50 protein-coding genes are annotated in these 52705 nt (G+C 68.3%); 35 read left to right on the forward strand and 15 right to left on the reverse strand.

Annotated features, from left to right (window positions below; genetic code table 11):
* The first annotated feature begins 77 nt into the window (after positions 1-77).
* Positions 78-497, forward strand: coding sequence for a YrdB family protein (locus tag ACL03I_RS29985; RefSeq protein ID WP_412807530.1), 420 nt, complete (start codon positions 78-80; stop codon positions 495-497).
* Positions 498-677: 180 nt separating this feature from the next.
* Here ACL03I_RS29985 and ACL03I_RS29990 read toward each other — a convergent pair whose 3' ends face one another.
* Positions 678-1163 carry a MarR family winged helix-turn-helix transcriptional regulator gene (locus ACL03I_RS29990; protein ID WP_412807531.1) on the reverse strand — a complete coding sequence of 162 codons (486 nt, stop codon included), beginning with the start codon at positions 1161-1163 and terminating at the stop codon, positions 678-680.
* 109 nt (positions 1164-1272) lie between these two features.
* Between ACL03I_RS29990 and ACL03I_RS29995 the strand changes: the two genes are divergently transcribed.
* Positions 1273-2877: an FAD-dependent monooxygenase gene (locus ACL03I_RS29995; protein ID WP_412807532.1), complete on the forward strand. Its 1605-nt coding sequence runs from the start codon at positions 1273-1275 to the stop codon at positions 2875-2877.
* A 62-nt stretch (positions 2878-2939) separates the two neighbouring features.
* Entirely contained in the window at positions 2940-3785 is an 846-nt protein-coding gene (locus tag ACL03I_RS30000) for a helix-turn-helix domain-containing protein (protein ID WP_412807533.1), read from the forward strand.
* Positions 3786-3855: 70 nt separating this feature from the next.
* Here ACL03I_RS30000 and ACL03I_RS30005 read toward each other — a convergent pair whose 3' ends face one another.
* A complete protein-coding gene (locus ACL03I_RS30005; protein ID WP_364435439.1) occupies positions 3856-4794 on the reverse strand; it encodes an SDR family NAD(P)-dependent oxidoreductase in 939 nt (312 codons plus the stop codon).
* Between the two features lie 90 nt (positions 4795-4884).
* On the opposite strand from ACL03I_RS30005, the gene ACL03I_RS30010 reads away from it, so the two are divergent.
* The 8 genes from ACL03I_RS30010 (at position 4885) to helR (ending at position 12941) form a co-directional block, all read left to right on the forward strand.
* Entirely contained in the window at positions 4885-5451 is a 567-nt protein-coding gene (locus ACL03I_RS30010) for a TetR/AcrR family transcriptional regulator (RefSeq protein WP_364435437.1), read from the forward strand.
* 28 nt (positions 5452-5479) lie between these two features.
* Positions 5480-5761, forward strand: coding sequence for a hypothetical protein (locus ACL03I_RS30015; RefSeq protein ID WP_412807534.1), 282 nt, complete (start codon positions 5480-5482; stop codon positions 5759-5761).
* Positions 5762-6420: 659 nt separating this feature from the next.
* Positions 6421-7065 carry an ABC transporter permease gene (locus ACL03I_RS30020; RefSeq protein ID WP_355079357.1) on the forward strand — a complete coding sequence of 215 codons (645 nt, stop codon included), beginning with the start codon at positions 6421-6423 and terminating at the stop codon, positions 7063-7065.
* A complete protein-coding gene (locus ACL03I_RS30025; RefSeq protein ID WP_412807535.1) occupies positions 7062-8345 on the forward strand; it encodes an ATP-binding cassette domain-containing protein in 1284 nt (427 codons plus the stop codon). The genes ACL03I_RS30020 and ACL03I_RS30025 overlap by 4 nt, the downstream gene beginning before the upstream one ends.
* Positions 8342-9079 carry an ABC transporter permease gene (locus ACL03I_RS30030; RefSeq protein WP_412807536.1) on the forward strand — a complete coding sequence of 246 codons (738 nt, stop codon included), beginning with the start codon at positions 8342-8344 and terminating at the stop codon, positions 9077-9079. The genes ACL03I_RS30025 and ACL03I_RS30030 overlap by 4 nt, the downstream gene beginning before the upstream one ends.
* The gene (locus tag ACL03I_RS30035) at positions 9076-10062 is read left to right on the forward strand and encodes a glycine betaine ABC transporter substrate-binding protein (RefSeq protein ID WP_355079363.1); all 987 of its coding nucleotides are present in this window, start codon (positions 9076-9078) and stop codon (positions 10060-10062) included. Before ACL03I_RS30030 ends, ACL03I_RS30035 begins: the two co-directional genes overlap by 4 nt.
* Before the next feature lie 69 nt (positions 10063-10131).
* A complete protein-coding gene (locus ACL03I_RS30040) occupies positions 10132-10578 on the forward strand; it encodes a nitroreductase/quinone reductase family protein (RefSeq protein WP_412807537.1) in 447 nt (148 codons plus the stop codon).
* A 152-nt stretch (positions 10579-10730) separates the two neighbouring features.
* The gene (gene helR, locus ACL03I_RS30045) at positions 10731-12941 is read left to right on the forward strand and encodes an RNA polymerase recycling motor ATPase HelR (RefSeq protein ID WP_412807538.1); all 2211 of its coding nucleotides are present in this window, start codon (positions 10731-10733) and stop codon (positions 12939-12941) included.
* Here helR and ACL03I_RS30050 read toward each other — a convergent pair.
* Positions 12926-13261: a cupin domain-containing protein gene (locus ACL03I_RS30050; RefSeq protein ID WP_412807539.1), complete on the reverse strand. Its 336-nt coding sequence runs from the start codon at positions 13259-13261 to the stop codon at positions 12926-12928. The two genes, helR and ACL03I_RS30050, sit on opposite strands and share 16 nt — an antisense overlap.
* A gap of 71 nt (positions 13262-13332) precedes the next feature.
* Between ACL03I_RS30050 and ACL03I_RS30055 the strand changes: the two genes are divergently transcribed.
* Entirely contained in the window at positions 13333-14280 is a 948-nt protein-coding gene (locus ACL03I_RS30055; RefSeq protein WP_412807540.1) for a GlxA family transcriptional regulator, read from the forward strand.
* Between the two features lie 9 nt (positions 14281-14289).
* Here ACL03I_RS30055 and ACL03I_RS30060 read toward each other — a convergent pair whose 3' ends face one another.
* Positions 14290-14877: an LppA family lipoprotein gene (locus ACL03I_RS30060; RefSeq protein WP_412807541.1), complete on the reverse strand. Its 588-nt coding sequence runs from the start codon at positions 14875-14877 to the stop codon at positions 14290-14292.
* Positions 14878-15050: 173 nt separating this feature from the next.
* On the opposite strand from ACL03I_RS30060, the gene ACL03I_RS30065 reads away from it, so the two are divergent.
* The 4 genes from ACL03I_RS30065 to ACL03I_RS30080 all read left to right on the forward strand — a co-directional run bounded on the left by ACL03I_RS30065 (position 15051) and on the right by ACL03I_RS30080 (position 18183).
* The gene (locus ACL03I_RS30065; RefSeq protein ID WP_356968474.1) at positions 15051-15713 is read left to right on the forward strand and encodes a TetR/AcrR family transcriptional regulator; all 663 of its coding nucleotides are present in this window, start codon (positions 15051-15053) and stop codon (positions 15711-15713) included.
* Positions 15664-16887 (forward strand): oxygenase MpaB family protein, encoded by a 1224-nt coding sequence (locus ACL03I_RS30070; RefSeq protein WP_412807542.1) that lies wholly within the window; start codon positions 15664-15666, stop codon positions 16885-16887. Before ACL03I_RS30065 ends, ACL03I_RS30070 begins: the two co-directional genes overlap by 50 nt.
* Before the next feature lie 54 nt (positions 16888-16941).
* Positions 16942-17196, forward strand: a complete 255-nt coding sequence (locus tag ACL03I_RS30075; RefSeq protein ID WP_355079378.1) for a hypothetical protein — start codon at positions 16942-16944, stop codon at positions 17194-17196.
* A gap of 312 nt (positions 17197-17508) precedes the next feature.
* Positions 17509-18183, forward strand: coding sequence for a hypothetical protein (locus tag ACL03I_RS30080; RefSeq protein WP_412807543.1), 675 nt, complete (start codon positions 17509-17511; stop codon positions 18181-18183).
* A gap of 67 nt (positions 18184-18250) precedes the next feature.
* Here ACL03I_RS30080 and ACL03I_RS30085 read toward each other — a convergent pair whose 3' ends face one another.
* Complete coding sequence (locus ACL03I_RS30085) at positions 18251-19783, reverse strand: FAD-dependent monooxygenase (protein WP_364435406.1); 1533 nt, start codon at positions 19781-19783, stop codon at positions 18251-18253.
* Between the two features lie 178 nt (positions 19784-19961).
* On the opposite strand from ACL03I_RS30085, the gene ACL03I_RS30090 reads away from it, so the two are divergent.
* The 6 genes from ACL03I_RS30090 to katG all read left to right on the forward strand — a co-directional run bounded on the left by ACL03I_RS30090 (position 19962) and on the right by katG (position 26884).
* Positions 19962-21152 carry a glycoside hydrolase family 19 protein gene (locus ACL03I_RS30090; protein WP_412807544.1) on the forward strand — a complete coding sequence of 397 codons (1191 nt, stop codon included), beginning with the start codon at positions 19962-19964 and terminating at the stop codon, positions 21150-21152.
* A gap of 135 nt (positions 21153-21287) precedes the next feature.
* A complete protein-coding gene (locus ACL03I_RS30095) occupies positions 21288-22049 on the forward strand; it encodes an enoyl-CoA hydratase (protein ID WP_364435400.1) in 762 nt (253 codons plus the stop codon).
* 192 nt (positions 22050-22241) lie between these two features.
* Positions 22242-22757 (forward strand): SRPBCC family protein, encoded by a 516-nt coding sequence (locus ACL03I_RS30100; protein WP_355079388.1) that lies wholly within the window; start codon positions 22242-22244, stop codon positions 22755-22757.
* 12 nt (positions 22758-22769) lie between these two features.
* Entirely contained in the window at positions 22770-23939 is a 1170-nt protein-coding gene (locus tag ACL03I_RS30105) for a zinc-dependent alcohol dehydrogenase (protein ID WP_355079390.1), read from the forward strand.
* A 234-nt stretch (positions 23940-24173) separates the two neighbouring features.
* Positions 24174-24617, forward strand: a complete 444-nt coding sequence (locus ACL03I_RS30110) for a Fur family transcriptional regulator (protein ID WP_355079392.1) — start codon at positions 24174-24176, stop codon at positions 24615-24617.
* A gap of 35 nt (positions 24618-24652) precedes the next feature.
* Complete coding sequence (gene katG / locus ACL03I_RS30115; protein WP_355079394.1) at positions 24653-26884, forward strand: catalase/peroxidase HPI; 2232 nt, start codon at positions 24653-24655, stop codon at positions 26882-26884.
* A 118-nt stretch (positions 26885-27002) separates the two neighbouring features.
* Here the strand turns inward: katG and phoU are convergent, their stop codons facing one another.
* Positions 27003-27668 carry a phosphate signaling complex protein PhoU gene (gene phoU / locus ACL03I_RS30120; protein ID WP_355079396.1) on the reverse strand — a complete coding sequence of 222 codons (666 nt, stop codon included), beginning with the start codon at positions 27666-27668 and terminating at the stop codon, positions 27003-27005.
* Between the two features lie 148 nt (positions 27669-27816).
* On the opposite strand from phoU, the gene ACL03I_RS30125 reads away from it, so the two are divergent.
* Positions 27817-28779 carry an MBL fold metallo-hydrolase gene (locus ACL03I_RS30125; protein WP_412807545.1) on the forward strand — a complete coding sequence of 321 codons (963 nt, stop codon included), beginning with the start codon at positions 27817-27819 and terminating at the stop codon, positions 28777-28779.
* A gap of 346 nt (positions 28780-29125) precedes the next feature.
* Positions 29126-29752 (forward strand): hypothetical protein, encoded by a 627-nt coding sequence (locus ACL03I_RS30130; protein WP_412807546.1) that lies wholly within the window; start codon positions 29126-29128, stop codon positions 29750-29752.
* A gap of 3 nt (positions 29753-29755) precedes the next feature.
* Here ACL03I_RS30130 and otsB read toward each other — a convergent pair whose 3' ends face one another.
* Positions 29756-33736, reverse strand: a complete 3981-nt coding sequence (gene otsB / locus ACL03I_RS30135; RefSeq protein WP_412807547.1) for a trehalose-phosphatase — start codon at positions 33734-33736, stop codon at positions 29756-29758.
* Between the two features lie 141 nt (positions 33737-33877).
* On the opposite strand from otsB, the gene ACL03I_RS30140 reads away from it, so the two are divergent.
* The 8 genes from ACL03I_RS30140 (at position 33878) to ACL03I_RS30175 (ending at position 41882) form a co-directional block, all read left to right on the forward strand.
* Positions 33878-34873, forward strand: a complete 996-nt coding sequence (locus ACL03I_RS30140) for an Acg family FMN-binding oxidoreductase (RefSeq protein WP_355079404.1) — start codon at positions 33878-33880, stop codon at positions 34871-34873.
* An 87-nt stretch (positions 34874-34960) separates the two neighbouring features.
* A complete protein-coding gene (locus ACL03I_RS30145) occupies positions 34961-35227 on the forward strand; it encodes a hypothetical protein (protein ID WP_412807548.1) in 267 nt (88 codons plus the stop codon).
* A gap of 120 nt (positions 35228-35347) precedes the next feature.
* On the forward strand, positions 35348-36355 hold the full coding sequence (locus ACL03I_RS30150) for an Acg family FMN-binding oxidoreductase (RefSeq protein ID WP_355079408.1): 1008 nt from the start codon (positions 35348-35350) through the stop codon (positions 36353-36355).
* A gap of 62 nt (positions 36356-36417) precedes the next feature.
* Positions 36418-37302, forward strand: a complete 885-nt coding sequence (locus ACL03I_RS30155; RefSeq protein ID WP_356968502.1) for a DUF302 domain-containing protein — start codon at positions 36418-36420, stop codon at positions 37300-37302.
* Between the two features lie 150 nt (positions 37303-37452).
* On the forward strand, positions 37453-38109 hold the full coding sequence (locus ACL03I_RS30160; protein ID WP_355079411.1) for a DUF2267 domain-containing protein: 657 nt from the start codon (positions 37453-37455) through the stop codon (positions 38107-38109).
* 183 nt (positions 38110-38292) lie between these two features.
* Positions 38293-38949 carry a response regulator transcription factor gene (locus ACL03I_RS30165; protein WP_355079413.1) on the forward strand — a complete coding sequence of 219 codons (657 nt, stop codon included), beginning with the start codon at positions 38293-38295 and terminating at the stop codon, positions 38947-38949.
* 69 nt (positions 38950-39018) lie between these two features.
* Positions 39019-40782: a sensor histidine kinase gene (locus ACL03I_RS30170; protein WP_355079415.1), complete on the forward strand. Its 1764-nt coding sequence runs from the start codon at positions 39019-39021 to the stop codon at positions 40780-40782.
* A gap of 50 nt (positions 40783-40832) precedes the next feature.
* Entirely contained in the window at positions 40833-41882 is a 1050-nt protein-coding gene (locus tag ACL03I_RS30175) for a methyltransferase (protein WP_355079417.1), read from the forward strand.
* A gap of 206 nt (positions 41883-42088) precedes the next feature.
* Here ACL03I_RS30175 and ACL03I_RS30180 read toward each other — a convergent pair whose 3' ends face one another.
* The 8 genes from ACL03I_RS30180 to ACL03I_RS30215 form a co-directional block, all read right to left on the reverse strand.
* Positions 42089-43426: a hypothetical protein gene (locus ACL03I_RS30180; RefSeq protein ID WP_397276674.1), complete on the reverse strand. Its 1338-nt coding sequence runs from the start codon at positions 43424-43426 to the stop codon at positions 42089-42091.
* Complete coding sequence (locus ACL03I_RS30185; protein ID WP_355079421.1) at positions 43423-43809, reverse strand: hypothetical protein; 387 nt, start codon at positions 43807-43809, stop codon at positions 43423-43425. The genes ACL03I_RS30180 and ACL03I_RS30185 overlap by 4 nt, the downstream gene beginning before the upstream one ends.
* Positions 43809-43997 carry a hypothetical protein gene (locus ACL03I_RS30190; protein ID WP_397276676.1) on the reverse strand — a complete coding sequence of 63 codons (189 nt, stop codon included), beginning with the start codon at positions 43995-43997 and terminating at the stop codon, positions 43809-43811. Before ACL03I_RS30190 ends, ACL03I_RS30185 begins: the two co-directional genes overlap by 1 nt.
* Positions 43994-45868 (reverse strand): hypothetical protein, encoded by a 1875-nt coding sequence (locus tag ACL03I_RS30195; protein ID WP_412807553.1) that lies wholly within the window; start codon positions 45866-45868, stop codon positions 43994-43996. The genes ACL03I_RS30190 and ACL03I_RS30195 overlap by 4 nt, the downstream gene beginning before the upstream one ends.
* Positions 45869-45944: 76 nt before the next feature.
* A complete protein-coding gene (locus ACL03I_RS30200; protein WP_412807549.1) occupies positions 45945-46820 on the reverse strand; it encodes a lysophospholipid acyltransferase family protein in 876 nt (291 codons plus the stop codon).
* Between the two features lie 16 nt (positions 46821-46836).
* Positions 46837-47487 (reverse strand): hypothetical protein, encoded by a 651-nt coding sequence (locus ACL03I_RS30205; protein ID WP_412807550.1) that lies wholly within the window; start codon positions 47485-47487, stop codon positions 46837-46839.
* Positions 47484-48047, reverse strand: a complete 564-nt coding sequence (locus tag ACL03I_RS30210; protein ID WP_355079429.1) for a hypothetical protein — start codon at positions 48045-48047, stop codon at positions 47484-47486. Before ACL03I_RS30210 ends, ACL03I_RS30205 begins: the two co-directional genes overlap by 4 nt.
* 352 nt (positions 48048-48399) lie before the next feature.
* Positions 48400-48666 (reverse strand): hypothetical protein, encoded by a 267-nt coding sequence (locus ACL03I_RS30215; RefSeq protein ID WP_355079431.1) that lies wholly within the window; start codon positions 48664-48666, stop codon positions 48400-48402.
* Positions 48667-48933: 267 nt separating this feature from the next.
* Between ACL03I_RS30215 and ACL03I_RS30220 the strand changes: the two genes are divergently transcribed.
* The 3 genes from ACL03I_RS30220 to ACL03I_RS30230 form a co-directional block, all read left to right on the forward strand.
* On the forward strand, positions 48934-49884 hold the full coding sequence (locus ACL03I_RS30220) for a FadR/GntR family transcriptional regulator (RefSeq protein ID WP_412807551.1): 951 nt from the start codon (positions 48934-48936) through the stop codon (positions 49882-49884).
* Positions 49885-49887: 3 nt separating this feature from the next.
* On the forward strand, positions 49888-50622 hold the full coding sequence (locus ACL03I_RS30225; RefSeq protein WP_355079434.1) for a cache domain-containing protein: 735 nt from the start codon (positions 49888-49890) through the stop codon (positions 50620-50622).
* A 598-nt stretch (positions 50623-51220) separates the two neighbouring features.
* A partial coding sequence (locus ACL03I_RS30230) for a non-ribosomal peptide synthetase (protein ID WP_412807552.1) occupies positions 51221-52705 on the forward strand: 1485 nt, incomplete at its 3' end.

Raw genomic sequence — 52705 nt, forward strand, 5'->3', positions numbered from 1 at the left:
TCGGTTCCCCGACCTGCATGCCGCCACCCTACCGATCGGACCGGATCACCCACACACCAGACGGTGACCGTCGCCGCTTGACGCACCACCACCTAGATGAGAGCATTGCTCTCAAGAAAGAGCGGTTATCACTGGAGGTAGTTGTGCTCGGCGCGGTCAAAGCGGCCAATCTCGGCCTGATGTTCTTGTTGGAGTTGAGCGTGCTGGGGAGCGCCGGATATTGGGGTTTCACCGTGAATGCGCAGTGGCCGATCAAGATCGTGGCGGGCATCGGCGCACCCCTGCTGCTCGCGGTGCTGTGGGGACTGTTCGCCGCAGGCGGCGGAACCAATGCCACATACCCTTTACACGGTTTCGCTCGAATGCTGTTCGAATCGGCCTGGTTCGGCACCGGCGCATTGGCGCTGTACGGCGCCGCGTCACTCACCCCGGCCGCGATCCTGTTCGTCTGCTACCTCGTCAACGGCGTGCTGCGCCTGGCATGGAACCAGGGGTGACGCGGCACCGACGCAGCTCCACGCCGAGAAGCCCGCCGAAGACCAGTTCCCCGCGGAGAACGGCGATTCGAATTCCCGTCCCATTCCGCGCTCCCGGTCGCGCGGCCCGCAGTCGGGCGCGCCGTCCACGATGGTTCACCGATCCCGGCCGCCACTGGTGAGTAATGCCGCGCCGCAACACTATTCGATGAGAGGGTCCTCGACGACGGTGTCCAGGTGCGTCGACAGGTCGTCGACCAGGCGACCGAGCAGGCGAACGAGGTCGCGCTGATCGGACGCCGACCATCCCGACAGGGCCTGGTCGAACCATCCGTCGATGACTCGCAGATAACGGCCGATCAGCTTCTCCCCGGCCGGAGTGAGGGTAATCAATCGGGCGCGTTGGTCGTCCGGGTCCGGGACACGCTGCACCAAGTGGCGCCGTTCGAGACCGTTGAGCTGGCGCGTGACGTGCGGCCCGGCCACCTGCATCCGGACCGCTATCTCCCCTACCCGCAACGGTCGTCCGGCGGATTCCAGGATCACGAGTATTGTGACCGCGGGCCGCTCCAGGGTGATTCCGGCTGCCGCCGTGGCTGTTTCGAACAACTGCCCACGACCCAGCGTGTTGCTCAGCTGCGTCATGCGCGGCAGCAGCCCCTTCAGCGCGTCGTTGTCGCCGCTCATTTCCCACCTTGTTCAGATACCTAAGTTAGGTATATAGTACTCGGCATCCCACCCCTCGACAGCGACGACGTGCGGTCGAAAAATAGATACCTAAGGTAGGTAGATGAAAATGCAGACATCAACGGACATCCTGATCGTCGGCGCGGGCCCGACCGGTCTGGCCCTCGCGATCGACCTGGCCCGCCGAGGCGTCGGTTACCGCATCGTCGACCGCGCCGCCGGACCCAGCACGGCGTCGCGCGCCAAGACGATCCAGCCCCGGGCCTTGGAGGTCGCCGACGACCTCGGCGTGATCGATCGAGTGTTGGAGCTGGGGCGGGTGCATGTGCCGACCCGGCACTACGACCGTGACCGCGTGATCTCCGAGGCCGTGGAGGCCGCGCTGGGCGTACGCGATCCAGGGGTGCCGTACCCGCCGGTGTGGTTGTCACAGCCGCTGTTCGAGCAGATCTTGCGCGATCGGCTCGCCGAACTCGGCGGCCGGGTCGAGTGGGGAGCCGAGGTGACGGCCGTCGCGCAGACAGCTGACGCCGTGGAGGTGACCGTGTCCACGACCACCGGTGATCGGCGAATGCGCGCCCTCTACGTCGTCGGTTGCGACGGTGGGCGCAGCGTGGTCCGGGAGCGGATCGGCGCCACCCTCGCCGGGGTGTCCTATGGCGACCACCGCTGGTGGCTCGGCGATGTGCGGATCGAGGGCTTGGACAATCGCTGCCAGCACGTGTGGATGAGCCCCGAGCACGGGATCCTCTCGCTGTTCCCGCTGCCCAGCACCGATGTCTGGCAATTCCAGGCGTCCATTCCCGCCGATGACCCCGATCCTGCCGCGCCGACGCTCGACCTGTTCCGGCGCCTGTTCGCCGAGCATTCCGGACTGGGAGAGGTCCGCATCGAGGATGCCGGTTGGTTGTCGCTCTACCGGATCAATGTCTGCCTGGCCGACCGTTACCGGGTCGGGCGGGTCTTCCTCGCCGGGGATGCCGCGCATATCCACTCCCCCGCCGGTGGGCAGGGCATGAACACCGGCATCCAGGACGCCTACAACCTCGGCTGGAAACTCGCCGCCGTTCTCGATGGGGCCGATGAAAGCCTGTTGGACACTTATGAACTCGAACGCCGCGCGGTCGCGCGGGCCGTCCTCGACGACAGCACCGACCGTATGCACGCACTCATGCGCTCCGCGGGCAACGGCGACGGAGCCTCGGCCGTCCGCAGGCTCACCGACGATTTCACCACCGGGCTCACCGTCGCCTACCCCGACAGTCCGCTCACCGGCCCCGGCCCGAGGACCGGCCGCGTTCGCGCCGGTGACCGCGCTCCCGACGCCGTCGGTATCGAGGCCTCGTCCGGTCGCGAAGTCCGGGTGTTCGATCTGCTGCGCGGTCCCCATTGGACCCTGCTCACCTTCGACCAGGGCAACGCTCCCGACCGGACCGAAGCCCGCGGCACCGCAGCGACGCGAACGATCCGGATCACCACCGACACAGCCGCTACCGGGGCCGACACTCTGATCGATGGAGACGGCAGTGTCCACCGCAACTACGAGATCACCGGTGACACCGCGGTACTCATTCGTCCCGACGGCTACATCGCAGCCGTGTTCCGCGACGAACCCACGGTCGCGGGACGGCGGCACCGCTCGGCCGACATCGGAGAGGACGTGCGGCCGGGCGTGGAGAACCAGGACTCGACGCGATCGGCATATGGGGGATGACAGAGCAAACCCGTCCTGAGCGGCCCGCTCCCATCGCGGGTCGAGGCGGTTAGCCTGAGCGGGTGGGACCGATCGGGCTCGAGCATGACACCGGGTGGGATTTTCGCCGTTCGTCCGGTGACGCGCCGCTGGGCGGCACGGCGATGATCGGGTATCGCGCTCATGGGGCCGGCGGGTTGGACCTCCGAGTCACCGCGCTACCGGCGGTCACGGTGCTGATCGAGTTCGGGGAGAACGAACTGATCGTCGACAGCACCGCGGGCCGGCAGGCACTCAGCGGCTTCGTCTCCGGGTTTCCGCACGGGACGATGCGGGTGCGCACCGAGCGGGCCGAATGCATCGAGGCGCGCTTGTCGCCGCCGCAGTTCTATTCGTTGTCGACTATCGATCCGGTCGATCTGGGCCGCACGGTCGTCGGCTTGGACGATCTGTGGGGTCGCGGGGCGCTGTTGCTGCGTGAGCGGCTCGCCGGTGCCGCGACATGGGAGGAGCGTTTCGCGCTGACGAATTCGTTTCTGCGGCAGTGCGCCGACCCGACCCGGACCCCGGACCCGGAAGTCGTCGCCAGTTGGCGACGCATCGTCGCGAGCCGAGGGCAGGTCTCGGTCGGCGAACTCGCCGGATCCTGCGGATGGAGCCGCAAACGGCTGTGGTCCAGGTTCGAAGCCCAGATCGGACTGACCCCGAAGCGGGCCGCGATGCTGGTCCGGTTCCGGCACGCGGTCGAAGGCCTGCTGACGGGCCTTCCTGCCGCCGACGTCGCGGCGACCTGCGGCTACACCGACCAGTCCCACCTCTGCCGGGACGTGTCGAGCTTCGCGGACATCACGCCGGGTGCGCTGACGGCGGAGCCGCTCACCGCCATCTCGAAACACCGCTACCGAGTGTGGGGAACATTCTTCCGGTGAACGTCTTCAGCTCTCGCTACCCTGTCGCCACGCGCGCGGGGCAGGGCTCCGAGAGCTGAAGACGTGCCCGTCAAGCGACCAGCATCTCGCTCGACACCTGCCACAGCCGGGCCGCGGCATCGGGGTCGAGCGCGTACTCGGCGACTCCGTTGCGTGCGCTGAGAACGCCGATCTCGGCTTCGTTGCAGTCCTCGAAGTAACGCCCCCCGACACCGGCGAGCAAGGGCGACGCCGCGACCAGAACCGAGGTGGCCGCACCCTGCTGCGGCGTCTTCCACATCATCCGCGCCCCACCCGCGGCCGCGCGGAGCCGTTCGAGTTCCTCGTCGGACACGTGGCGTTGCAGGTTGGTGCGGATCCCGCCGGGCATCAGCGCGTTGACCGTGATGCCGTCCGCGGCCCACTGCCGGGTCGCTTCCACGGCGAACAGCACGTTGGCCGTCTTGGACTGGCCGTAGGCCGACCACGGATCGTAGGGCCTGCGTTCGAAGTGGATGTCGTCGAACACGACCGGTGAACGGTGATGCGCGCTCGAACTCACCGAAACGACGCGCGCGGCGCCCGCCGCGGCCAGCGCTGGACGCAGGCCGGTGGCCAGCGCGAAGTGACCGAGGTGGTTGGTCGCGAACTGCATTTCCCAGCCCTGCGGCGTGCGCGTCAGCGGCGAGGCCATCACGCCCGCGTTGTTGATCAGCATGTGCAGCGGCCCTTCCCAACCGGCCACGAACGCCGCGACGGACGCTTGATCGGCGAGATCGAGCGCGGCGACGCGCACCCGGTCGTTACCGGTGGTGCCGAGGATGTCGGCCGCCGTGCGCTCGCCGGCCGCGAGATCGCGGACGGCGAGGGTCACCTCGGCCCCGGCGCCGGCCAGTGCCCGTGCGGTCTCGACACCGATCCCGGAGGCGCCGCCGGTGACGATGGCGCGCCGCCCGGCGAGGTCGATGCCTGCTAGCACCTCCGCCGCGGTCGATTCGGCGGTGAACGGGGTGGTGATGCGATCGGTCATGACGTGTCCCATCTCGGTAGACTCGAACCGGAGGAGGCTCCGGTACTCACAATAACCGGAGGACCCTCCACTTTGTTCCTGGGAGGATTGATGACGAACGCACGCCCGCTGCGCGCCGACGCGCAACGCAACCGAGACCGGCTGCTCGAGGTCGCCACGCGCGCGTTCTCCCACGACGGACCGGACGTCACGCTCGAAGCCATCGCCAAGGAAGCGGGCGTCGGCATCGGCACGCTCTACCGTCACTTCCCCACCCGCGAGGCCCTCGTCGACGCCGCCTACCGCAGCGAACTCGCCCGGCTGTGCGACTCGGCCGACGACCTGTCGGCCGCACTTCCACCGGACCGGGCGTTGCGCACCTGGATGGACCGCTTCGTCGACTACACGACCACCAAGCGTGGGATGGGCGACGCCCTGCGCGCCGTCATCGCCTCCGGCGGCAATCCGTTCTCCGAAAGCCGCGACCGTCTGACCGCCGCAGTCGCCACCCTGCTGCGAGCCGGAGCGTCGGCCGGAACGCTCCGGGCGGACGTCGAACCCGAAGACATACTCGTCGGCCTCAGCGGCATATCGCTCGCCACCGAGAGCCCGGAACGCCGGGAACAGGCCGGGCGGCTGCTCGACCTGTTCGTCGACGGATTACGTTCCAGCACTTGAGTTCCCGGCATTTCACCGACCTCGCACCGTGCGCAGATCCCGGGCCGCGACGGTGTGTGCGGTACCTCAGCACCGTCTCGCCGAGCATCGCGACGGCCGCGCCAGCGGCAACGAGCTCTCGATACTGGTGAGCGTCACGATCAACGCGCCGACCCACAGCACCGCGGCGACGACCGCGAGCGGGCGGATCCGGTCGGCGAAATGCCCGGAATCCGGTGCACCGGCGGCAGCGCCGAAAATCGCACCCCGCGCGGCGTGGTCACGGTGGCCGCGAGCGCTGCACCGCGTGCTCGGTGTGGATTTCCGCTGAACGAGCCGGTGGGCCCGACTCCGCCGCGCGTCGTCGACATCATCTGGCCGCCAACCCGTCCCATGTCCGGGCGCTCGCCGAGCCCTCGCCGATGCGGCCGGGCGCGATTCGATCCGAGCGGGCCCTTCGCGCCGGCGGGTGCCGACAGACCTATTGGGACAGGCGGAGGGCCGATTCCGCGCATTCGACTCCCGACGGGAACGATCGCGTCGCCCATTTCGATCCGGCTGACTGTAATGCTGGCCGCACCGGGGTGGGCGTGGTTTCCTCTGACCCGATCATCCGGTTCGAGCGAAAGGCCCTGGTATGTCCGCCGATCACACAGCCGGCATCGCATCCGCTCCGCAGGTGGTCGGGTCAGGCGGTCACGTCGGCGCGCCGAGCACCGTGATGGCGGGCAATGCCGGGCTCCACTCGACGGTCGGCCTCGTCGCACAGGCGGCATAACCCGTTCTCGTGACCAGAGGACTCGTGCCCACAGAACTCCTGTCCGGCAAAGAATCGGTTACGGTCGAAAAGGAGCGCGAATTCGGCCGTGCGGCGATTCGCTTTCCGCGCGCCGCCGGAAATCGAACCCGCAGTGTCCACGACTTTTCGCCGGCTCGCGCGGCTGTACACGGACAGGTACCGACCGGTCTTCGGCTGACGATGGGAATCCCGTGAATTTATGGAGCTATATCCGGGGGCGGGGCGAAGTCCTGGCGTTCCTGACCTATCAACACGCCTCCCTGGCGTTCCAAACCGTGCTGGTCGGAACCGTGGTCGCCGTCCTCATCGCGGTGGCGGTCTATCGGCTGCCGCTGCTGTCCGCGCTCTCGCTGACCACCAGCCGCGTCGCGCTGACGATTCCTTCGCTGGCACTGCTGGCGATCCTGCTGGTCCCGTTCGGGCTGGGGGTGGTCCCGTCGTTCGTGATGCTGGCGTTCTTCGCGGCGTTGCCGGTGGTCGGCAACGCGATCGTGGGGTTGCGGTCGGTGCCGGCCTCGGTCGTCGAATCCGCCCGTGGGATCGGCTTCTCGCGCCGGCGCATTCTGCTGACCGTCGAATTGCCGATCGCCTGGCCGGTGATTCTCACCGGTATCAGGGTGTCCACCCAGATGATCGTCGGGGTCGCCGCCATCGTGGCCTACGTCCTCGGACCGGGCCTCGGATCGCTGATCTTCAACGGACTCTCCCGCCTCGGCGGCGCGAACTCCCTGGAGATGGCGCTCACCGGAACCATCCTCATCGTCATCATCGCGCTGGTGTTCGACGCACTCCTCGTCCTGCTCGGACGCCTCACGATCGCAAAGGGACTGTCATGACCGACGATGTGACCACCGGGCCCGCTCCCGCGCCGACGCGACGCGCGGTGACCGGCGCGTCCATCACACTGGACTCGGTCGTCAAGCGCTACAAAGGCCAGGACAAGCCTGCGGTGCGGCGCCTCGACCTCGAGATCGAGGCGGGAGACATCGTCGCGTTCGTCGGCCCGTCCGGGTGCGGCAAGACGACCACTTTGAAGATGATCAACCGCTTGATCGAGCCGACCGAGGGCCGCATCTTCATCGGCGGCCGCGATGTCACCAGGGAGGACCCGGACAAGCTCCGGCAATCGATCGGATACGTCATCCAGTCCGGTGGCCTGTTCCCGCACTGGACCGTCGCCAAGAACGTCGGCGCCATCCCCCGGGTGCTCGGGTGGGACAAGAAGCGGATCGCCGAACGCACCGAGTACCTGCTCGATCTGGTCGGTCTGGATCCCGCCACCTTCGCCGACCGGCTGCCGAAGGACATGTCCGGCGGACAGCAGCAGCGGGTCGGCGTAGCGCGTGCGCTCGCCGCCGATCCGCCGGTGCTGCTCATGGACGAGCCGTTCGGCGCGGTCGATCCGATCACCCGGGTTCGCCTGCAGGACAGCTTGATCGCGATCCAGCAGGAACTCGGCAAGACCATCGTGATCGTCACCCACGACTTCGAAGAGGCCACCAAGCTCGGCGACAAGGTGCTCATCCTGTCCGAAGGCGGCCAGGTCGAGCAGTACGCGAGCCCGGAGGAGATCCTCACCGATCCGGCCACACCGTTCGTGGAGGAGTTCGTCGGGTCCGGCGCGAAGCTGGCCTATCTGACCGTGTCGCGGGTGCGCGACGTCGCCTACGACGACGTGATCACCGCGCGGATCGGCGAGTCGGCGCAGGGCGTGATCGACCGCGCCGAGGCCGCCGGACAGACCTGGGTCGTCGTCGTCGACGAGGCCGGGCGGCCCCGGTCGTGGCCTTCGCTCACCGAACTGGCGACCAAACCGGAGGTCTCCGACTACCTGGATCGGCGGTTGCCCGTGGTCGCACGATCCTCGACGCTCAACGACGCGCTCGACGCCATGCTCGCCACCAGCCAAGGCGCCGCCCTGGTCACCGACGGCCGCGGCGCGGTCCTCGGCTCGCTCAGCATCGACACGGTCACCGACGTGATCCGGACCAAACTCGCCGAAGGCCGCGCCGACGCGGAGGACCTCTCCTACGTCACATACGTCGACGGAACCGATCCGGCGCCCACGCCGGTGGTCGCCGCCGACGAGGAACCCGGATCGGACGAGCCGTCATGAGCCGTCTGCGCCGCCTGCCGATCGACGTGTGGTTCGAACCGATCGTCATCCTCGTCATCGCTGTCGGATATGTCCTCTGGTACCGGTCGACGACATTCACCGCGACCGAGCAGGCGTCCCTCGGCTGGGACAACCTGCAGACCACGATCGTCCAGCACATCGAGCTGACCGTAGTGGCCACGGTGATCGTGGTGGTCGTCGCGATTCCGCTCGGCATCGCGCTGACCCGCCCGGCGCTGCGGCGGCTCGAGCCCATCGCGGTCAATATCGCCAATATCGGCCAGGCCGCGCCCGCGGTCGGGCTGCTCGTGCTGTTCACCTTCTGGCTGGGCACGGGATTCCGCACGGCGATCGTCGGTCTCGTCGTGTACGCGGTGCTGCCCATCCTGCAGAACACGATCGTCGGGCTCCGGCAAGTCGATCAGCGCACCATCGAGGCGTCCCGCGGCATCGGCTATTCCGCCGCGCGCACGCTGTTGCAGGTCGAACTGCCGCTCGCGGTCCCGGTGATTCTGAACGGGGTGCGCACGGCGTTGGTGATCCTCGTGGGCACCGCGACGTTGAGCACGTTCATCGGCGCGACCAGCCTCGGCACGCTGATCACCACCGGCGTCACCCTCTTCCTGCCCAAACTGCTGCTCTCCGGCGCGATTCTGGTCGGACTCCTGGCGTTGATCATCGACTGGCTCGGCCGACTGGTGGAACTGGCCGCGACCCCACGAGGTATCTCATGAGGTCGCCACGAGCCCGGCTGGTCGCCCTGCTCTGCGCACTCGTCGTATCGGCGGCGGCGCTCGCCGGGTGCGGTCTGGTGAGCTCCTCGGGAACCTTCCACGACGCGCGCCTGCCCGGCGGTGACCGGCCGCTGGACGGCGCCGAGCTGGTCGTCACCTCCAAGAGCTTCACCGAGGGCGTGCTGCTGGGCAAGATCACCGCGACCTACCTGGCCGCGGCGGGCGCGAAGGTCACCGACCTGACCGGGGCGCCGGGCTCGGCCTCGTCCCGGCAGGCTCAGCTGGGCGGCGACGCCGATGTGCTCTGGGAGTACACCGGCACCGGCTGGGTCAACTACCACAACCGGACCGAGACGATCTCCGACCCGACCGAACTCTGGCAGCGCGTGCACGACATCGAGAAGCGCGACCACGATCTGGAGTGGCTGCCGCCGGCGAACTTCAACGACACGTACGCCTTCGGCGCGTCGACCCCGACCGCCGAACGCCTGCGCGTGAAGTCGCTGTCCGACGTGGCCGCGCTCCCCGTGCCCGACCGTACGTTCTGCGTCGACGACGAATTCTTCAGCCGCTCCGACGGTTTCATTCCGATGCTGCAGAAATACGGTATCCCCTACAACGATCCGAACGGTGTCCCCTCCGGCAACGTCACGCGGATGGACGCCGGTGTCGTCTACACGGCCACGGCCAAGAGCGCCCCATGCAATTTCGGCATGATCTACACCACCGACGGCCGGGTCAAGAACCTGAACCTGGTAGTCCTCGATGACGACCGGAAGTTCTTCCTGCCCTACAGCGGCACCGCAGTCGTGCGCGGCGCGATCATCGATCGGTACCCGCAATTGCGCGCGCTGCTCGCAACCATCTCCGAGCACCTCACCGACGAGCTGATGCAGGATCTCAACGGCCGGGTCGACATCGACGGCGAAGACCCCGCCGACGTCGCCTACGACTGGCTGAAGAGCGCGAGGCTGGTCGAGTAGGGCCGGCACGATTTCGGCCGCCGCGACATGCCCGGAATGGACCTCGCCCTTCGGACAGTTGCCATGCACATGACCGAGTTCGACAAGGACAGACTGGCTTCCGACACCGACGCGCTGGACGGCTTCAACCGCGGCATCGTGGAAGAGTTCCGCGCCAACGGCGGCGAGGTCGGCGGCTTACCGGGCGGCAGACTACTGCTGCTCCACACGACGGGCGCGAAGTCGGGCGCGCCCCGGCTGTCACCGCTGGCGTATGTGACCGTCGACGGGCGGATGCTGGTCGTCGGCTCCTACCTCGGCTCGCCCAAGGATCCGGCGTGGGTGCACAACCTGCGTGCCGACGCGCGTGCCCGAGTCGAGGTCGGCACCGATGCCTACGCCGTGATCGCTCGTGAGTTGCCGCGCGACGAACGCGACCGGTATTTCGAGCGAGTCGTCGAGCTGGCACCCGTTCTCGCGGAGTACCAGGCGAAGACCGAACGCGTCATTCCGCTGTTCGAACTCACCCGCGTCTGACCCCCTCCACCTACAACCTATAGCGCACCCGGGGGCTTGCGGCAAGACCCGGGTGGTGCCGCAGAATCGCTGGCTGCGGCGTTACTGCTCGATGTGATCAGGCGAGCAGCGGCGTCCGCGCGGGATCGTCGAGCCACGAAACGGAGGGGCCTGTGTCAACTCAGGGGTACGAGGACGAATTGCGGTCCGAGCGGAGCTACGTGGCCGGGCTCTACACGCGGCTCGACGCCGAGCGCGCGCGAGCGAGGCGCGGATACACCGCGGCTCTGCGCGGGAACGGCGGAACGCCGATGGAACGGGATGTCGAAGTGCGCACGCTGGCCAGGGAGGTGAAGCGGCTGGACGTAGCGGACAACGGGCTGTGTTTCGGGCGATTGGACGCCTTGTCGGGCGAACGTTCCTACATCGGCCGGATCGGCCTGTTCGACGCGCAGAACGAGTACGAACCGCTGTTGCTCGACTGGCGGGCCCCCGCGGCGCGCGCGTTCTACGTCGCCACCGCCGCCAGCCCGGAGAACATGCGCAGGCGCAGGCAGTTCCACACCCGCGGGCGCCGAGTGGTCGATTTCACCGACGAGGTCCTCGGCCGCCCCGGCGGCGCGGAGCGCGGCGACGCGGCGCTGCTCGCGGCGGTCGACGCGCCGCGCGGCGAGGGGATGCGCGACATCGTGGCGACGATCCAGGCCGAACAGGACGAGATCATCCGGCTCGACCACCCGGGCGTGCTGGTGATCGAGGGTGGCCCCGGCACCGGCAAGACCGTCGTGGCGCTGCACCGCGTCGCGTATCTGCTCTACACCCAGCGGGAGCGGATGGAACGCCACGGCGTGCTCGTGGTCGGCCCCAATCCGGCGTTCCTGAACCACATCGGCCGCGTTCTGCCGTCGCTGGGCGAGACGAACGTCGTGTTCACGACCACCGGCGACCTGGTGCCCGGCCTGCACGTCACCGCGGAGGACGACCCGGACGCCGCCCGGCACAAAGGGTCGCTGCGGATCCTGGACGTGCTCGCGGCGGCCGTAGCCGATCGGCAGCGGGTGCCGGAGCATCCGCTGTCGATCGAGTTGTCCGACGTCACCGTGCGAATCGACGCCGAAACCGCGGAGTGGGGCCGGGAGGAGGCGCGGGCGAGCGGGCTACCGCACAACGAAGCTCGCGCCGTGTTCACCGAGATCGTCACCTGGGTGCTCACCGAGCGGGCGATCGCCCGCATCGGCCGGGGCTGGCTGACCCGCGACGACCGCGAAGCATGGGAGAACCTGCGGTCGGACCTGCGCGCGGAACTCGCGGACAACGACCGGTTCACCGCCGCGCTCGACGAACTCTGGCCGATCCTGGCACCGGAGACGCTGTTGGCGGAGCTGTACGAATCCCCGGAACGGCTGGCAGCGGCGGGCGCCGACCCGGCCCTCTTGCGCCGCAGAGGCGATGCCTGGACGGTGTCGGACGTGCCGCTGCTCGATGAATTGGTCGATCTACTCGGCCGTGTGAAGCGGGACGACGACTCCGAGCGGGAACAGCAGGCCCAGGCCGAGTACGCGGCGGGTGTGCTGGACATTCTGGTCAGCCGCGAGGACATGATGGACGACGAGGACCACTTGTTCGCCCAGGACCTGCTCTACGCGGAGGATTTGGCGGATCGCTTCCTCGAGCGCGACAGCCGGGAACTCGCCGAACGCGCGGCGGCGGACCGGGACTGGACCTACCGGCACGTCGTGGTGGACGAAGCCCAGGAACTGTCCGAAATGGATTGGCGGGTGCTGATGCGGCGCTGCCCCGGGCGGTCTTTCACGATCGTCGGCGATCTCGCCCAACGCCGGGCGGCCGCCGGAGCGACCTCGTGGGGCGCGATGCTGAATCGGTACGTACCGGGCCGGTGGGTCTACCGATCGCTGACGGTGAACTACCGCACCCCGGCGGAGATCATGACCGTCGCCGCCGAGCTGCTCGCCACGTTCGCACCCGGCGTCCAGCCACCGGAGTCGGTTCGCGCATGCGGCGTACGGCCGTGGTCCAGGCAGGTCGCCGCCGACGAAATAGGTTCCGCCATAGACGAATTCGTCCGCGACGAAGCCTCCCGCGAAGGCACAAGCGTCGTGATCGGGCCACCGGACGTGCCGGGCGCGGTGGCGGCGGCGGAGACCAAGGGTTTGGAATACGACGCCGTCCTGGTCGTGGAGCCGGAACGAATTCTGGCCGACGGCCCGCGCGGCGCGGCCGAACTCTACGTCGCCCTCACCCGCGCCACCCAACGTCTCGGCGTGCTGCACCAGGGGCCACTGCCGCAGGCGCTGACCGGCCTCGCCGAAACCTCGACGCCCGTCGGGGCCGGAGACCGTCGGCGCGATCAGCCTTCCGGGTAGAAGACGAACAGCGTGCAGCCGGTAGCAGTCCCTGGCACGTGCCACGATCCGGCCGGGGCGTGCAGGAACGTCCCGGCCGGGTAGTCGCGAGCGCCGTCGTTGAAGGTGCCCGCGACCACGTAGACCTCCTCGGGGCCGGGCTCGTGGACGTCGCGGCGCGGCCACGACGTACCCGCGTCCATCTCCAGCACGTTGGCGCTCGCACCGGACGGCCCGGTCCAGAGGTGCCGTACCCGGATTCCGGGAAACAGCTCCCGAGTCGGAGATTCCGCGACGGACACAGCGGTGTAGCCCTCCTGGGCGAGGATTTCGGAATGCATGGCTTTCACGGTGCCGCGTGGAAGCAGGCCGAGAAAGTGTCCAGTCGGACACCACCGGGTACATTCTTGCCATGCATCGCGTGGTGGCCCTGGTGCGGCCGGTGCAGTCGACATTCGAGCTGGGCTGCGCCGCGGAGGTATTCGGCACACAGCGGGCCGGGGTGCCGCACTACTACGAGTTCGAGGTGTGCGCGGAGACGCCAGGACCGGTACCGACATCGGCCGGGTACACGCTGGGGGTGTCGCAGGGCCTTTCGGCGCTCGCTTCCGCGGACACCGTGCTCATCCCGGGCTGGGCGCCGGTGGAGGCGCCACTCTCGGCCCCCGTGCGCCACGCGCTGCTGCGGGCGCACGCCCGTGGGGCGCGGCTCGTGACGATCTGCTCCGGAGTGTTCGCGCTCGCCCGCACGGGCTTGCTGAACGGACGCTCGGCGACGACGCACTGGGCGCGCGCCGCACAGTTGGCGCGGGAGTTCCCGGAAGTTCGGGTGGAACCGGACGTGCTCTATGTGGACCACGGCGATGTCGCCACGAGCGCCGGAGCGGGCGCGGGCATCGACCTGTGCCTGCACCTCGTCCGGAAGGACCACGGGGCCGCGCATGCCACCCTCGTCTCGCGGCACATGGTGATGTCGCCGCACCGCGAGGGCGGCCAAGCACAGTACGCCCCGCCCGCACCACCCACGGACGCGCTCGACGGCCTGCTCGAGTGGGCAGGCGCGCGGCTCGGGACAGCGCTGTCGGTAGGCGATCTGGCCGCGTACCTCAGCGTCTCGCCGCGCACGCTGGCCCGGCGTTTCGCCGATCAGCTCGGCACGAGCCCGGGGGCATGGCTGCTGTCGCGCCGGGTGGCCGAGGCGCGCACCCTCCTGGAGGAGACGAACCTGCCGGTGGAGGCGATCGCGGCACGGGTCGGCCTGACCTCCGCGGTCAACCTGCGCCGCCGCTTCCGCGCCCAGGTGGGCACGACCCCGGGCGCCTACCGGCGAGCGTTCCGTGGCTCGGGAATACGGATGTGACAGGGAAAGTCACCGAGGCGACCGCTCATCCGCGGGTAGTCGGCAACCCACGGTCGCGGTGATCGTCATCGACCGGGCATCGGTGAACACCGACAGCTCGGTGTTGCTGTCCCACTCGGCCCCATCCGAGCCTTCGAACGTGACGTACCGGTCCGGCGACGATGCCGCGCTCGGCAGCATGTCCGTCGCACCCACGGACGCGGCCAGCGCTCGGGCCGTTTCCTGGAACCCGGGCCAGGCTCCTGCGGGCAGGGAACCGTCGGCGCGATAGCGCGGCAGGACGACACGCCTGCCGCCGGTGTGCGCACAGGGCCCATAGCAAGGTCCCACGGCGCGGCCCTCGCTTCGGATCCACCGCAGCGCCGGTTCGATCGCCGAGGCGGCGTTCGCGATCTCCTCGACGACCGACGCCGTCCGCTGCTCGGCCACCTCCGAAGCCGGTAGTCCGGCCAATTCCGCTGCGGCGGCGGCGATCTCCTCGCCCGAAGGCGGCGGGGCGGGCTCACCGAGCAAGGTCGCGCATCCGCCCGTCCAAGCCGCGACCGCGAGCACGGCGGACCAGCGCAGCGCTACGGTCGGCCATCGCGGTCCGGTCATCGTCTCCCACGTTTCCCGCGGCCGCAGGGATCGCGAGTCCGCCTCCCGCGCAATTCTATTCGTGGCGGGGTGATACGGGAGCGACAACATGGCGCGGCGACGAACGCGACCGGTGTCGCGGCCGCACTCGTCGAATCATTGACTCAATGACACAGTCTTTGTATGTTTGTATCATGAGCGAGGGTTCCGACGGCGTCGACGAACGGATCATGGACGCCGCGCTCGAACGCATCCTGCAGGTCGGGATCCGCCGGGCCAGCCTGGAGGACATCGCCCGCATGGCCGAGCTCAGCCGGATCACCATCCACCGCCGGTTCGCGGGCAAGGACAACCTGATCCAAGCGGTACTGGCCCGCGAGACCCGGCGCATGCTCGCGGAGGTGACCGCGATCGCCGCCACCGCCACCGGCGTGGACGCCCAGATCGAGGACACCATGCTGTACGTCCTCTTGCAGACCCGCATCCACCGCCTGGTCACCCAGCTGCTGCGGGTCGCCCCGGACGAAGCGTTGCGCTTCTCCACCGTGCAGGGCGAACGCCTGGTGTCCATCGGCATCGAGTACATCGTCGGCATGCTCACTCATGCCCAGTCCGCGGGCCTCGTCGACGAGTACGACCCGCGCCCGGTGGCCGAACTCGTCGCCCGCCTGGCCCACTCGCTGATGCTCACCCCCGGCGGCGGCAGCGTCGACTTCACCGACGACGACCGCGCCCGCGCCTTTGTCCGCACCACCATCGTGCCTTTGATGAAACACGGCATCACCCGCCCTGACGAGGAGCCCACCCATGACGACGTCCGCGACAATCCCGGCCCGGCATCCCGATCGGCCTCGTAAGGCGCCCGGCCTGGGCCCGTTCGCCGCGCTGCTGCGCATCGGGAAACCTTCCCCGCAGCGCTGGCAGTTGCTCGGCGCCTCGTTGCTCGTCGGCGACGAGCCGATGGACAGCCTCGTCGAGTGGATGTACACCGAAGGCGTGGCCGTCACGCGGCCGTTGTTCGAGCAGGCACTCCGGTCGGGCATCGACAGCATCCCCGGCGCGCCCGCGCCGCTGCGCGAGTTCTTCACCGCCGTCGAGGACACCCCCGCCTGGGTCGACCCGAAGTTGTTGCGCGACGGCGAGCGTGTGTTCCGTTCCGGCGGCAACGACGGGCTGTATTTCGCCCGTGACGTCTCCTTCATCGGCGGCTATCTGGCCTCCGGCTTCAACAAGACCCTGCTGCGCACCGGCGCCCTGGAGAAAGGCCCCGCCCGCCGGTTCGCCGAGACCCTGCAATGGGCGATGGACGTGTCCACCGAGAACGGCATGGACCGTTACGGTGTCGGCTACCGCTCCACCCTGCACGTGCGCCTCATCCACTCGCTGGTCCGCAGGCACGTCGCCGCCATGCCCGACTGGCGCACCGAGGAATGGGGCCTGCCGATCAACCAGACCGACATGGCCGCCACCCTCGTCGGCGCCCTGCTCGCGCCCGTCGTCGGCGGCATGGCGCTCGGCGTCATCCTCTCCCCCCGTGAGCTGGCCGCCGCCGCCCACCTCACCCGCTACGTCGGCTGGCTGATCGGCGTCGAAGAGCGATGGCTGCCCACCAGCTTCCGCGACGGCATCGCCATCCTCGACCACTGCCTGACCGCCATCACCAATCCCGACGAGACCAGCCGCCAGCTCGCCCTACCTATGGCCGACGATCCACTGAACTGGTCCTATCCCAACCTGCCCACGCTGCGCGGCCGGCTCGCCCGCGCCCAGCACCTGTCCGTCAGCAGCGCCTTCCTCGGACCCAAGGCGATGCGTATCCTCGGCCTGCCCGCCTATGTCCCGCCCTGGTACCCCGCGCTGCGCATCCCCGTCAACCTCGTGCGCACCGCCTACACCCACCTGACTCCAGGCGGCCTCGACCGCGCCGCCATTCACGGACGCCAGCAGCAGGAAGCCTTCCTGCGGCGCCTCATCGGCGAAACCAGCGCCACGATAGGGCATTCCGCGCCGCGGCTGGATCGCACCGCCTGACCGCCGATCCGGCAGCGCGACCCCGCAGGCGCTGCCGGACAACCGGTCGCCGACATGAAGGTCACCGGCGATGCCTTCGGCCCGCAGCTGCGGAACGTGCTGGCGACCTTGCGGTTCGGCACCGGACCGCATCCCGGGCTGATGGTGGAACAGGTGCTGCGGCGGCTGGCCGGATTGCTCGACGAAGTACGAGAAGTGCGGTTCCTCGAAGTCGACGCGATTCGCCCGATCCACGACCACGCCCCTGGGATAGCCCGACGGGACCTCTCGATCACCCGCTCGAGGCCCGACGAACGGCTTTGCGGCTGACGCCGCCCGGGAAAGGCTGCCGCCGCTGGGTTCACGCTTGTCAACACGTCCTGATGCCGACGCCGCCCGCGCGGGTCCGAGCACACACGGCGGGGAGCCGGCCCGCCGCAGCGCCGACCTGGACGAACAACCCGCGGCAGTCGGCGAGACGGTGAACCGAGCGCGGTAGCAGAGGCCGTGGGTTCGAACATGCGACGCGGACGAGTATGCGCTGTTGTCGACAACGTCACCGGTCGATCTATCTACACTGACAACGCTGAGCACCACCGGATCGACGCCTTGTCCGAAACCACACTTCGACGGAGAAGTTCTATGTGCGGCCGCCGGAACCCCAAGCGCAACAACAACTCACGTCGTCCGGACACCGTACCGGCGATTCGGTATCCGGCTCGATCCGTCATCGACATCCTGCTGCCCGCCATGATCACGCGCCGCAGCGGTGCGCTGACCACCGACACCGGCCTCGTCCACATCTGGGGTTTCACCGGCACCGGCGAGGACGACAGCGCGAGCGCGGCGGGCTTCGCGGAATTCTCGCCCAACGACACCCCCACCGTTGCGGGCTCTCCCATCCTGGACATCGCCGGGCGGATGATGGCGGGTATGAACGGCCGCCTGTGGGGATTCGGGCTGGCCCACCAGGCCGCCGCGGACGCCGTCGTGCACGGGATCGACAACCAGCCCGACCCGATCACCTCATCGCCGGACGGGCCGGAAGAATCCTCCACCACCGAGGAAGTGTGGGCCGCCAGCATCTTCGACGCCCGCGGAAGGGAGATCACCCAGCTGCGCTACGTGCATCTGCCGGAGCTCGAACCGATCACCTTCGACAGCGACACCCTCGATCGGCGCAGCACCATTCACGACTGGATCGACCGAGTCCAGACCGGAGTCATCTCGGCGCACGTCTGGGCGGCAGCCCTTGCCCTGGACGCGCAACGCAACCGAGCCGTCCTCGCGCAACTGGAACAGCGACTGCTGAGCTGACCGCAGCGCCCGCCGAACCCGACCCGGCGATGTCACCGTCACCGGGTGCGGCGCGGTCCGCGCGAATTCAGGTGTGCGCGCGAGCACCGAACCAACGGGCCAGCGATTCCTCGAGGCCGTCCAGGTCGCCACCGTCGGCAGCCCACGCCACACAGCCGTCGGGACGAACCAGAATCGCCGAAAGCTCGCGCGGCTGAGCGGCTTTCGCGGTGACGACTCGCACCCGCCCGGACCATCCCGCGGCGCGGGATCGCAAGTCGCCGGAATCGACGAGGTCGAGCAGAATGCCCTCCGCGCCGGTGAAATACTCACCGAGGCGGGTGCCGTCGGCCAATTCGATGTCGGGAGCGACCGATCCGACGAGCGAGTGCCCCCCGCCGATGTCGTAGCGATGCCGAACACCGGAGATGTTCTTGAACACGCCGGTCGCGCCGTCGCGCGAGGCGAGCAGTTCGGCGGCGACGGCGCGCAGGGCACGGCTGCGGATATCGGTGCGCATCAAAGCGACCTGCGCGCGCGTCCAATCCAGCACCCACGCGCCGATGGGATGGCGTTCGGCGGTGTAGGTGTCGAGCAGACCGCCGGGCGCCCATCCGCGCACTTCGGCGGCCAGTTTCCAGCCGAGATTCACCGCGTCGCCGATACCGAGGTTCAGGCCCTGACCTCCGAAAGGTGAGTGCACATGCGCGGCGTCACCGGCGAGCAGCACCCGACCCTTGCGGTAATCGGGGACCTGGCGGGTGTTGTCGGTGAAACGGGTGGCCGAATGCACGGCGGTGACGACCACCGGGACTCCGCTCACGGCACGGATGCTCTGCTGCAATTCGGCCGCCGTCACCGGGGTCTCCCGGTCGGCGGGCGGGCCGTCCAGTTCGACGGTGAGCACGCGGCCGGGCATCGGTCCATAGGCGTAGATACCGGTTTCGGTGGCATTCCAGCTCATTCGAAGGTTCTCGGCTCCGGTCATGTCCACGATCGCCTGATGGCCGGTGATCTCCGGGTCGAGGCCGGGGAACTCGAACCCGGCGAGCTTGCGGACCGTGCTGCGCCCGCCGTCACAGCCGACCAGCCAGCCGGTGCGCACCCTGCGGTCACCGCAATCGACGGTGACACCCGCGCCGTCGTCGGACAGCCCGATGACCTCCACCCCGCGCCGGACCTCCACGCCGAGTTCGGCAGCGCGGCCACCCAGGATCGCCTCGACGGACTGCTGGGCCACCAGGAAGACCTCGGCGGCCGGACCGACCTCGGCGAATTCCGGATCGTCGAAGTCGACGGCGTCCGAATTCAGCATGATGCCCGCGAAGTGACCCACCGCAGGCCGCCGCCCCCGGTCGATCGGCGGCATGCCGCCATCGCGACGGAACTGCGCGAACCGGGCGAATGCGGCGTCCTGCTCGGCGCGCAGCTGCGGCAGCAGCCCGCGCCGGTACATGGCCTGAGCGGTGGGCACATTGATCGCCCCCGCTTTGATCGTGCGGTCCGGCTCGGCGAGGCGCTCCACCACGAGCACATCCACCCCCGCGAGCCGCAGCTCACAAGCCAGCATGAGCCCGACCGGCCCGGCGCCGACCACCACCACTTCACGTGTCTCGTTCATACGAAACACGCTGCGGCGAAAGCATTGCCCGGCACTTGCACCGGCTTGCACGCCGCTTGCGCGGAGTCGTCACCGCCGGAGTCGACAGACACTCGAAGCGCCCGCTGGATATTCCCGCCTTGTCACAGCTGGGGAGAGAATGGCGGACGTTTGCGCTGGTCATGCGAGAATCGTGGACATGGGCTCCCCCTACGACCCGTTGCAGGCGGATCCCTGGGGGCGGGCACGATACGGTCTGCTCGCACTACCGGCCAAGGTACTCGGGGCGGATCCGACCCCGCAGGCGTCTTCGGCGGTCGCCGATACCCGCAAACAGATCGAGAGTCTGATCGCCCCACCACAAGCCTCCGCCACGCTGCGGAAAGTCATCGAATTCACCCGAAACGCTTTCGATCTCATGGTCGACCAACTCGGTAACGGACACCCTGAGGACATTCCGGACCTGATCGTCCTGCTCGATAAGGCCGACTTGTACGACGTAGCCAACGAGTCCATCGTCACCACGCATTACAACGAGAAGTCCGGAAAGCTGGCCCGCCTCGCCGACGATCTGAAAGCCCAAGCCACGGGGATATCCGGCAAGGTGGGCGACGTGGCGAAGGACATCATCGCGTTGATCGGAACGATCAGAGACGAGGCGGCACGTCTCGCACCGGTGCTGCAAGCTGCCACGGTGGCGGTCTCGGCGCGCTCGAAGAAATTGTCGCCGACCGAGGAGAAGTCACTCCTGACCGAAGTCGTCGCGACACTCGTGCGGGTGGAGACGAAATTCGCCGCGGTCGCCGGGCACAATGCCGACCGGGCCGGGACAACGGGCCCGCTGACCCTGGAACAACTGGAGCGGATCTTCCCCGGCACATCCCGCGCGAAATTGCAGGAGTACCTGCCCTACCTCGACCAGGCGATGCGCGACTTCGGGATCGACACGCCGAAGCGGGAAGCCGCTTTCCTAGCCCAGATCGGGGTGGAAACCGACGACCTGAAAACGCTCGAGGAATACGGTGACGACGAGTACTTCAACCGCCTCTACGGGCCCGGCTCCGGCGTCGGCCGAAGCTTGGGCAACAACAAGCCCGGCGACGGCGCCCGCTTCCACGGCCGTGGCGCGTTGCAGTTGACCGGTCGCAACAACTACCAGGAGGCGGGCGAGGCCCTCGGTGTCGATCTCGTCGGCGATCACAAGCTGGCCGCGGATCCGAAGTACGCCTTCGCAACCGCCGGGTGGTTCTGGGACGCCAAGAATTTGAACGACCGGGCCGACGAATCGGATGTCGGCGCGATCACCAGATCGATCAACGGAGGTTCAAATGGCGCTTCGGAGCGCAAGGAGAACTACGACCGTGCCCGCAAGGTACTCGACGCGGAATGAACCCGAATTGTTCGCCACGCATCCGCGGCCCCGGTGAACTCGGCGATGGATCTCCGTTCGGCGGTCAGAGCGCTCCACGAGTCTGTGCGCGGTCCCGAGCGTCTTCTGACCGTCCCCGGCGCCTACGATCCGGTCATGGCGGAGATCAGGAGTGAGCGGCGGGACAAGGTCGCGGTCATCACCGTGCACGACCCGGATCGGCGGAACGCGTTGACACCGGCGCTGTCCGAACAACTGGCCGCCGCGGTGGCCGAGGCCGAGCGCGATACCGGCGTGCACGCGGTGCTCGTCACCGGAACCCCGCCCGCATTCTGCGCCGGAGCCGATCTGAGCGCGCTCGGTGCGGCACGCGAGGAGGGGCTGCGGGTGATCTACGACGGATTCCTCGCGGTCGCGCGCTGCGCACTGCCCACCATCGCGGTGGTCGGCGGCGCCGCCGTCGGCGCGGGACTCAATCTGGCGCTGGCCGCGGATGTCAGGGTCGCCGGTCCTCGCGCGCGGTTCGACGCGCGATTCCTGCGGCTGGGCCTTCATCCCGGCGGCGGGATGACCTGGATGCTGCAACGCGCCGTCGGACCGCAACGGGCCGCCGCGATGACGCTGTTCGGGGAGATCCTCGACGCCCAGGCGGCGCTGAGCGCAGGATTGGCGCACCGGGTGATCGACGGCGATCACGACGCGCTGCTCGCCGGAGCGATCGACTTCGCCGCCGGCGCGGCCGAAGCGCCGCGCGATCTGCTCATCACCACCAAACGCACCATGCGCCACACCGCGAATCTCGACGCCCACGCCGATGCCGTCGACGCCGAGATCGTGCCGCAGGTCGCCTCCCTCGACTCCCCGGAATTCGCCGCGCGCCTGGCGGCGAAGCAGGCCGAGATCGGCGGATCGAGATGAACGGCGGCGGCGCGGTGTGGGCGGAGGTCGTCGAAGCGGGACGGAAACGGTTTGGCGTTTCCGGCGGCGGGTAGCCGCTCCGAGACCGCATAGGAAGCGCACGACTCTGCGGCCGATGGTTCGTATCCGGATCGCAGGGGCCTTTCGTGTGTGCCGGTGTCTTGCGACCACGGAGAGCGAGAGGAGGGCCCTATGCACTACATCGATGACACCAAACACCTGCTCAGCGATCTCGTGGGACGGGTGATCGAGTCGGCGACCAGCTACTCGGGCAGTCAGACCGTGACCATCGCCCGGCCACGAGCCGAGGTCGAGCAGTTCTGGCGCGACCCGACGAGCCTGTCGGAGGTACTGGGCGACGTCGCCGAGGTCAGATCTCCGGCTCCGTCGACCTACGAGTGGAGGTTGTACGCGGGCGCCGACGGACACACGACCTGGAAGACCACACTGCGCGAGGAGGACGGACACTTCCGGTTCGTCGGCTCCGCCGACCAGGACGCAGGCCAGGGTCTCGAAATCGAGCTCACCTTCCGGGAAGCACCGCGGAATCTCGGGACCGAAGTGACGATGCGAGCCCGGACCCCGCTGCCCGACCTGCTGACCGGCGCGGGCATGTTCACCGCGCTCTACCGAGCCCGAGCCCGGCTGCAGACCGGCGAAATGCCCACCCTGGCCCACAATCCGAGCGCCCGCTCTTCCGCTCGGTGAACAGGAGGAGACATGCACGCGCTCTGCTGGAACGGCGTCAACGAACTCGCCGTGGAAACCGTCCCCGATCCGGTTCTGGTCAATCCGCACGATGTCATCGTCCAGGTCCGCCTGACCACCACCTGCGGGTCCGATCTGCACTTCATCGACGGATATCTGCCGGGAATGCGGGAAGGCGACGTCTTCGGACACGAGTTCATGGGCGAGGTCGTAGAAACCGGAGCCGAAGTCACCTCGATCGCCGTGGGTGACCGTGTCGTGGTCCCGTCCTTCATCGGATGCGCATCGTGCTGGTATTGCGACCACGAACTGTATTCCCTTTGCGATACCACCAATCCGAACAGCGCTCTGCAACAACCGCTTTTCGGCTACCCGACGGGCGGAATCTACGGTTACACCCATCCCTTCGGGGGTTATCAGGGTTCCCATGCGCAATATGTCCGTGTTCCCTTCGGCGACACCAACTGTTTCCGGATACCGGACGGCATCACCGACGAACAAGCATTGTTCCTGTCCGATGCCGTGCCGACGGGACTGATGGGCGCCGAATTCTGCGACATCCACCCAGGCGACACCGTCGCGGTATGGGGCAGCGGCGGCGTCGGATTGATGGCCGGGCACACGGCACGCCTGCTCGACGCCGAGCGGATCTTCGTCATCGACCGCCTTCCCGAGCGGTTGCGCGTGGCGGAAGAGCAGTTCGGCGCGGAAACCATCGACTACACCGCCGTCGACAGCGTCCACGAGATCCTGCGCGAAAGTACCGGTGGCCGCGGGCCCGACGCCTGCATCGAGGCCGTCGGGATGGAAGGACACGGCACCGGACTCCAGCAACTCTACGATCGGGCCAAACAGCTGCTCCGGCTGGAATCGGATCGGGCGACACCGCTGCGGGAAGCGATTCTCGCGTGCCGGAAAGGCGGCATCGTCTCGGTGCTCGGCGTATACGGTCTCACCGACAAATTCCCCATGGGCGTCGTGACGAACAAGGGTCTCACCATCCGCACGGCACAGCAATACGGCCAGCGGTTCGTACCCCGCATGTTCGATTACATCCAACAGGGCGATCTCGACCCCTCCTACCTGATCACCCACGACATGCCGCTCGACGACGCGGTATACGGCTACGACATCTTCAAGCACAAAAAGGAAGGCTGCATCCGCTCCGTTTTCCGGCCCTGAGCGGGCCCATGGAGCCGCAGCGCCGAGATAGCTCGCTGGTTGCCCATCCGATCCGGTAGCCGGATCATCCGCGCCTCGTCGGCTCGATCGAATCGCCGCAAACGCCCACGTGCTCTGCGCGGCAGTGGGTACGCTGCCCGACGAGCCCTCCGGGGCGGCCTCCGCGCGGCACGTACCGCGCAACTTCCGAACAAACTCTTGACTCGTTCCAGAAAACGGACGAGACTTCCGAGCATGCCAACGGCCTCGGAGTTCCAGCAGATGCTGCGAGGAGTTTCGCTACGTGTGACCCGCCCGCGGGTCGCGGTGCTCAGCGCGGTCCACGACCACCCGCACGCCGACACGGAGTCGATCATCCGCGCTGTTCGATCCGCGCTGCCCGAGGTGTCCCACCAAACGGTCTACGACTCCTTGAACGCACTCACCGCCACCGGCCTGGTCCGGCGTATCCAGCCGTCCGGGTCCGTCGCCCGCTACGAATCGCGGGTCGGCGACAACCACCATCACGTCGTATGCCGAGGATGCGGGGTGATCGCCGATGTCGACTGCGCCATCGGCGAGGCCCCGTGTCTGACCGCGTCCGATGACAGCGGCTTCTCGATCGATGAAGCCGAGGTCATCTACTGGGGCCTGTGCCCCGATTGTGTGGAATCACAGGCTTCCCGATCACATTCGTGATCGCAGCCCACATCACTCATTCAGGAAGGAATGCTGTGTCATCCGATAGCCGCCCGCCCAATCCTGACACCAAGACCCACAGCGCGAGCGAGAGCGAGAACCCGGCGATCCCGTCGCCCACCGCGAAGACGGACCACCGCCCCCGCAGCAACAAGGACTGGTGGCCGGAGCAGATCGATGTCTCGGTGCTGCACGCCCATACGTCCAAGTCCAACCCGCTCGGAGAGGACTTCAACTACCCAGAAGAATTCAAGAAGCTCGACGTCGACGCCCTCAAGGCCGACGTCGCGGCGGTCCTGACCAATTCGCAGGACTGGTGGCCCGCCGACTACGGCCACTACGGCGGCCTGTTCATCCGGATGAGCTGGCACGCCGCGGGCACCTACCGCATCTCCGACGGCCGCGGCGGCGGCGGTCAGGGCGCGCAGCGTTTCGCGCCGCTGAACAGCTGGCCGGACAACGCCAACCTGGACAAGGCGCGCCGGCTGCTGTGGCCGGTCAAGCAGAAGTACGGCAGCAAGATCTCGTGGGCCGACCTGCTGGTGTTCGCGGGCAACGTGGCCCTCGAGTCGATGGGGTTCAAGACCTTCGGCTTCGGCTTCGGCCGTCCGGACATCTGGGAGGCGGAGGAGGTCTTCTGGGGTCCGGAGGACACCTGGCTCGGCGACGAGCGCTACAGCGGTGACCGCGAGCTGGCCAACCCGCTCGGCGCCGTCCAGATGGGCCTGATCTATGTGAATCCCGAAGGGCCCAACGGTCAGCCGGATCCCGTGGCCGCCGCGCGCGACATCCGCGAGACATTCGGCCGCATGGCGATGAACGACGAGGAGACCGCCGCGCTGATCGTCGGCGGCCACAGCTTCGGCAAGACCCACGGCGCGGGCGATGCCGGCCTGGTCGGCGCCGAACCGGAAGGCGCTCCCCTCGAACAGCAGGGCCTGGGCTGGAAGAGCGCCTACGGCACCGGCAAGGGCAAGGACGCCATCACCAGCGGCCTGGAGGTCGTCTGGACCGCCACCCCGACCAAGTGGGGCAACGGCTTCCTGCAGAACCTGTACGGCTACGAATGGGAGCTGACCAAGAGCCCCGCCGGGGCCTGGCAGTGGAAGCCGAAGGACGGTGCGGGCGAGGGCGCGATCCCGGATCCGTTCGGCGGGCCCGCGCGTACGCCGACCATGCTGACCACGGACCTGTCGCTGCGCGAAGACCCGATCTATCGGGAGATCACCCGGCGCTGGCTCGATCACCCCGAGGAGCTGGCCGAGGCGTTCGCCAAGGCGTGGTACAAGCTCCTGCACCGCGACATGGGCCCGATCAGCCGCTACCTCGGCCCCTGGGTTCCCGAGCCGCAGCTGTGGCAGGATCCCGTTCCCGCCGTCGATCACGAGTTGATCGACGAGCAGGACATCGCGGAGCTGAAGAGCAAGGTGCTCGAGTCCGGCCTGTCGGTCGCGCAGCTGGTCAAGACCGCCTGGGCCTCGGCAGCCAGCTACCGCAGCACCGACAAGCGCGGTGGCGCCAACGGTGCCCGGATCCGGCTCGAGCCGCAGAAGAACTGGGAAGTCAACGAGCCGGACGAGCTGGCCAAGGTGCTGCCGGTGCTCGAGCAGATCCAGCAGAACTTCAACGGTTCGGCCTCCGGCGGCAAGAAGGTCTCGCTCGCCGACCTGATCATCCTGGCCGGGTCCGCGGCGATCGAGAAGGCCGCCAAGGACGCGGGCCACGATGTCACGGTGCCGTTCGCACCCGGACGGACGGACGCCACCCAGGAGAACACCGACGTCGAGTCGTTCGCGGTGCTCGAACCGCGGGCCGACGGGTTCCGCAACTACACGCGGACCGGCGAGAAGGCTCCGCTGGAGCGCCTGCTGCTCGACCGGGCGTACATGCTGGACGTGACGGCTCCGGAGCTGACGGTGCTCATCGGTGGTCTGCGCGCTCTGGGCGCCAACTACGGCGGCACCGACCACGGTGTGTTCACCGACCGGCCGGGCGTGCTGACGAACGACTTCTTCGTCAACCTGCTCGACCAGAACACCGAGTGGAAGGCGTCGGAGTCGGCGGAGAACGTCTACGAAGGCTTCGACCGCGCCTCCGGTGCGGCGAAGTGGACGGCGACGGCCAACGACCTCGTCTTCGGATCGCACTCCGTGCTGCGGGCGGTGGCCGAGGTGTACGCGCAGGACGACGCGAAGGCGAAGTTCGTCGACGACTTCGTCGCGGCGTGGGTCAAGGTGGTCGAAAACGACCGGTTCGATCTCGCCTGATCGATATTCGACGATCCGGGCCGGTTCTTCGGGGCCGGCCTGGATCGTCTCGTCACCCGCCGTCCGATGGACCGTCGAGCGCAACGAATTCCGTTCCGCGCACCCACGATTCGCGGTCCTATAGCGATTGCGCGACCTCGTCGTCCTGGCGGCGCCCGGTGGTCATGTACAGGGTGCGGCGGCCCACCTCGACGGCGTGGTCGCCGAAGCGTTCGTAATAGCGGCCGAGCAGAGTGACGTCGACCGCGGCCGCGGTGCCGTTGTCCCATCCTTCGGCCAGGATCGCCGCCAGCAGCGCGCGGTGTAGATCGTCCATGGTGTCGTCGCGAGCGTCGATGTCCGCGGCGTCGCCGGGGTCGGCGGTGGTCAGCACACCGACCGCGGCGTCGGCGAGGTCGACGGCCGCCGCACCCATATGGGTCACCAGATCTCGCACCGGTTCGGGGACCACGTCGGCGGGATGCCTGCGTCTGGCGGCGTCGGCGATGTGCTCGGTCAGCGCGCTCATCCGGGTGAGGTCATCGACCAATTGCAGCGCCGTCACCACCTGCCGCAGTTCTCCCGCGACGGGAGCTTCGAGGGCGAGAAGGGTGACCGCGGCGTGCTCGGCGTCCTCGCGCATCGCGGCGGTTTCGGCGCAGTAGTCGATGGTGCGTTCGGCCAGCTCCAGATCCGCGCCGAGAAGGGCGTCGGTGGCCATCGCGATGGCCTCCCGATTGCGCACGCACATCGCTCGCAAGTGGTCGGCGAGCTGCTCGAGGTGATCGTGGAAGCGGGTGCGCACCCCTCCATCATCGCGCGCATCCCGCCGGCGCGCTGCGGGTCCGCGATCGCGCACCGGTCGACTGCCGGAACCTGAGTTAACATCGTGGTTTGCCTGAGAAAGCTGTTCGTCGGCCGCGCCCTTGCCGGTCGGGCTGGAAGGGGCCGGTGTGGATCTGCCATCAGCGGGGCCGTTGACGGCGCGGACCGGTACCGCCGCGACGTGGTGGTCGTGTTGCGCCGCGGGGATGTCGATGCCGTGGCGCACGCTGCAGCCGCGACGTCGCGACACGGAGTTGCTCGACACGCTCACCGACGCGGGATTGCCCCCGGCGCGAGCCAGGGTCCGGCTGACCGCGCTCATCCATGGTGTGCGGCCCGCTCCGGCCTACGGGGTGATCGAAGGAGCGTTGCGGCCGCCCTCGGTAGCGATCGCTATGACCAGTTTTCTGGTCGAACACCCACAGGCTCGTTTCGTGGTCGATCCGGCGATGTGCGCCGACGTACACGCCCGGGTCCTGCCGCAGCTGCGCCGCCCGTATCGCGATCTCGTCGCTCCACGTAAATCGCTTGTCGGCCTAGCTGATTCGCTCGCGATGTCCGCTGTCCCCGTGGACGCACTCGACTTCGCGATCGCGACGCACATCCACTGGGACCACGTGGCCGGACTGCTCGACCTGCCGGCATCCCTCGCGTTGCGGGTGACCACGGCCGAATTGGAATGGGCGACGAACCCCGAGACGACCCCCATGGGCGTCGCGGAGTCGCTCGGCTCACGACCGACGCCGTCCTTCGACCTCGACGGGCCTCCCGTACTCACCTTTTCCCGCAGCCACGACCTCTTCGGCGACGGCTCGGTGCTGGCGGTGGACCTCTCCGGGCACACCCCTGGCAGCATCGGGCTCGTTCTCGCGGTAGCGGACGGGGGCACCGTGCTGTTGGCGGGCGACGCCGTCTGGCGGCGGGAGCAGATCCCGCTGCTGCGCGAGAAACCCCCGCTGCCAGGGCTTCTCGTCGACCACGACCGATCCGCCGCCTTCGCAGCGATCCACCGCCTGCACTGCCTGCCCGCGGACGTCGAGGTCATTCCCACCCACGACCACACCGCGGCGAAAAGATGGGCGCATCGATAACCGCGCGGCCGTCCGCTGCCCCGGCGGGCTCGATCGGCGCCGCGCCGGTCACCGTGCGATGTACCTCGGTCATCTCCTGACGCGATCGATGAGGGCGGCCGGCAGCGAGCTCATGATCGAGGCTCATATCCCGGCCACAGGAGACTCCACCAGTATTTCTTCGCCCAGTCGAGCAGCCAGCTCACGCCGGTTGCTGATCCGCGGTCTCCGAACCCGCCCGATCACACGCCGAGGACGGGGCCAAGGTCCCTCGGCAAGTGTCGGTTCGACTCTGTGCGCGGTCTTTCCCGCCGCATAGCGTCCGTGGTATCCGCGTTCGGCGAGGCGCGGTGCGGAGGAGCCAGCCATGCGCGCACGAGTCGTCTACGAATCGATGTTCGGCAACACCGCGGCGGTCGCGGAAGCCATCGCGGAAGGGCTGCGCGAGCACGCCGACGTCGAAGTCGTGCCGGTGGCCGCGGCCGCCGAAGTGCCCGCTCCGAAGGTGCATCTGCTCGTGGTCGGCGGACCGACCCGCACCTTCCGGCTCAGCCGTCGGCGTACCCGCCGCGACGCCGCCAAGCGAACCGATGCGCTGATCGCCGACATCGGTGTCCGGGAGTGGCTCGAAGCGGCACTGCCCGTTCCGCGGGGGCACACCGCCATCGCCTTCGCCACCAAGCCGGCCGGTCAGTCGTGGCTACCCGGATCGACCGCACGCGGCATCGGAAAACGACTACGGCGTTTGGGCTATTCCCTCGCCGACGACCCGATGGATTTCCTCCTCGAAGACTCGACCGGCCCGCCCGGGCCAGGAGAGCTGGAACGCGCCCGTGCCTGGGCCGCGCGCATCGCCCACACCGAACTGGACCGGATCTCGCACCCGGATTGCCGGCACCGGAACGACGCACGAGATCAACGACTCGACCAATGGGCACCTCCGGCTGACGACCGCGGGCGAGCGGTGCCGCCGCACGGGCGGAAGAGCCGGTGATCATCACTCGCTCACCGAGTTCATCGGCAGGCGGACCGTCGCTCCCGCCTCGAGCCGCGCGGTCTGGTCCCGGCAGGTGACCTCGATCGGCGGCGACGCGCCGGGATCCGAGCCGATCTCGACGCCATCGCCGCTGACGCGCACGGTCAGCCGATGGCCGCGATAGATCATCGGAAACGACAAGGCGCCCAAGGACTCCGGCCAATACGGGCAGAACACCAGGCGGTCGCGGCGCAGTTCCATACCGGTGAAACACCGTTGCAGCAGATCGACGCTGCCCGCCATCGCGGCGAGATGAATCCCCTCCGCGGTGGTTCCGCCCTGGATATCGGCGACGTCGGAGCCGAGCACCAGATCGAAGAACTCCACGACGCGCTCCCGGTTGGCCCGCGCCAGCACCCACGAATGCACCAGCGCGCTGAGCGTCGAGCCGTGCGACGTGCGCGACAGGTAGTAGTCGATGGTCCGCGGAATCATCTCGCCGGGCAGTTCGTATCCGAGATGTCCCAGCAGTTCCCGGAGTTCGTCGGCCGACAGTAGATAGAACAGCATCAGGACATCGGCTTGTTTGGCGGCCCGATAGCGGTTCACATCGTCGCCCTCGGCCTCGAGTAGCCGGTCCAGCCGCTGGATGTTGCCGTATCGACGACGGTAGTGATCCCAATCGAGTTCGGCCAGTCGCTCGTATCCCTCGAACTGGCTGATGACTCCGTCGTGGAACGGGACGTACATTCGCCGAGCGACAACGGACCAGTGCTCCGATTCCGACGGTCGCACCGACAGCTTCTCCAGCAGCTCCGATCGTTCGCGCGGTGCCAGCAGGGCGAGCGCGTCGATCGCCCGCAGGATCACCCAGGCCGCCATCACATTGGTATAGGCGTTGTTGTCGATACCGGCCTCCGGCGCGTCCGGATAGCCGGAATGGAACTCGTCCGGGCCGATCACGCCACGGATGGTGTAGCGGTCGCGCTCGGCGTCGTAGCGCGCCACGCTCGACCAGAAACGAGCGATCTCCACCAGCAACTCCGCGCCGCATTCGACGAGGAACTCCAGGTCGCCGGTGGCCTGGTAGTACTGCCAGACGTTGTAGGCGATCGCGATCCCGATGTGGTGCGCACGGCGGCTGGGATCCGGATTCCAGCGTCTCGACAGCGGATTCAGATGCATCCGCTGGCTTTCTTCACGGCCGTCACTGCCGGACTGCCACGGGAACATCGCCCCGGCGAGTCCCGCTTCCGCGGCCGCTCGCCTGGCCTCGGGCAGACGGCGATAGCGGTACCGCAGCAGAGAACGGGTCAGCTCGGGAAACCGCGGATTCAGCACGGGAAAGACGAACAGCTCGTCCCAGAACACATGACCGCGATAGGCCTCACCGTGCAGGCCGCGCGCGGGCACGCCCACATCCATGCTCGTGGTGTTCGGTGACAAGGTCTGTATCAGGTGCAACAGGTGCAGGCGCACGATGCGCGTCGCGTCCTGGGCACCGTCCAGGTCGATCCGCAGCCGCGCCCACAGATGCTCCCACGCCACCGCGTGTCCCTCGAACAGATCCGCGTAGCTGTCGACGGCGTCGACCCAGCGCGCGGCTTCCTCGTCGGGTCCCGCCGTGGCCGGGTCACGTCCGGTGAACACGGCGACGACCTTCTCCACGGTCACCGCGTCCCCGCTGGTGACCGGCAGCGTGAAATCGTGCCCGATCAGGCCGTCCTCGTGGATCGCTTCGCATGCCGGGTCGATGGGCTCCCCGCCGCGTCGCAGACCGCTGCGCGTCGCGACGGCCACCGGCGTTCTCGAGGCGCCGGTCCGCGCCGAGAGCAGCACCGATCTCGCGGACAGGTGTACGGCGTGTTCGGTCACCAGATGGGTGTCGGACAGATCCCAATACCGCTGCACCAACTGATTGCGCACGGATCCATCGATCGCCGAGCGGATGGTCAGTTCGCCCGACCAGTTTTCGGCGGTGATCGTCGTCGCCATCGCGCCCGAGTGCGGACGATGCATGGCGGCGAACCGGCGTTGGTTCACCGCGGTGATCCGACCCGACGGATCGCGAAAACGGAACCGCCGCACGAGTTCGGCGCGGCGCAGATCCAGCTGCTGCCGGTAATCCAGCAAATCCGCGGTATCGATGTCGAACCAGGGGCCGCGTTCGATCCGGAAGGTCAGCGGGAGCCAATTCGGCAGATTGACCAGACTTTCGTTGTCGACCACGTGGCCGGTTATCGTGTCGGAGAGCCGGTTGTACACCCCGCCCACATAAGTACCCGGGTAGTGGACCGCTCCCGCCCCGCATTCCGGTGCCGCACCGCGGGTGGCGAAATAACCGTTGCCGACCGTGCACAGTGACTCCCGAAGCTTCTCTCGGGCCGGGTCGTATCCATCGAAGTCGAGTGTCCACGACTCCGGCGCGGCCGTGACGGTACCGGGTCGCAGCCTGCGGGCCAGCCGATCGAGGAAGTCGCGGACCCGATGCGGCCCGTCGATCGCGTACCGGGCGGCGGTGTGCCTGTCGCCGGTCTCCCCGTGGCGCACCACGATGGCGAGCCCATCCGCTTCGACGGCATCGAACGCGTCCTCGTCGGTCAGATCGTCGCCGAGATAGACGGGCAGCACCGGGACGGTGAGATGGTCGAGAATCCACCGCACCGCGGCGCCCTTGTCCCAGTCCACATCCGGGCGCAGCTCGGCGACACGCCTGCCGTGGGTGACGCGCAAACCCGCCGTGTGCCCTGCCGCGTGCACCGCGGCGACCACTCCCCCGACGTGTTCCGCCGTGACGTTGCGGTAGTGAACGGCGACCGCGAACCGCTTGTGCTCCACCAGGATTCCGGGAACATCCCGCAGGCGACGCCGAAGTTCACCGGCCGCCGCGGCGAGCGCCTCCTCGGCGCCGGGTGCGGCGTCGTGCACGTGCCCGGCGCCGTCCGGGGCCACCAGATCGAAGCCGTGACTGCCCGCGTACCAGATTCCGCCGACGCCGACGCGGGCACGCAAATCGGCGAGATCGCGTCCGCTGACGACCGCGACGGGGCATTCCGCTGCCAGCTTCCGCAATGCGGCCGCCACGCCCGCGACCGGTTCGGCGGCATTCGGATCGGGGACGATATCCGCGACGGTGCCGTCGAAGTCGAGCAGCACCGCGACTTTCTCGGTGCTCAGACGGTCGGCTATCCGCGGCCAGCCCTCCTCGACGTCCGGCAGCTCCGACATCCGCCGGAAGCCCCCGCGCAACCGCACCCGAGCGAGGTCATCGACGACGACGTCGGCTCCCCGCGCCAGCAGCCCATCCGCGTTCGCCCGCCGATCGACACCGATGACCAGCGCGAAGCCCCCACTGCGACCGGCGGCGACGCCCGCCTCGGCATCCTCGACCACAACCGTCCGGTCCGGTCCGGCCCCGAGTCGGCGCGCGGCCTCGAGCAACATCGCCGGATCGGGCTTCCCCGCCAGGCCCAATTCCTCGGCATCGTTCCCGTCCACCCGCACCGTGAACAGGTCCGCGACACCGGCGGCCGTGAGCACCTGCGCGCAATGCCGGCTGGCGGAGAAGATGCCCGTGCCGATGCCCGCGGCCGTCAGACGACGAACGAGGTCGACGGTCGACGGGAACACCCGGACACCGTCACGTGCGACGCGCTCGCGGAACAGGTGATCCTTGCGGTTTCCGAGCCCACATACGGTTTCGGCCGTCTCCGGATCGGCGGCGGTGCCCCAGGGCAACGCGATACCTCGCGCCGCGAGGAAGTCCGCGACGCCTCGATAGCGTGGCTTGCCGTCGACGAAGCGAAGGTAGTCGGTTTCGGTGAACGGCGACCGGTCCTGTCCGGCACCGGCGGGACGCCGGGTGAGGAAGTCGTCGAACAATTCCGTCCACGCCGCGGCGTGCATCGACGCGCTGTCGGTCACCACCCCGTCCATGTCGAAGATCACCGCGTCGTGGCGGCGCGAATCGATCCGCGGCGTCGCCCGCACACCGTTGCCCACGACTTCAAGCCTGACCGAGCCGCCGGTGTCCCGTCCAGGGACGAAAGTCCGCAACAACCGCCTGACGTGGGGGCCACCAGCGACGAGATCCGGGACCAACGACTGTTTTCCCATCGGCGTGGGAGACCTACCGTCGGCCATATGAACGAGCTACCCACCGGAGAAACCATCGAGAAGGCCGTCCTCCTCGCCGGCCGGGCGCCGTCGCTGCACAACAGCCAGCCCTGGCACTGGACGTTCGACGGCCAAGCGCTGCGGCTGTTCGCGGTACCCGAACGCCGCCTCCCGGCGACCGACACCACCGGTCGTCAGATGCTGATCAGCTGCGGTGTCGCGCTGGGCCATCTCCGCGCGGCCATGTCCGCTGCCGGTTGGCGCACCCTCGTCGCCCATTTCCCCAACCCGAATCGTCGCAATCATCTCGCCACCATGACGTTCCACCGGGCGCATTTCGTGACCGACGCCGACCGCGCCCGCGCCGACGCCATCCTGCGCAGGCACACCGACCGGCTGCCGTTCGCGGCACCGCCCGGATGGCCCGATTTCGAAACCGTGCTGCGCAGCACGTTCGATCCCGCCGACGCCACGCTGAACGTCCTGCACGACGACAGCCGCCCCACGTTGGCCCGCGCCTCGGAGATGACCGCGTCGCTGCGCCGCTACGACCCGGATTACCACGCCGAATTGCAATGGTGGACGGGGCACGTCGTCGCCGACGCCGGTGTCCCCAAGGAGTCGCTGATCTCCGAGCAGGAACGGCAGCGGGTGAGCGTGGGCCGCAAGTTCCCCACCGTCTCCGGTGACCGGCGCGGTGAGGTCGCCGACGACCATTCGGTGATCCTGGTCCTCTCCACCGACAGCGACACCCCCGACGACGTGGTGCACTGCGGTGAGGTGCTGTCCACGGTGCTGCTGGAGTGCACCCTCGCGGGGTACGCGACCTGTCCGCTGACCCACCTGACCGAAGTCCCGCAGAGCCGCGCGCTGGTCCGCACGCTGACCGGCGGTTTCGGCTTGCCGCAGGTGCTGGTCCGGGTCGGCTCGGCACCCGAATCCGCGCAGGACGCTCCACTGACGCCGCGCCGTCCACTCTCGGAGATCCTCGAGATGTCCGGTCCACAGGGCGAGGTGGACTGAGGCCACATCGATATCGGGACGTTAGCCCCCGCTCTACGGGCAGCAGTACCCTCCCCTCGCACCCGCCCCCCGAGCAGGCTGTGTGCTATGTCACCCCGTCGTATACCTCCACGTACATCCGACGGAACTCCGGACCCCGACTCGGTGCCGCTGGCGGTTCCCGCGGTGGTGCTCGCTTCGATCATGCTGATCGGGATGCTCGTGGCGCTCGTCCTGTTGCTGCCCGATTGGGCGCGCGACTACGGCGCGGACCTGGTGTATCTGGCGGTGTTGATCTACGCCGGTCTCGCGCTGCGGCTGTTGTGGTGGGGCGTGACGGTCCTGCGTGCCGGTGTGGCGGACATCGAGAAGTAGAACGCCGCGGGAAGGTTACGGCGGCCTCGCACCGGCCCGGCGGGCGACGGTGACCAAGGACCCTGCGTCGCGGGCGGAACGCCCGTATCCGCTCCGGACGATCCCGCGAAGACTCGAACCATGACCGCGAACGACGAAGCACCCGCCATTTCGGTACCCGAGCATCGGGTGATGCTGGCTGCGTTGCGGCTGGCCACCCGGGCGCCGTCGGTGCACAACACCCAGCCGTGGCGGTGGGTGTTCGACGGAACCCGCCTGCACCTCTACACCGACGCCGACCGGCTGCTGCCCTCGACCGACCCGCACGGCCGCCAGCTGGTGATCAGCTGCGGAGCCGTCCTGCATCACGCGCGAACCGCCTTCGCCGACCAAGGCTGGCACACCGACACGGTGCGCGTGCCGGATCGGCAGCGACCCGACCATCTCGCCGTGATCGAATTCCGGCCGTGGACCGACCCGCCGGAGGGGATCCACACCCGAGCACGCGTCATCGACCGGCGCCGCACCGACCGGCTGCCGATGCTCGAACCGCAGGGCTTCGCAGGCCTGCTGCCCCGGCTGCGGATGCTCACCTCCCCGCACGAGGTGGAACTCGACGTCTTGGACGACAGCGCCCGGCCTCGGCTCGCCGCCGCTTCGGAACAGATCGGTGCGCTGCGCCGCCAGGACTTGCTGTATCAGACCGAATTGGAATGGTGGGCCGGGCATTCGGAGACGCTCGAAGGCGTGCCGGCCTCCGCGCTGGTGTCCGACGCGGAATTCGCCCGGGTCGGAGTCGGGCGCGCGTTCCCCCCGGCGCCGCGTTCGATGCGACGGGCCCGGCTCGACGATCGCGCGCGGCTGGTTCTGCTCGGCACCGACGGGGATTCGGTGACACGCTGGCTACGCACCGGCGAGGCGCTGTCGGCCGTGCTGCTGGAATGCACCGCCGCGGGTCTGGCGACCTGCGCGCTCACCCATGTCACCGAACTGCCGACGACCCGGGGACTGCTCGCCGGCCTGGTTCCCCGTCCGGCGACACCTCAGGTGCTGCTCCGTGTCGGCACCGCGCCCGACGACGCCGACATGGTCCCGCCGACTCCCCGGCGCCCGGTCACCGACGTCTTCACCGTCACCGGCTCCCGCTGAGCCCACCGACACCCGAAGGGCGGCGGCCCGCGCCCACGGCACGACGAATCGAGGAGGACGCGGTGGAATACCGGATCGCCCTGGTCGAGTCCGCACCGGAAACGGTGCTGCGGATGGCACGCAGGCTTCGTCCCGACCCAGGTTTGCTCGGCGAGGACATCGCGGAGGGAATGCGGGAAGTGACCCGCGTCGTGCAGCAGGCCGGTTTGGTCGCCAGCGGCGCGCCGACGATCACCTTCCGCGACGACACACTCCAAGGCGAAGCGGCCGCGGTGGAATTCGGCGTCGCGGTGGAGCCCGCACCCAACCTCGGGCCCAGCTCCGGCGCGCAAGTGGTCGTCCTGCCGGGAACTCTCGTCGCTCGCACCTGCCACCGCGGCAGCTACCGCGACCTCGCCGCCGCGTATCAGGCGCTCCAGGAATGGCTGCGCGACAGCGGCTACCGGCCGATCGGTCCCCCCACCGAGGCCTACCTCATCGGCCCGGACGAGGTCACCGACGCCCGGCGTCTGCTCACCGAGATCCGGTTGCCGGTTGCCCCCGCCGCCACCGTCGCGGTGCACCTCGACGCACCCTTCGAGGAGGCGGTGCGCAGGACCAGGGATGCCTTGCGCGGTGCGGAACTGGCGGTGATCGCCGAAGTCGACCTACAGGCCACGCTGCGCGAGACGATCGGCGAACAGATCGAGAACTATCTGCTGCTGGGCGTCTGCGACCCCCAGCTGACCTACCGGGCGCTGTCGGCCGACCGCCACGCCGGGGCGATGTTCTCGTGCGGTCTCGTGGTGCGCTCGACCGACACCGGCACACAGGTCGAGGTCGCCGATCCGGAACTGCTGGTCTGCGTCACCGCGCAGCCGGGGCTGCGGTCCGTCGCGGGCGAGCTACGGCGGCGGCTCGCCGCCGCATTGGCGATCCTCCGCGACTCGTCGCCCGCGCGGACGTGATCACGTCGCGTCCACGGCGATCCGGCATTCGGGGTGACCATGGTCCCGTCAGTGCGGGTAGGAGTCCTCTCACCGGCCCCGGCTCGGACGAGCAGTCTCGTGGATATCGCACCTCGACGACCACGATTTCATCCGTGAAAGGCACACGTCATGAGCTACCACCGCGACCCCCTCGCACCCGCGGTGCACACCGCGCACGAGTGGCTGCGCACTCTGACCGACGAACTCGCCACCGAAGACCGGGCATTCGCGCACCGCGCACTGCGCGCCTGGCTGCACACGGTGCGTGACCGCATCGGTGTCAACGCGGCCGCGCACCTGAGCGCCCAGCTGCCCGAACTGCTGCGCGGGATCTTCTACGAGGGCTGGGTGCCCGCGCACGTTCCCTTCCCGCACGACGTGCCCTCCTTCCTCGATCAGTTCGCATTGGAAGCAGGCGTCTCCCGAGACGAGGCCTACGCTCTCGCGGGTGCGGTGACCGACGCGCTGGCCGATCTGTTCTCGCCCGGCCAGCTCGATCACGTGTTCGCGCTGTTGCCCGAAGATCTGCGGGCCGTCCTGCGCGGAGCCGACCTCGCGGGCACCTTGCAGCAGGACGCCACGCCGGTCACGCGACCGGAATCGTCTCGTCTCGACGAGTTGGACGGCCGGCTACGTGCACTCACCGACGCGGTGGCGGTGCTCGCCCGCAGCCTGGAAGGTCTTTCCGGCGGCGAACCGCCCGACAGCGCGCAGGTCTCCGCCGCGCAGCAAGCCCACCGGATCCTGATCGCCGAAGGCCTCACCCGCTCGGAGGCGCCGACCTGATCGCTGCCGGGCAGCTCCACGACCGGCCCTACCGAATACTTCCCAGCGCGGTGCGTCGCACCGCGAATGACATGCCTGCGCGGCGAGTCCCGTCGCCACGCAGGAAGGGACTTTTGGCCCGTACCGAGCGGCCTGCCCGATGCGTAGTGTCGACCCCACCCCCGCTCCCGGATTGGACACTCGATGATCACGGTGTTTCTGGTCGACGACCATGAGATCGTCCGCCGCGGCCTCGCCGACCTGCTTTCCGACGACCCGGAACTCACCGTGATCGGCGAAGCAGGCGACGTCGCCCAGGCCCTCGCCCGCATTCCCGCACTCCGGCCGGACGTCGCCGTTCTCGACGTGCGCCTGCCCGATGGCAACGGGATCGAACTCTGCCGTGACCTGCTGTCCAAGCTCGACGATCTGCGCTGCTTGATCCTGACCTCGTTCACCGACGAACAGGCGATGCTGGACGCGATCCTGGCCGGAGCCAGCGGCTACGTCGTCAAGGACATCAAGGGCATGGAGCTGGCCAAAGCCATCAAGGAAGTCGGCGCGGGCCGCTCCCTGCTCGACAACCGCGCCGCCGCCGCCTTGATGCAACGACTACGCGCCAACACCCACCACGACGGCCCCCTGGCCGGACTCACCGATCAGGAACGCAAACTGCTCGACCTCCTCGGTGAAGGACTGACCAACCGCCAGATCGCTCAGCGCATGTTCCTCGCCGAGAAGACGGTGAAGAACTACGTATCCCGCCTGCTCGCCAAACTCGGCCTGGAACGGCGCACCCAGGCCGCGGTCTACGCCTCCAAACTCCGGTCCCGGCCGTCCGGCTCCACCATCGACTCCTGACCGGTGGCGTGTCCATATCCACTCGGCGGTGGCGTTCATTTCCGGAACCGGGTGAAATATTCTTGAGCCATGGCGAGAAGCCGCGCTGACGGCGTTTCAGGGGCGCATGCGACTGATTACGCGTCGGCCGACCCCTACTCCGTGCGGGATACGCTTTCCCAACTGCGGCTGCGCGAACTGCTCGGCGAGGTCAAGGATCGCATCGAGCAGATCATCGATGCCCGTGACCGCATGGACGGCTTGGTCGAGGCCATGCTCACCGTCACCTCCGGCCTCGACCTCAATCGCACCTTGCGCACCATCGTGCACACCGCTATCTCGCTGGTCGATGCCCGCTATGGCGCGCTCGGCGTCCGCGGCCACGACCAGCAACTCACCCAATTCATCTACGAGGGCATCGACGAACCGACCCGCGAGTTGATCGGCGACCTCCCCCAAGGCCACGGCGTGCTCGGACTACTGTTCAGCCAGCCCAAACCGATCCGGCTCGACAACCTGGCCGACCACCCCTCCTCGGTAGGATTCCCCGCCCATCACCCGCCGATGCGCACCTTCCTCGGCGTGCCCGTCCGCATCCGCGACGAAGTATTCGGCAACCTCTATCTCACGGAGAAAGCAGGCGGCCAACCCTTCACCGAAGACGACGAAGTCATCGTGCGAGCCCTGGCCGCCGCGGCCGGAATCGCCATCGACAACGCCCACCTCTACGAATCCGCCCGCACCCGCCAAGCCTGGATCGAAGCCACCCGCGACATCACCACCGAATTCCTCGCAGGCACCGCCCCCGGCCAGGTCCTCACCCACCTCGTCGAAGCCACGCACCGGCTCACCGGCTCCGAACGGACCTATCTCGCGGTCGTCCCGGACTCCGAGGGGCCACCCGAAGAGATCACCGAACTTCTGATCACACATACCGCCGGCGCCACGCACGACCAGCGGCTGATCAAGCTGCCGTTGGGAGACACCACCATCGGTCAGGCCTTCCGACAGCGTTCTCCCCAGCGGGTGGACGACGCTCGCCGCGCGGATCTCGGCAAGATCTTCCCCGACGCCGGGCCCGCACTCGTGCTGCCCATGCAGACCTCCGATTCCACGGTGGGCGTGCTGGTCGCGCTGCGGGCGGTGGAATCGGCGCCCTACAACAACGAGATCCTCGAACTGACCTCCGCCTTCACCGACCAGGCCGCGCTGGCGATGCAACTGGCCGACGCGCAACGGCGCATGCGGGAACTGGACATCCTCTCCGACCGCGACCGCATCGCCCGCGACCTGCACGACCACGTCATCCAGCGGCTGTTCGCCGTCGGGCTGAGCCTGCAGGGCACCGTCCCCCGAACCCGCGTGCCCGAAGTGCGCGAGCGGATCACCGAGGCGATCAACGACCTGCAAGACGTCGTCCAAGAAATCCGCACCTCGATCTTCGACCTGCACGGCGGCGACAGCGCGCGGGTGCGCCAACGCATCGAGGAAGCCATCCGCCAGCAGACCGCGCCCAGCGGCATCCGCACCTCCGTGCGCATCAGCGGGCCACTCTCGGTCATCGATCCCGAACTGGCCGATCACGCCGAAGCCGTTGTGCGCGAAGCGGTCAGCAACGCCGTACGGCACTCCGGAGCCGACACCGTCTCGGTCGAGATCACCGTGGCCGACGACCTGATCATCGTCGTCGAGGACGACGGCTGCGGGGTGCCCACCGACGTCGCCCCGAGCGGTCTGACGAATCTGGCCCGGCGCGCCGAGGAAGCGGCCGGGACCTTCACGGTCACGGCCGGTACCGAACCGGACGGGCGTACCGCGGGCACGCGGTTGTGCTGGCAGGTGCCGCTGCGCTGACCGCCGGAGCCATGTGATCGGCGACCCGGAGCCGACGAGCGAGGAGGGTTATGGCCGAGGAGCCGATCGAATGGGGCGGGGCGCTGTGGGCCGCCGCCGACCTGGTGACGCCGATGGCCATCCGCGTGGCCGCGACGCTGCGGCTGGCCGACCACGTCGCCGCGGGCAGGCGGACGAGCGAGGCGCTGGCCGCCGCGGTGGACGCGGACCGGGACGCGCTGGGGCGTCTGCTGGACCACCTGGTGACCGCCGGTGTGCTGTCTCGTGGAAGTACCGGCGGCTATGGGCTGACGTCGTTGGGTGAGCGCCTGCGGGACGATCATCCGGAAGGGGTGCGGCGCTGGATCGATCTGGAGGGCGCCGTCGGGCGCGCCGATCTGTGCTTCGTCCAGCTGTTGCACACCGTTCGCACCGGTGAGCCCGCCTTCCCACGTCAGTTCGGCCGGACGTTCTGGGAAGATCTGTCCGCCGATCCCGCGCTGGGAGCGTCGTTCGACGCTCTGATGGGCTCCCGGTTGGCGGCGGATGCCCCGGCGGTGGCCGACGCCTACTCATGGGGCGCGCTCGGTCACCTCGTCGATGTGGGTGGAGGCGACGCCAGCTTGCTCGTCGCCCTACTTCGCGCCCATGGCGACCTGCGCGGGACGGTGCTCGACTTGGCAGGCCCGGTCGCTCGTGCACAGCAGGCCATTCGCTCGGCAGGCCTCGACCACCGGGCCGACGCGCAGGTCGGCAGCTTTTTCGATCCCCTTCCCGCCGGAGCGGGCGGCTATCTGCTCTCAGGTGTCCTGCACGACTGGGACGACGAGGCCGCCGTTCGCATCTTGCGACGCTGCGCCGACGCGGTTCCGGAGCACGGGAAGGTGCTCGTGCTCGACCACATCGGCGATGCCGACGGTGGCGCACCCGATACCGAAGGCGACCTGCGGATGCTGTGCTACGTCCGCGGCCGGGAACGCCCCCTCGGCAGGCTGCGTGAGATCGCCGAGTCGGCCGGTCTACGGGTCGGCTCGGTCATTCCGGCCGGTTCCCGCTCGATCATCGAGTTACACCTCGCCGATCCGCGTTCACCCAGCTGCCCGGCGGTGGCGCCGGGGTAAGCGGCCCCCAGGATTCGCGAATTCGGGCATCTTCCGGGTGAGCGCGTCCGTCGCGCCGATGAGTGTGCGCGCAAGGATACGAGCCAACTCGTCGACGGTGGCCCGCGCGCCCAGTTCCGCGGCGATCGTCGCGGACACCGCGGCGGCGAGCCTTCCAAAAAGACGTTGCGCGAAATGCTTGTCGCGGTGGGAGATTCGGATGCGCCTCAGGACTCGAACAGCAAGTAGAGACCGGTGAAGGTGAAACCGACCATGGTCAGCATCAAAGCCAGTTGACCCGTCACCCGATGGGCCCGCGGCAGCAGTCGCAGGCAGCGGTCGTGCGCGGCGGCGACGCCGAGAATATGGCCGATCACCACGGCCAGCACCTTGATCGTCCCCAGCACCGCGGGATGTGTGGACAAGAGGTAGGCGACGTCGCGGTCGGCCAGTCCGGCCAGGTTCCATCCTCGTCCGAACGGATCCGCGAACAAGAGCACCGTCGCCTGGCCCTTCTCGACCAAGAAGGTGAGGTAGTGGGCGACGAGATAACCCGCGACGATCGGGGACAGACTGTACGCGAGGCGAGCCGGCAGCAGTTTCCGCTCGGCTTCGGGCAGGCCTCCGGTCGCCCTCGCGGCGGTACAGAACAGGCCGCCGACGACCACGATGAAACCCAGCAGCCCCACCGTCTTCAGCACGGTCGGCAGGAACTCGTATCCGCCGCCACCGGCGTCGGCCAGCAGACCACGCCAGGAAGGGAAGGTGCTGAAGCTGTCGAACGCCGTCGAGCCGAGCAGGGTGGCGGCCACGGCCACCGCGGCCACCCGGACCGGAGTTCCCGCCAGATTGTTCAACGGCGATCGCAGCACGAGTTCACCGGTATCGCGACGCCCCAACGGGCTCAGCCTGCCCAGCAGACTGCTGTACACCTCCAGCGGATCGGCACGCTCGGCCCAGACGGTGCCGCACATGATCAGTCCGGCCGTGTTCACGACGAGATACGCCACGAGCCAGGTGGTCACGGCGGCCACCGAACCCGGTTCCGGGTAGGCCAGTTCCATCCACACGAAGGAGAACAGGCCCAGCACCGCGGGCCACTGCCCCCAAGAACCGGGATAACGCATCAATCCCTGGGCGGGTGGACGGCGCCGCATCAGGCACAGGGCGCGGTGCACGGCGCGCACCGGCGACAAGATCTTCCACACGGGTCCTGCGACCAGTGAGGCGACCATGACACCGACCCAGAGGTAGATGTAGACGACACCGGGCACGGGATTGCGCGCCGGATCCGAACTTCCGAAGACACCGATCGCGACGACCACGAGAGTGACGGCCACGCTCGCTCCCGAAATCACGACCCGGACCGCCCTGGAGTCCAGGATCGCACCGACCACCGAGGGAAGCGCGATTCCCGGTGATCGCGGGTCCAGCCGCGGTTCGCGCCAGGCGAGCACCAGCACCGCAAACGAGAACGTCAAGGCCCAGGCCGCTCCGACAAGCGCGTACGACAGTGGGATCGGCAGATCCGTGGCGCCGCCGATGCCGTGCGCGAGAACCGTCATCCGCGAACGAGCAATGTCGCCACCGTTCGCCGCGCGTGATGCAGTTCGATCTCCACCCGGCCCGGCACTTCCACGGTGAAGCGGAACCGCTGTCCAGCCCCCGGGGTGATCGCGAACGTGTGCTGCGGCGTGCCGTGTACGTGCAGTTCGTCGTCGGCGTCGCTGTCGACCACCACCTCGATCGGTCGTCCCACCCGGGTCTCGAGGCGGACATCGGCCGGGCTCACCGACCCCGCCGCGATCCGGACCGCGACGACGAGACTCTCCGAGTCTCCAGCCGTCCCGCTCGCCGACGAGGCGGTGTCGGGATCGGAGGAGGCACAGCCGCTCACTACCAGACCGCTCAGCAGCACGAGCGCGCCCCACCGCCACACAGATGCCATCACCGCTCCTTCTCCGCGCCGTGCTCGGACGGCGAACCAGATGTGCGATCACGCGCCTCGGCGCGGCGGTCTCGCACGGCGACGAACACGACGACGGCGACCACGGCCAGGGCGGGCAGGAAGGCCGGTATCGCGAGCAGCAGCGAGTGATGGGCCAACACGTCCACGCTGTCGGCGCCCCCGGTCATCGCGAGACCGCCGGTTCCGCCACGGCCGTCCGGCTCGTGTGCGGATACCGGTCGTTGATCCGCGCCGCGCCCCAGGACAGCGCGCCGACGAGGACGAGGCTGCACACCAGGACGACCAGCGATGCCGCGCCGAACAACCAGGACGGGTAATCGAACGAGCGCTCCCGCTGCAGCACCGTGATCTCGGCGATGAACGGGCGGTTGAACGACGCGAGCGCGGGAACCTCGTCGACGCCGATGCCGGGGTCGGCGGCCATGAAGATCGGCGCGGCGGTCAGGACGCGCCCGTCCTGCAGCCGCAGAACTGTTTTCCACGACCCATGAGCCGGGACGGGTTCGGTGGAGACGTAGTGCCCTGGACCCACTCGTCGCAGGTGGTCGACGACCAGGCCGCGGCCGGGACTGTCACTGCCGATGCCACCTTGCCAGGACAGGATCTGCATCCATTCGGGGTCGGAGCCGACCAGATCGGCGGGCGTGACGCGGACGTCCGCCAGCACCATCCTGCCGCCTGAACCTGATTCGACGTCACGCAGCGCGACCGTGGCGGTGGCCTGCTCCGGCACGTCGATGAGCAGCCCATTGGCGGTGGCAGCCGCCACGATCACGACCGCGGCGACCATCAATCCGCGCCGCACCGGCGGGCGTGGCAGCGGTTCGCCGCGCAGCGTCATCGCCAGCAGTGCGCCGACGACACCACCCGCGATACCGGTGGGCACGGCCATCGCCAGCAGTTCCGGCCACATGGCGGCAGGCCACGGATTGACGTACACCGCCCGAACCCAGAGGGATTCGAGCCACAGGCCGACTGTCGCGATCCCGAGTCCGCACAGCGCGCCCCACCAGATCGGCCGCCGGATGAGCGGTAGCAGCGCGAGCAGTTCCACCACGACCGCGCAGCCGAGATACAGCGGGAAGACATTGCGCGGGGCATCCATGATCGGTCCGCCCACCAGCACGGCCACCACGGTGCGGACCAGGGCGGCGAAGCCGACTACCACCAGTGTGCTGAACGGCCCCAGGCTCGCACGGGCGGCGACGAGGGACACCGCGGCCGCGGCGGCGATGAGCATCGGCTGGAGAACGAGCCGGAATTGCTGCACCCCGAAGTCGAATTCCACCTGGAATACCGACAATCCGATGAGCAAGCCACCGAAGGCGAAGGACCGCAGCAGCCACATCAGCCTGCCGTCGGCGCGGTCGGGCTCCGGTTTGCTGTGCCTGCCTTCGAACTCGAGCAGCAACACACCGATCAGTGACAACCCGGCGCCGCCGATGAGCATCAGATGCGTCGGCCCCCAGAGCGTGACATCTTGCCCGAAGATCCGATGCCAGATGTCGTCGAGGGGAAAGCCGATCAAGGCGTAGAGACCGGCGCCCGCGATGAGGATGCCGCCGACGGGCGCGTACCAGGTGCGGGTGATCCGCACCGCTGCGGCACCGGGCTTCTCGTCCAGGGGCAGCACGATCGCCGACATCCCGGCGGTGAACAGGAAGAACAATCCCGCCAGGATGAAATAGTGCGCCGGATTCGCCAGTGGCCCGTTGTCCCGGCCGTTGCCGACGTGCAGGCTGACATCCCAGATGAAGCCCAGCAACGCGGTGAGGATCGTCGCGAGGAACATCGCCAGCGGAAGGGCGACCCATCCGGGGCGGTTGAGCAGCCGCCCGAGACGGTCGGCGACGCGTTGTAACCAGGTGATCCGGCGGGTTCGGTGGAGATACCCGATCCACAGCAGAACGACCGCGACCAGTCCGGCGGCGCCGGTCATGATCGCCACCTGGTCCAGCGCCGCTCCTCCGCCCTCGGTGCCGGGAGCGGCGCACCATTCGATCCGTGCATGCGCGGCGTCGCGCATGGTGACCTCCATCACACGAGCGAGTGTATGTTACTAACGGTATCATGAAAGTGGCGGACAGCGGCCGTAATCGCGCCGCCGTTTCGGGTCAGCCGACGATCGGCAGGTCGCGCTCTTCGTCCAGCCTGGTCAGCGCCCCTTGCATGATTCCGGTGACGTGCCGGTAGGCCTCGTCCAGATTCAGTTCGGGCCCCAGCACGTCGCGAAGATCGATCGGGTCGAGGAACTCGACGGTGATCTTGCTGGGCAACGGCAGATGCCCAGCGAGATCACCGAGGTCGAGTCCCCACGGCAGCGCGATCGAGATCGGGAACACCTTCAGCCGCAGCATCCGATCCAGCCGCAGCAGGCGCGCGATCCGATCACCGCGGGTGAGCACCAACTGAGTCTGCTGCGCACCGATGTTCACCACCGGCACGATCGGAACCCGCTCGTTCCAGGCGAGGCGGAGAAAACCGGTGCGACCGGCGAAGTCGATCCGGTCCTCCTCCCACGTCGGACGGTGCACCTCCCAGTCACCGCCGGGGTAGACCAGCACCGCCGCGCCGTCGCGCAGCACTCGCTCGGCATTACCCGGGTCGGCGTTGACCGTTCCGAAGCGGCGCAGCAACGAGCCGATCACCGGGTAGGCCATCACCATGTCGTGGGCGAGCTGGAAGAAGGGCCGCTGCGGTCCGAAACGCCGGACGAAGGCGAGCGTGGTCACCAAGACTTCCGGCGATACGTTCCCGCCGGAATGGTTGCCGACCAGTAAGACCGGCCCCTCTTCCGGAACCCGCTCCAAGCCGCGCACCTCCGCCCGGAAGTAGAGGCGCACGAGAAGCCAGCCCAGATCGACGGTGTCGGCGATGAACTCCGGGTCGCGATCGTCGGGGTCGGCGGTGGGCACTCGCGCCTTCACCTGCCGGGCGACCCAGTCCGTCGCCCGGTCGACCGTCCCGCCGGCCAATCGGAAGACCTTCATGACCAACGGCTTCCGGCTAGCCGCCGATCGAGAGCAACTGGTCGAAGAACGCCCGGTACCCGCGCAACGCCTGCCGCAGCCCCTCGGTGTCGGACGTGTCGCCTAGCCGCTCGTCCAGTTCGCGTTTGCGCTGGTCATAGGTGGTGGTCAGCTGGTGGATGGTATCGCCGAGCAGCTCGTCCGCGCGAGCGACCGCGTCTTTGGGGTTGTCGACGAAGGTAACCTGCACTTCCCGCCACTGGGTGCGCAGGCGATCGAGATCGGCATCGGGCAACAACGGCGCAGGCCCGCCCGCCGCGGTTTCGGCCGTCGGCGCATCGTGGGCGGCGGTTTGCCCAGTCGTGCCGGTGTCGCTCCACTCGCTGTCGATCACATCCCGTCGCGAGGCATCCGCGCGGGCCGGCTCTGATCCGTGGGCCGCGGGCGTGTTCGATTCGGGCGCCGTACCGGTGGTCTGCGCGGACTCGGCCTCGCCGATCCCGCGGGACGCCTCGGTCTGCCCGGGATCGCGCCGCACCGCTGCCGTTTCGCCTGCCGGTCCGGCCTGCCGACCACGGTCCGCCTGCCCGCTTCCTTCGTACTGCGACTCGACCCGCCGCTCACCTGCTGTCGGCGAATTCTCCTCCGCCCCATCGCGGTAGGGGCGACGCTCGGATTCGGTGCTCATGCTTTCACGTCCTTCTTGCCTTCGCCGCCAACGCCGATCAGATCTTCGAACACTTCCCGGTAGTGCACGATGGCTGTGCGCCGGTCCTCCGTGGATACCGCCGTGCCCGCAGGGCGGGTCGCGATGTCGTGCGCGGCGCGATAGTGGCCCAGCGGCTCGGCATGCTCCACGGAAAGATCAGCCACCTGCTGCTCGTAGTTCTCCGTGGGGTAGCCGCGCTCGGACATGATCGTGGTGACGAGGCGGTCGGCTTCGGTCAACGCCCCGGCGGGGTCGTCGATGAATCGCTCCTGCACCTCTACCCAGCGGGTGGAATAGACCCGCTTCTCGTCGTCCGACAGGTCGCGTAGCCGCAGTTGCGCGTGCCTTCGCTCGCGCTCTGCGAGTTCCCGCTCCGCGGTCTTGCGATCCTCGTGCTCCTGTACCGTCCGGTCGTATTCCGGGCCGAATCTGCGGCGTAGTCGCTGTCTGCGCAGCATCGGCCACACCAGGAGCGCGACAACGGCCGCGACGACGACAATGGCGATGACGACGATGATTACCCATACTCCAGCCGACATCTGAACCTCCTTGTCGAGCTTGTCCGCTGGGGTAATGCCTCCTGACCGTGGTCCCAAACATATGTTCGCCACGAGGCTTCGACGTGGTGAAGTCAGCGAACCAGAACTCGTTCGCGGCGGCGACCTGTTCCTCGCCGAGCTCGACGCCGAGACCGGGGCGCCACAGCAAGGTGCGCAGCTTCAGGAAGAAGTGTTCGGGCCCGGCGGCGCGTGGACGGGGCCATCACGCGGGACCGAGACCCGGTCCGCGCGTATACGAAGCCGCGCGGCCGCCGCTGAGGGCGAAACGAGCGGCTTTCAGCGACAGCGATGGTGAGCAGGTCCAGGCGGTGCATTCACCGAGGTAACCGGCTCACGCCCAAGCCCGTTGCCTGGTCACCACGGGCAGTGGCGGGATGAGTTTGTCCCAGAATTCGCGGCGCACCGCGTCCCAGAGCCGCGTCAGCTCCGGAAGAAGTTCTCGTGCCTGCGCGAGGTCAGGGTAGTTGCCGGGGCCGAACGCGACCAACGGAGAAGCATCCGATGCCTTGTCCACGGCGACGATCGCGATCAGGTGGTGGTGAACGAAACGCCACGTCACGCATACACCGTCGACTTCGGTATGGCGTATGTCACTCATCGTCGGAACCCCGGCGTCGTCCGCTCGGCTCGCACTTGCGCCGATCCGCGCCCCCGGCCGTATTCCCCTCCGCGCCGCCTGCCGGGCCGTCGACTCGGCACGGTCGCGGGGAAGCGACCGTAAGGCATGCTATGGCTGTTCTGGTTCGTTTCGAACATGGGGAAATCCTGTTTCGATCGTGACGCCGCCGCGTCCCGGTGCCCAGAAGGCAGTTCCACACGTCTGAACATAAGACATTAGATTTCATAGTTCAACGCGTGGCAGGTAATGATTGCGTTAAGTTCACTGCCAGGCCGGTATGCGACCGAGACCTTCGGGACGAAGCCGGAGTCCACAGCGTCAGGCGCGACCGCGATCGGCGGCGGACCGGGGCAGGATCACTCGGTTGCACCGCGTACCTCTAACTCTAGAGTTCATAGTTCAAGTGTTCGTTGGCTAGGATCGAGTTACATCCCCCACCGAGGAGTCGCGTTGTCCAAGCAGGAGAGCGCCGGATTGACCGCTCTCGGCGCCGTGCTGGCCCCCCTCGAGGGCGGCGGCCCGAAGACCGAGGCCGTGGTGCAGCGACTCTGTGCCGCCATCAGCCTCGGCCTGATGGTGGACGGCCAGCAGTTGCCGAGCGAGACCGATCTCGCCGGTCAGCTCGGGGTGTCGACGATGACCCTGCGCGAGGCACTGGCCGTGCTCCGCCAGCAGGGAATCGTGCAGACCAAGCGCGGACGCGGCGGCGGCAGCTTCATCCGCGGTGCGGCGGAGATCCTCGAGAGCAGCTCACTGGTGCGCTTGCAGGAGATGAGCATCCAAGAATTGCGCGATCTGGGGGACGAACACTTCGCCGTCACCGGAGCCGCCGCTGTGTTCGCCGCACGCCGCGGGTTGCGAGCCGATATCGCGCGGCTGCGATCCCTGGCCGACCGGCTGAAGGACAGCAGCGAGCCCATATCGGCCCGCCGGGCCGACAGCCGCTTCCATATCGAAATGGCGGTGTGCGCGCAATCCACCCGTTTGACTCGCGCCCAGGTCGCGCTACAAGCCGAACTCTCCGCCCTGCTCTGGTTACCCCGACTGAAACTCGAGCCCGCCGCCGAAGCCGCCGTGCATCGCGATTTGGTGGACGCGATCGAAAGAGAAGACGACGCCCGGGCGAGAGAACTGGCAGAATCACAAATCGAATCACGCATCCGCCGCCTCGTCGCCCTACGTTTGGAGCTCAGTTGATCGATGAGGGATACCGATAGTTCTTCCACCCCGGTGACCGTCGAATCGCTCGTCCACGCCGTCACAGAACTGGCCGAGGAGGTCTACGGATCACTGGGCGTCATCGGGGCCGAATTGGCGGCACTGTGGGCGAGATCGACCGAGAAGCTGCAGCGCCCGCTCCGATCGACCGACCTCGCACCGCTGCGCGACACCATTGTCGGCGAGCTCGAGCGGCGTGGAAAACTGCTCGAAAGCGCGGGCGTAGTGATGGCCGACGGCGTTCTCGCGGATCGCCCCCGATTCCTGGAGTGGTGGTTCCTCGACACCGACCGCGGACCGCAACGTCTTGTGCTGGAATTGAATCCGCACAATGAGTACTTCTACGACTACACGGCCATGGAATGGTTCACGATTCCGCGCGACCAGGGTCGGCGCTGGGCGTACGGGCCGACCGTCGATTACGCGTGTACCGATCAGTACATCTGCACCTTCGCAATTCCGGTGACGAACGATTCGGGAGCCTTCGTCGGAATCGCCGGTGCCGATGTTCCGGTCGCTTCGATCGAGGCAGTCCTGCTTCCGCGACTCCGGGCATTCGGTCAGCGGGTGGTGCTGGTCAACAGCGAGGGGCGCGTCATCATGGGCACCGATCCCGAATTCACCACCGGATCCAAGATCAGCCGCATGGCCCGATCCGCCGCGGCGATGCCGATCGAGGCCACGTCGTGGTCGTTGCAGCCGCTGGACTCACACTGATGCGACGCGACAGCGCTGCGGGGCGCCCGCCACGAGCCGGATGGCACGCGGTGCGCCCCGATGAATGGGGTCGTGCGGCACGGAGGGGTTCGCCGAATACTCGTCCCCATGAAGGCGATCACCGCGGGCCTCCTTGCGCCGGCCACACTCCTCGCACCACTGTCGACCGCGCACGCCACGCCATTCGAGCAGGAGACGACCATCGCGGAACGGCAACCGTTGTAGACGCAACCTGAACTATCGCCGTGATCGCCTGTCGGGCTTGCCATCTGGGAATTTCGGGCGGAACCTTCGCGGCGGAGCCGCATTAGCCACGGAAGAAGTCGACCGGAATCATCGTCTGGGTCGGTGCCGCATTGGCACACTTGATCAGTGAAAGGTGTGAAACACAGCATAATTCGCCGGCGCCGCCGTATGCCGTGCCGTAAGCGGGTTACCGGCTGTGTACTGTCCCGACGGGGCCGAACAGTCCGGGACTTCTCGCGAGAGAGCTCCCGGGCTGTCTGCGACACCAGTGCGAGCAAGTAGCGAGGTTGTGGGTTGGATCGTTGGTGTGCGGCCGCGAGTGCCGGCACCACCTGAAGGAGAAAGCACGGAAATGAAGATGGACCGCCGTTCTGCGCGTGGAAACCGCCGTCGCCGTTCCGGCGGTCTGCTCTTCGGGCAACTGCTCACAGCCGCGGTCGAGTCCGCCGCCGACACGGTGGCGATCCGGTTCAGTCCGACAGGCGATCCCGCCGATACCACCCAACTGACCTACCGAGAGCTCGACGAATCCTCGTCGCGGCTGGCGCGGGAGTTGATCGACCGGGGATTGGGCCCCGGCGACGTGGTGGCGATCGGCATTCGGCGCTCGATCGAGTCGGTGCTGTCGGTGTGGGCCATCGCCAAGACGGGCGCCGCGTATGTGCCGATCGATCCCACCTACCCGCCGGAGCGGATCGCCTACATGGTGTCCGATTCCGGAGCGGCGCTGGGTCTGACCACTTCCGCGTACCGCGAAGCGCTGGGCACGTCGGTCCCGTGGATCGAACTCGACGACCCGCAAGACCGGGAACGGATCGAACGGCGGCCCGCGCACCCGGTCTCGTACGCCGATCGGGTGCGACCGCTGACCGAACAGCATCCCGCCTACGTCATCTTCACCTCGGGTTCGACCGGTCGGCCCAAGGGAGTCGTGGTCACCCACTCCGGATTGGGCGCGATGGTGGCGTCCGAACGGGAGCGCTACGACGTCACCGAGGGCTCGCGGGTGATGCACATCTGCTCGCCGAACTTCGACGTGTCGGTACTGGAATTGCTGCTCGCCTTCGCCACCGGGTCCACCCTGGTGATCGCGCCGCCGACCGTATTCGGCGGATTCGAACTCGCCGATGTGCTGAGGCGCGAACGCGTCACGCACATGCTGATCACGCCGGGCGCTCTGGAATCGGTCGATCCTGAGGGGCTCACGGACCTGCGCGTCGTGATGGTCATCGGCGATCGGTTCGGTCCGCACCTGGTCAGCCGGTGGAGCGGGAACGGCCGCGCGATGATCAACGGCTACGGCCCCACCGAAGCCACGGTCATCGCGACCAGCAGTGCGCCGCTGGTTCCCGGCGAGACCATCACCATCGGCGGCGCGATACCGGGCTTCGGTCTGTTCGTGCTCGATTCCCGCTTGCGCCCGGCCCCGGCCGGAGTGATCGGCGAGCTGTATCTGTCCGGCCCCGCGCTGGCGGAGGGCTACCTCAACCGGCGCGGTCTCACCGCGGCGCGCTTCGTGGCCAACCCGTTCGGCGGCGAGGCGGGCAATCCGGGATCGCGCATGTACCGCACCGGCGACTTGGCCCGCCGACTCGGCGGGGGCGGCATCGAGGTACTGGGACGTTCCGATTTCCAAGTGAAGGTCCGTGGTTTCCGCGTCGAACTCGGCGAGATCGATGACGCGCTGAGCCGCCATCCGGATGTCGAGTTCGCGGTGACATTGGGCAAGCGGCAGCAGAACGGCACGACCATGTTGGTGTCCTACGTGCTTCCCGAGGCGGACGCGGTGGGCGTCGGGGCCGAGTTCGACACCACGGCGCTGCTGGACTTCATCTCC

This window comes from Nocardia sichangensis (assembly GCF_047200615.1).
GTDB lineage: Bacteria > Actinomycetota > Actinomycetes > Mycobacteriales > Mycobacteriaceae > Nocardia > Nocardia sichangensis.

What these genes read in the sequence shown, in the direction of transcription:
- ACL03I_RS29990 (WP_412807531.1), bottom strand. Translation starts at nt 1,163, where the DNA reads ATGAGCGGCGACAACGACGCGCTGAAGGGGCTGCTGCCGCGCATGACG.
- ACL03I_RS29995 (WP_412807532.1), top strand. Translation starts at nt 1,273, where the DNA reads ATGCAGACATCAACGGACATCCTGATCGTCGGCGCGGGCCCGACCGGT.
- ACL03I_RS30005 (WP_364435439.1), bottom strand. Translation starts at nt 4,794, where the DNA reads ATGACCGATCGCATCACCACCCCGTTCACCGCCGAATCGACCGCGGCG.
- ACL03I_RS30010 (WP_364435437.1), top strand. Translation starts at nt 4,885, where the DNA reads ATGACGAACGCACGCCCGCTGCGCGCCGACGCGCAACGCAACCGAGAC.
- ACL03I_RS30025 (WP_412807535.1), top strand. Translation starts at nt 7,062, where the DNA reads ATGACCGACGATGTGACCACCGGGCCCGCTCCCGCGCCGACGCGACGC.
- ACL03I_RS30030 (WP_412807536.1), top strand. Translation starts at nt 8,342, where the DNA reads ATGAGCCGTCTGCGCCGCCTGCCGATCGACGTGTGGTTCGAACCGATC.
- ACL03I_RS30035 (WP_355079363.1), top strand. Translation starts at nt 9,076, where the DNA reads ATGAGGTCGCCACGAGCCCGGCTGGTCGCCCTGCTCTGCGCACTCGTC.
- ACL03I_RS30040 (WP_412807537.1), top strand. Translation starts at nt 10,132, where the DNA reads ATGACCGAGTTCGACAAGGACAGACTGGCTTCCGACACCGACGCGCTG.
- ACL03I_RS30050 (WP_412807539.1), bottom strand. Translation starts at nt 13,261, where the DNA reads ATGCATTCCGAAATCCTCGCCCAGGAGGGCTACACCGCTGTGTCCGTC.
- ACL03I_RS30055 (WP_412807540.1), top strand. Translation starts at nt 13,333, where the DNA reads ATGCATCGCGTGGTGGCCCTGGTGCGGCCGGTGCAGTCGACATTCGAG.
- ACL03I_RS30060 (WP_412807541.1), bottom strand. Translation starts at nt 14,877, where the DNA reads ATGACCGGACCGCGATGGCCGACCGTAGCGCTGCGCTGGTCCGCCGTG.
- ACL03I_RS30065 (WP_356968474.1), top strand. Translation starts at nt 15,051, where the DNA reads ATGAGCGAGGGTTCCGACGGCGTCGACGAACGGATCATGGACGCCGCG.
- ACL03I_RS30070 (WP_412807542.1), top strand. Translation starts at nt 15,664, where the DNA reads ATGACGACGTCCGCGACAATCCCGGCCCGGCATCCCGATCGGCCTCGT.
- ACL03I_RS30075 (WP_355079378.1), top strand. Translation starts at nt 16,942, where the DNA reads ATGAAGGTCACCGGCGATGCCTTCGGCCCGCAGCTGCGGAACGTGCTG.
- ACL03I_RS30080 (WP_412807543.1), top strand. Translation starts at nt 17,509, where the DNA reads ATGTGCGGCCGCCGGAACCCCAAGCGCAACAACAACTCACGTCGTCCG.
- ACL03I_RS30085 (WP_364435406.1), bottom strand. Translation starts at nt 19,783, where the DNA reads ATGAACGAGACACGTGAAGTGGTGGTGGTCGGCGCCGGGCCGGTCGGG.
- ACL03I_RS30090 (WP_412807544.1), top strand. Translation starts at nt 19,962, where the DNA reads ATGGGCTCCCCCTACGACCCGTTGCAGGCGGATCCCTGGGGGCGGGCA.
- ACL03I_RS30095 (WP_364435400.1), top strand. Translation starts at nt 21,288, where the DNA reads ATGGCGGAGATCAGGAGTGAGCGGCGGGACAAGGTCGCGGTCATCACC.
- ACL03I_RS30100 (WP_355079388.1), top strand. Translation starts at nt 22,242, where the DNA reads ATGCACTACATCGATGACACCAAACACCTGCTCAGCGATCTCGTGGGA.
- ACL03I_RS30105 (WP_355079390.1), top strand. Translation starts at nt 22,770, where the DNA reads ATGCACGCGCTCTGCTGGAACGGCGTCAACGAACTCGCCGTGGAAACC.
- ACL03I_RS30110 (WP_355079392.1), top strand. Translation starts at nt 24,174, where the DNA reads ATGCCAACGGCCTCGGAGTTCCAGCAGATGCTGCGAGGAGTTTCGCTA.
- ACL03I_RS30130 (WP_412807546.1), top strand. Translation starts at nt 29,126, where the DNA reads ATGCGCGCACGAGTCGTCTACGAATCGATGTTCGGCAACACCGCGGCG.
- ACL03I_RS30140 (WP_355079404.1), top strand. Translation starts at nt 33,878, where the DNA reads ATGAACGAGCTACCCACCGGAGAAACCATCGAGAAGGCCGTCCTCCTC.
- ACL03I_RS30145 (WP_412807548.1), top strand. Translation starts at nt 34,961, where the DNA reads ATGTCACCCCGTCGTATACCTCCACGTACATCCGACGGAACTCCGGAC.
- ACL03I_RS30150 (WP_355079408.1), top strand. Translation starts at nt 35,348, where the DNA reads ATGACCGCGAACGACGAAGCACCCGCCATTTCGGTACCCGAGCATCGG.
- ACL03I_RS30160 (WP_355079411.1), top strand. Translation starts at nt 37,453, where the DNA reads ATGAGCTACCACCGCGACCCCCTCGCACCCGCGGTGCACACCGCGCAC.
- ACL03I_RS30165 (WP_355079413.1), top strand. Translation starts at nt 38,293, where the DNA reads ATGATCACGGTGTTTCTGGTCGACGACCATGAGATCGTCCGCCGCGGC.
- ACL03I_RS30170 (WP_355079415.1), top strand. Translation starts at nt 39,019, where the DNA reads ATGGCGAGAAGCCGCGCTGACGGCGTTTCAGGGGCGCATGCGACTGAT.
- ACL03I_RS30175 (WP_355079417.1), top strand. Translation starts at nt 40,833, where the DNA reads ATGGCCGAGGAGCCGATCGAATGGGGCGGGGCGCTGTGGGCCGCCGCC.
- ACL03I_RS30180 (WP_397276674.1), bottom strand. Translation starts at nt 43,426, where the DNA reads ATGACGGTTCTCGCGCACGGCATCGGCGGCGCCACGGATCTGCCGATC.
- ACL03I_RS30185 (WP_355079421.1), bottom strand. Translation starts at nt 43,809, where the DNA reads ATGGCATCTGTGTGGCGGTGGGGCGCGCTCGTGCTGCTGAGCGGTCTG.
- ACL03I_RS30190 (WP_397276676.1), bottom strand. Translation starts at nt 43,997, where the DNA reads ATGACCGGGGGCGCCGACAGCGTGGACGTGTTGGCCCATCACTCGCTG.
- ACL03I_RS30195 (WP_412807553.1), bottom strand. Translation starts at nt 45,868, where the DNA reads ATGGAGGTCACCATGCGCGACGCCGCGCATGCACGGATCGAATGGTGC.
- ACL03I_RS30200 (WP_412807549.1), bottom strand. Translation starts at nt 46,820, where the DNA reads ATGAAGGTCTTCCGATTGGCCGGCGGGACGGTCGACCGGGCGACGGAC.
- ACL03I_RS30205 (WP_412807550.1), bottom strand. Translation starts at nt 47,487, where the DNA reads ATGAGCACCGAATCCGAGCGTCGCCCCTACCGCGATGGGGCGGAGGAG.
- ACL03I_RS30210 (WP_355079429.1), bottom strand. Translation starts at nt 48,047, where the DNA reads ATGTCGGCTGGAGTATGGGTAATCATCGTCGTCATCGCCATTGTCGTC.
- ACL03I_RS30215 (WP_355079431.1), bottom strand. Translation starts at nt 48,666, where the DNA reads ATGAGTGACATACGCCATACCGAAGTCGACGGTGTATGCGTGACGTGG.
- ACL03I_RS30220 (WP_412807551.1), top strand. Translation starts at nt 48,934, where the DNA reads ATGATTGCGTTAAGTTCACTGCCAGGCCGGTATGCGACCGAGACCTTC.
- ACL03I_RS30225 (WP_355079434.1), top strand. Translation starts at nt 49,888, where the DNA reads ATGAGGGATACCGATAGTTCTTCCACCCCGGTGACCGTCGAATCGCTC.